General features: G+C 67.8%; 41 protein-coding genes (1 of these 41 running past the window's edge). 12 read left to right on the forward strand and 29 right to left on the reverse strand.

The genetic code is table 11. The features are described from left to right. Positions 1–259: 259 nt before the first annotated feature. Both KOR34_RS25210 and KOR34_RS25215 read left to right on the forward strand, forming a co-directional pair. A complete protein-coding gene (locus KOR34_RS25210) occupies positions 260–1,576 on the forward strand; it encodes a serine hydrolase domain-containing protein (protein WP_228714764.1) in 1,317 nt (438 codons plus the stop codon). A 53-nt stretch (positions 1,577–1,629) separates the two neighbouring features. Next, complete coding sequence (locus tag KOR34_RS25215) at positions 1,630–3,555, forward strand: GmrSD restriction endonuclease domain-containing protein (RefSeq protein WP_146568922.1); 1,926 nt, start codon at positions 1,630–1,632, stop codon at positions 3,553–3,555. A gap of 75 nt (positions 3,556–3,630) precedes the next feature. On the opposite strand, the gene KOR34_RS25220 is transcribed toward KOR34_RS25215, so the two are convergent. From KOR34_RS25220 to KOR34_RS25265, 10 genes are all read right to left on the reverse strand, one after another. Next, the gene (locus tag KOR34_RS25220) at positions 3,631–5,076 is read right to left on the reverse strand and encodes a DUF1501 domain-containing protein (RefSeq protein ID WP_146568923.1); all 1,446 of its coding nucleotides are present in this window, start codon (positions 5,074–5,076) and stop codon (positions 3,631–3,633) included. Between the two features lie 2 nt (positions 5,077–5,078). Continuing rightward, complete coding sequence (locus KOR34_RS25225) at positions 5,079–8,228, reverse strand: DUF1553 domain-containing protein (protein ID WP_146568924.1); 3,150 nt, start codon at positions 8,226–8,228, stop codon at positions 5,079–5,081. Positions 8,229–8,232: 4 nt separating this feature from the next. Continuing rightward, positions 8,233–9,255: a zinc-binding alcohol dehydrogenase family protein gene (locus tag KOR34_RS25230; protein WP_146568925.1), complete on the reverse strand. Its 1,023-nt coding sequence runs from the start codon at positions 9,253–9,255 to the stop codon at positions 8,233–8,235. Between the two features lie 9 nt (positions 9,256–9,264). Then, positions 9,265–10,092: an amidohydrolase family protein gene (locus KOR34_RS25235; protein WP_146568926.1), complete on the reverse strand. Its 828-nt coding sequence runs from the start codon at positions 10,090–10,092 to the stop codon at positions 9,265–9,267. 24 nt (positions 10,093–10,116) lie between these two features. Beyond that, positions 10,117–11,181: an aldo/keto reductase gene (locus tag KOR34_RS25240; protein WP_146568927.1), complete on the reverse strand. Its 1,065-nt coding sequence runs from the start codon at positions 11,179–11,181 to the stop codon at positions 10,117–10,119. After that, positions 11,181–12,491, reverse strand: coding sequence for a tagaturonate epimerase family protein (locus tag KOR34_RS25245; protein WP_146568928.1), 1,311 nt, complete (start codon positions 12,489–12,491; stop codon positions 11,181–11,183). The genes KOR34_RS25240 and KOR34_RS25245 overlap by 1 nt, the downstream gene beginning before the upstream one ends. 222 nt (positions 12,492–12,713) lie before the next feature. Then, complete coding sequence (locus KOR34_RS25250; RefSeq protein WP_146568929.1) at positions 12,714–13,520, reverse strand: hypothetical protein; 807 nt, start codon at positions 13,518–13,520, stop codon at positions 12,714–12,716. 272 nt (positions 13,521–13,792) lie between these two features. After that, a complete protein-coding gene (locus tag KOR34_RS25255) occupies positions 13,793–14,002 on the reverse strand; it encodes a CDGSH iron-sulfur domain-containing protein (protein WP_146568930.1) in 210 nt (69 codons plus the stop codon). A 94-nt stretch (positions 14,003–14,096) separates the two neighbouring features. Next, positions 14,097–15,707 (reverse strand): zf-HC2 domain-containing protein, encoded by a 1,611-nt coding sequence (locus KOR34_RS25260; protein WP_146568931.1) that lies wholly within the window; start codon positions 15,705–15,707, stop codon positions 14,097–14,099. Positions 15,708–15,709: 2 nt separating this feature from the next. Next, positions 15,710–16,408, reverse strand: coding sequence for a sigma-70 family RNA polymerase sigma factor (locus tag KOR34_RS25265; RefSeq protein WP_228714765.1), 699 nt, complete (start codon positions 16,406–16,408; stop codon positions 15,710–15,712). Between the two features lie 601 nt (positions 16,409–17,009). Here KOR34_RS25265 and KOR34_RS25270 point away from each other — a divergent pair. After that, positions 17,010–17,270 carry a LuxR C-terminal-related transcriptional regulator gene (locus tag KOR34_RS25270; protein ID WP_146568932.1) on the forward strand — a complete coding sequence of 87 codons (261 nt, stop codon included), beginning with the start codon at positions 17,010–17,012 and terminating at the stop codon, positions 17,268–17,270. 906 nt (positions 17,271–18,176) lie between these two features. Here the strand turns inward: KOR34_RS25270 and KOR34_RS25275 are convergent. The 7 genes from KOR34_RS25275 to KOR34_RS25305 form a co-directional block, all read right to left on the reverse strand. Further along, a complete protein-coding gene (locus KOR34_RS25275; protein WP_146568933.1) occupies positions 18,177–18,929 on the reverse strand; it encodes a hypothetical protein in 753 nt (250 codons plus the stop codon). 128 nt (positions 18,930–19,057) lie between these two features. Continuing rightward, entirely contained in the window at positions 19,058–19,756 is a 699-nt protein-coding gene (locus KOR34_RS25280) for a response regulator (protein WP_146568934.1), read from the reverse strand. Next, on the reverse strand, positions 19,753–20,436 hold the full coding sequence (phoU, locus tag KOR34_RS25285; protein WP_146568935.1) for a phosphate signaling complex protein PhoU: 684 nt from the start codon (positions 20,434–20,436) through the stop codon (positions 19,753–19,755). The genes KOR34_RS25280 and phoU overlap by 4 nt, the downstream gene beginning before the upstream one ends. A 47-nt stretch (positions 20,437–20,483) precedes the next feature. After that, positions 20,484–21,341: a phosphate ABC transporter ATP-binding protein PstB gene (gene pstB / locus KOR34_RS25290; RefSeq protein WP_146568936.1), complete on the reverse strand. Its 858-nt coding sequence runs from the start codon at positions 21,339–21,341 to the stop codon at positions 20,484–20,486. Between the two features lie 51 nt (positions 21,342–21,392). After that, entirely contained in the window at positions 21,393–22,412 is a 1,020-nt protein-coding gene (pstA, locus tag KOR34_RS25295; protein ID WP_197531738.1) for a phosphate ABC transporter permease PstA, read from the reverse strand. Beyond that, the gene (gene pstC / locus KOR34_RS25300) at positions 22,409–23,356 is read right to left on the reverse strand and encodes a phosphate ABC transporter permease subunit PstC (RefSeq protein WP_228714766.1); all 948 of its coding nucleotides are present in this window, start codon (positions 23,354–23,356) and stop codon (positions 22,409–22,411) included. Before pstC ends, pstA begins: the two co-directional genes overlap by 4 nt. Before the next feature lie 16 nt (positions 23,357–23,372). After that, on the reverse strand, positions 23,373–24,350 hold the full coding sequence (locus tag KOR34_RS25305; protein ID WP_146568937.1) for a PstS family phosphate ABC transporter substrate-binding protein: 978 nt from the start codon (positions 24,348–24,350) through the stop codon (positions 23,373–23,375). 275 nt (positions 24,351–24,625) lie between these two features. Here KOR34_RS25305 and KOR34_RS25310 point away from each other — a divergent pair, with 275 nt between their 5' ends. Together KOR34_RS25310 and KOR34_RS25315 are read left to right on the forward strand one after the other, a co-directional pair. Beyond that, on the forward strand, positions 24,626–25,762 hold the full coding sequence (locus KOR34_RS25310; RefSeq protein ID WP_197531739.1) for a glycosyltransferase family 4 protein: 1,137 nt from the start codon (positions 24,626–24,628) through the stop codon (positions 25,760–25,762). A gap of 43 nt (positions 25,763–25,805) precedes the next feature. Further along, on the forward strand, positions 25,806–26,639 hold the full coding sequence (locus KOR34_RS25315; protein ID WP_146568939.1) for a hypothetical protein: 834 nt from the start codon (positions 25,806–25,808) through the stop codon (positions 26,637–26,639). On the opposite strand, the gene KOR34_RS25320 is transcribed toward KOR34_RS25315, so the two are convergent. Together KOR34_RS25320 and KOR34_RS25325 are read right to left on the reverse strand one after the other, a co-directional pair. Then, positions 26,620–28,398, reverse strand: coding sequence for an ATP-binding protein (locus tag KOR34_RS25320; protein ID WP_146568940.1), 1,779 nt, complete (start codon positions 28,396–28,398; stop codon positions 26,620–26,622). The genes KOR34_RS25315 and KOR34_RS25320 overlap by 20 nt on opposite strands. Positions 28,399–28,473: 75 nt before the next feature. Continuing rightward, positions 28,474–30,825, reverse strand: a complete 2,352-nt coding sequence (locus KOR34_RS25325) for a TolC family protein (RefSeq protein WP_146568941.1) — start codon at positions 30,823–30,825, stop codon at positions 28,474–28,476. 324 nt (positions 30,826–31,149) lie between these two features. Here KOR34_RS25325 and KOR34_RS25330 point away from each other — a divergent pair, with 324 nt between their 5' ends. Genes KOR34_RS25330 through KOR34_RS25340 form a run of 3 tightly spaced genes read left to right on the forward strand, consistent with a single transcriptional unit; the run spans position 31,150 to position 36,281 of the window. Next, the gene (locus tag KOR34_RS25330; RefSeq protein WP_146568942.1) at positions 31,150–33,195 is read left to right on the forward strand and encodes an efflux RND transporter periplasmic adaptor subunit; all 2,046 of its coding nucleotides are present in this window, start codon (positions 31,150–31,152) and stop codon (positions 33,193–33,195) included. 2 nt (positions 33,196–33,197) lie between these two features. After that, positions 33,198–34,088, forward strand: coding sequence for an efflux RND transporter periplasmic adaptor subunit (locus KOR34_RS25335; protein ID WP_146568943.1), 891 nt, complete (start codon positions 33,198–33,200; stop codon positions 34,086–34,088). Between the two features lie 36 nt (positions 34,089–34,124). Continuing rightward, positions 34,125–36,281, forward strand: coding sequence for an efflux RND transporter periplasmic adaptor subunit (locus KOR34_RS25340; RefSeq protein WP_146568944.1), 2,157 nt, complete (start codon positions 34,125–34,127; stop codon positions 36,279–36,281). Between the two features lie 16 nt (positions 36,282–36,297). Here KOR34_RS25340 and KOR34_RS25345 read toward each other — a convergent pair whose 3' ends face one another. Further along, positions 36,298–36,870: a hypothetical protein gene (locus KOR34_RS25345; protein ID WP_146568945.1), complete on the reverse strand. Its 573-nt coding sequence runs from the start codon at positions 36,868–36,870 to the stop codon at positions 36,298–36,300. Between the two features lie 338 nt (positions 36,871–37,208). Here KOR34_RS25345 and KOR34_RS25350 point away from each other — a divergent pair, with 338 nt between their 5' ends. Both KOR34_RS25350 and KOR34_RS25355 read left to right on the forward strand, forming a co-directional pair. Then, positions 37,209–41,891, forward strand: coding sequence for a PKD domain-containing protein (locus KOR34_RS25350; RefSeq protein ID WP_146568946.1), 4,683 nt, complete (start codon positions 37,209–37,211; stop codon positions 41,889–41,891). 103 nt (positions 41,892–41,994) lie between these two features. Continuing rightward, complete coding sequence (locus tag KOR34_RS25355; protein ID WP_146568947.1) at positions 41,995–47,013, forward strand: protein kinase domain-containing protein; 5,019 nt, start codon at positions 41,995–41,997, stop codon at positions 47,011–47,013. On the opposite strand, the gene KOR34_RS25360 is transcribed toward KOR34_RS25355, so the two are convergent. Then, positions 47,010–48,029 (reverse strand): hypothetical protein, encoded by a 1,020-nt coding sequence (locus tag KOR34_RS25360; protein WP_146568948.1) that lies wholly within the window; start codon positions 48,027–48,029, stop codon positions 47,010–47,012. The genes KOR34_RS25355 and KOR34_RS25360 overlap by 4 nt on opposite strands. 994 nt (positions 48,030–49,023) lie before the next feature. Between KOR34_RS25360 and KOR34_RS25365 the strand changes: the two genes are divergently transcribed. Continuing rightward, positions 49,024–49,704: a hypothetical protein gene (locus tag KOR34_RS25365; RefSeq protein WP_146568949.1), complete on the forward strand. Its 681-nt coding sequence runs from the start codon at positions 49,024–49,026 to the stop codon at positions 49,702–49,704. A 449-nt stretch (positions 49,705–50,153) separates the two neighbouring features. Here the strand turns inward: KOR34_RS25365 and KOR34_RS25370 are convergent, their stop codons facing one another. The 4 genes from KOR34_RS25370 to KOR34_RS25385 are packed head-to-tail and all read right to left on the reverse strand — an operon-like array spanning position 50,154 to position 52,823. Further along, entirely contained in the window at positions 50,154–50,795 is a 642-nt protein-coding gene (locus KOR34_RS25370) for a lysophospholipid acyltransferase family protein (protein WP_146568950.1), read from the reverse strand. A 23-nt stretch (positions 50,796–50,818) separates the two neighbouring features. Continuing rightward, positions 50,819–51,793, reverse strand: a complete 975-nt coding sequence (locus KOR34_RS25375; protein WP_146568951.1) for a phosphatidate cytidylyltransferase — start codon at positions 51,791–51,793, stop codon at positions 50,819–50,821. After that, entirely contained in the window at positions 51,793–52,473 is a 681-nt protein-coding gene (locus tag KOR34_RS25380; protein WP_146568952.1) for a CDP-alcohol phosphatidyltransferase family protein, read from the reverse strand. Before KOR34_RS25380 ends, KOR34_RS25375 begins: the two co-directional genes overlap by 1 nt. Positions 52,474–52,475: 2 nt before the next feature. Then, positions 52,476–52,823 (reverse strand): hypothetical protein, encoded by a 348-nt coding sequence (locus KOR34_RS25385; protein WP_197531740.1) that lies wholly within the window; start codon positions 52,821–52,823, stop codon positions 52,476–52,478. A 252-nt stretch (positions 52,824–53,075) separates the two neighbouring features. Between KOR34_RS25385 and KOR34_RS25390 the strand changes: the two genes are divergently transcribed. Next, entirely contained in the window at positions 53,076–53,843 is a 768-nt protein-coding gene (locus KOR34_RS25390; RefSeq protein ID WP_146568953.1) for an LssY C-terminal domain-containing protein, read from the forward strand. A gap of 14 nt (positions 53,844–53,857) precedes the next feature. Here KOR34_RS25390 and KOR34_RS25395 read toward each other — a convergent pair whose 3' ends face one another. From KOR34_RS25395 to KOR34_RS25410, 4 genes are all read right to left on the reverse strand, one after another. Next, complete coding sequence (locus KOR34_RS25395) at positions 53,858–54,562, reverse strand: hypothetical protein (RefSeq protein WP_146568954.1); 705 nt, start codon at positions 54,560–54,562, stop codon at positions 53,858–53,860. A 58-nt stretch (positions 54,563–54,620) separates the two neighbouring features. Then, positions 54,621–56,630 (reverse strand): glucans biosynthesis glucosyltransferase MdoH, encoded by a 2,010-nt coding sequence (gene mdoH / locus KOR34_RS25400; RefSeq protein WP_146568955.1) that lies wholly within the window; start codon positions 56,628–56,630, stop codon positions 54,621–54,623. An 88-nt stretch (positions 56,631–56,718) separates the two neighbouring features. Continuing rightward, the gene (locus KOR34_RS25405; protein ID WP_146568956.1) at positions 56,719–57,180 is read right to left on the reverse strand and encodes a hypothetical protein; all 462 of its coding nucleotides are present in this window, start codon (positions 57,178–57,180) and stop codon (positions 56,719–56,721) included. Then, positions 57,171–57,671, reverse strand: the 3' end of a protein-coding gene (locus KOR34_RS25410; protein WP_197531741.1) for a glucan biosynthesis protein. 993 nt of this gene lie beyond the right edge of the window; the window shows 501 of its 1,494 coding nt (coding positions 994–1,494); its start codon lies off the right edge, out of view; the stop codon is at positions 57,171–57,173. Before KOR34_RS25410 ends, KOR34_RS25405 begins: the two co-directional genes overlap by 10 nt.

The following is a 57,671-nucleotide window of genomic DNA, read 5'->3' on the forward strand; positions in this document are numbered from 1 at the left end:
CCACCCGCTACGGGCAACGCGCCCAGGCCGAGACCACCATCAGCATGCTCAAACGCCTCCTCGGGCCCCAGCTGCGAGCACGAAAAAAGCCCATGCAGCGACGCGAAGCCGCCCTCAAGACCCTCACTCTCAACCTCATGATCCTCTAAACATCTAGAAGCTTTCTACAGAGCTACTTTTGTCCCTAAAAATCGTGTGCGCAATGAGGGACAAAAGTCCCCCGCCGGTGGGACGCTCAACAACCTCAGGGGGAAACGCCATGCAGATTGTGTCCCAGCTTGCTGTGCTTAGCGTCGTGGTGATCGCGGGCGGTGTGGTCTCGCAAGCGGCGGAGCTGCCGCGGTCGACGCCGGCCGCCGAGGGGCTGTCGGCCGAGAAGCTGAAAGAGGTCAGTGAAGCAATGAACCGCCTGGTGGCGGACAAGCACATCGCCGGCGGCGCGGTGATGATCGCCCGGCACGGCAAGGTGGTGTTCGACGAAGCCTACGGCCTGCGGGACATCGAGCGGAAGCTGCCGGTGGAGTCCGACACGCTGTTCCGCATCTACTCGATGAGCAAGGCGGTCACGTCGGCCGCCGCGCTCGTGCTAGTGGACGAGGGGAAACTTGAACTCGACGCGCCGGTTGGGCGGTACCTGCCAGAGCTGGCCAAGCCGCAAGTCTTCGTCAGCGGGAAGGAAGCCGAAGCACGGTTGGGCAGGAGTTTTGATGGGTTCCTCGATGTCCATTTTGTTGGCGACCACGTCCCAGCTGTCGCGGAACAAACGCTGACCGTGGCAGATCTTTTCTTGCACACTTCGGGCATCCCGTATGGATCTAAGGGGGGCGATCCAACAGAGCGGATGATGGACGCCAAGGGCGTGCTGGATCGGGATTCCAGCCTGGCTCAGATGACTACCAAGATCAGCCAGATCCCGCTCACCTTCGAGCCCGGCACGGATTGGAAGTACGGCGCGTCGGTCGACGTGCTGGGCCGGGTGGTGGAGGTCGCGTCGGGGCGGCCGCTGAATGAGTTCCTCCAGGAGCGGATCTTTGCGCCGCTGGGGATGGTCGACACCGCGTTCTACGTGCCCGACGGGAAGCAGAGCCGCTTCGCCGTCAACTACGCGCCGGACGGCGAGGGCGGCCTCAAGGTGATCGACTCGTCAACCGACAGCGACTACCTGACCAAGCCCGGGCTGTTCTCCGGCGGCGGCGGGCTGGTGGGAACCGTGCCCGACTACATGCGGTTCCTGCTGATGGTCGAGCGGGGCGGCGCGCTCGGGGGCACGCGGGTGCTGTCCGAGGAGTCGGTCAAGCTGATGACCACCAACCAGCTGCCGGAGGAGGCCGGCTGGGTCACCTTCGGCGACGACGTGCGGACCGGCGTCGGCTTCGGGCTGGGGTTCAACGTGATCACCGACGCCGCCGAGGGCGAGCGGCCGGGCGAGTACGGCTGGGGCGGCGCCGCCAGCACGCACTACTGGGTTTCGCCGCGGGACGAGCTGATCGTCGTGACGATGGAGCAGCGGATGCCATACTCCTCGGAGACCGAGGACCTGGTGAAACCGATTGTGTACGGGGCGATTGAGGAGTAGGTGGTCGCGTTGTAATTGGTCATCAACGCTAGAGGTTGGGGGAGCTAAGGGTCTTGCTGTTTGCGGAACCCCTAGAGCTCTTGCTCAGGCATGTGTTTGAATCCAAGTATTCCGGAAACGCATTGCGTGGTGACGGAATTGTTCCGAGGACGGCTAAGATCGTCGAATTGCAGCCAGAAACGGAGGTGCGAATGAGTGTGACACCGAAGGGTCTTAGTGTTCAAGCTGCCTATCGAGACTATACGGATGGGAAATTCGTTGTTAATCGAAAGTACCAGCGTAAGTTGGTGTGGACGAGAGAAGAGAAGCAAAAGCTCATCGATAGCATTTTGAGGGGATTTCCTATTCCCTTGATTCTACTCGCCACCGAAACACTACCTGACGGATCAAAGTCTTATGAGATTCTTGATGGACTACAGCGATTGAATGCGATTTTTGAATTCATCGAGAATCGGTACGGGGTTGAGGGCAAGTACTTTAGGGTTGAGGAACTATCGCGCGCACAGCAAAGACTGGAGAATGGGGTTTTCCCCGCCATCCCACGTGAATTCGAGAAGCTAGATCGCGAGGCCTGCTCTAATCTCCTCGACTACACTTTGGCGATTACTGAGTTTCCAGCTTCTGACTCATCTGCGGTAAACGAAGTTTTCGGAAGAATCAATGCCTATGGACGAAGGCTGAGCGACCAGGAACAGCGGCAAGCTGGGGTCGTATCGGAGTTCGCATCGCTCGTTCGTACGTTATCAGCAGAGATCCGGGGCGATGTCTCACGAGAAACTCTAGATCTCTCAGAAATGCCGTCCATAAGTATCGAACCAGACGAGTTTCACGATACCTATGGAATTGCTGCGGACGAGACGTTCTGGTGCAATCAAGGAGTGCTGCGCAAGAGTCAGCTGCGCGAAGCCGAGGACGAGCAGTTCGTTGCGGATTTGGTCATTTCCATTCTTAATGATGAACCCTTTGCATTTAGCGGTGCGAACCTCGATGCGCACTACAACCTATTGACGGACGAGGCGCAGCAGCTTGAGCGGAGCGTTCATCACGTCGGTGCGGACACGATAAAGGCCAATGTGCTGGCTGCGCTGAACATACTTCTTGATCTCTTTCGAGAGCACGACGCTAACCCAGGATGCATGAAGAGAGTGCTTAACCCGAACGCGGGTAGCAACCCGATTAAGGCTCCGTTCTACGCAGTATTTATGGCGTTCTACGAGCTCTGCGTAGAAGATGAGAAGTCTCCAGGCGACGTGGACGCGATAGTGGCAGCACTCACAGACTTACAGAACAAGCTCAATGTGGCCCGAGGGCAGGTGACTGCACAAAAGCGACGCGAGAACATCGATCTGACGAAAGGGTTGATATCACGCTATTTCGATGATCGCCGGCCTCCATCAGTTAATACTGGTGCTGGGCTCGGCATTCAGTTCTGCAACGCGCTTCGGCGATCAAAGGTGGAAACCGCCGCGTTCGAATGCAAGCAGGGGGTTTTGGAGCTCCACGGAAGCAGGCAACATAACGAGGAAGTCCTTCAAGATGTGATTCAGACAATATGTGCGATCGCGAATCTGGGACCAGACTCGGATGGTGCAGTGTTTATTGGAGTTGCTGACTCTCAGCGCGACGCTAGTCGGATTCACGAACTTGACGAGATTAGCGAAACCAAGATCGGTGCCAGGTATGTCGTAGGTATCGATAGAGAAGCGAAGCTGCTTGATATGGACGTTGATACCTATGTTCAACGGGTATGCCAGGCCATTGCGACGTCGCCTTTGAGTGAACCGCTCAAGAGTGCAGTTATGGCAAAGGTGGACTGCATTGACTTTAGGAATCACTCTGTGATCACAATTTGGATTCCATCGCAAAAGGTGGCGTCGACGTTGAGCGATCAGATGTACATTCGCGAAGGAAGCAGTACGGTGCACGTTGATCAAATATCAAAGATCACTGCAGTTCAATCGCTGTTTCAGCGCGGTTGAAAGGGTCAGTGCAGCTTCCTGTCGCATTCTGTATCCTGAATATGCTTGATTACATGAGCGTTCTGCCGACATCTCTCAGCTCAACAACTCACGCACTACGTGCCCGTGCACGTCGGTCAGGCGGAAGCGGCGGCCCTGGTGTTTGAAGGTGAGCCGCTCGTGGTCGATGCCGAGCTGGTGCAGCAGTGTGGCGTTGAGGTCGTGCACGTGCACGCCGTCGGACGCGAGGTTGTAGCCGAAGTCGTCCGAGGCGCCGTAGGTCATGCCGGGCTTGAAGCCGCCGCCGGCGATCCAGCCGGTGAAGCAGCGGGGGTGGTGGTCGCGGCCGTAGTTGTCGGCGGTGAGGATGCCCTGGCTGTAGGAGGTGCGTCCGAACTCGCCGGCCCACACGACGATGGTGTCCTCCAGCAGGCCGCGTTGCTTGAGGTCGAGCACCAGCGCGGCCGACGCCTGGTCGGTCTCCTTCGCTTGGCCGACGATGTCTTTGGGCAGGTTGGAGTGCTGGTCCCACCCCTGGTGGTAGAGCTGGATGAACCGCACGTCGCGTTCGGCCAGCCGGCGGGCCAGCAGGCAGTTGGCGGCGAACGTGCCGGGCCGGCGGGCGTCCTCGCCGTACAGCTCGAACGTGCTCTCCGGCTCGTCCGACAGGTCGGTCGCGTCGGGCACCGACATCTGCATCTGGAACGCCATCTCGTACTGCGCGATGCGGGAGTTGATCTCCGGGTCGTGCTCGGCGGCGTGCTGCAGGCGGTTGAGCTGGTTGATCGCGTCGAGCTGCCCGCGGCGCCGCGAGCGGCACACGCCGTCCGGGTTGGTGAGGTACAGGACCGGCTCCTTGCCGGAGCGGAACCGCACGCCCTGGTGCTTGGAGTCGAGGAAGCCCGAGCCCCACAGCCGCGCGTAGAGCGGCTGGCCGCCCTGGCCCGACGAGACCAGCACAATGAAGGCCGGCAGGTCGGCGTTCTCCGAGCCGATGCCGTACGACAGCCACGCGCCGAACGACGGCCGGCCGGCGATCTGCGAGCCGGTCTGCATCATCGTGATGGCCGGGTCGTGGTTGATGGCCTCGGTGTAGAGCGAGCGGACGAAGCACACGTCGTCGACGATGCGGCGGTGGTGCGGCAGCAGCTCGCTGAGCCATGCGCCCGACTGCCCGTAGCGGCCGAACCGGAACATCGACCCGGCCAGCGGCAGCGACGACTGGTTGCCCGACATGCCGGTCAGGCGTTGCCCGCCGCGCACCGAGGGGGGGAGCTCCTCGCCGTTGAGCCGGTTGAGCAGCGGCTTGTGGTCGAACAGGTCCTGCTGCGACGGGCCGCCGGACTGGAACAGGTAGATGACCCGCTTGGCCTTGGCCGGGTAGTTGGGGAACTCGGGCGACGACGCGGTGGCGGCGGACGCGCTCGTCACGCCCGCTGGCAGCCCGGCCAACGCGGCGGCGCCCAGCGCGGTTGCGCCGCCGCGCAAAAAGCAGCGGCGGTTGGCGGCGAACGGGTCGGCGGGTGGTTGGCGGTGCGGCATGCTCAGCGTTTCCAGACCGTGGCGTCGAGGTTCAGGATGGCCTGGCAGACGGTGGTCATCGCGGCCAGGCGGGGCGCATCGGTTTCGCCCGACGACTCGGCCGCGCCAACGCCGACTAGCTTGCCGGCCTCGTCGGGGTGGGCCTGGTAGTACGCGAGCTCGTCGGACAGCAGGCCGAGCAGCAGGCGCCGCTCGGCGTCGGTCGCTTCGCGGCCGGTGAGGCGGACGAACGCTGCGGAGACGGCGCCGGCGTCCTCGGCGTGATCGTCGACCACTTGTTCGGCCAGCACCCGGGCGGCCTCGACGAACTGCGTGTCGTTCAGCAGCACCAGCGCCTGCAGCGGGGTGTTGGTGCGCGAGCGGCTGACGGTGCACACCTCGCGGGACATCGCGTCGAAGGCCAGCATGTTGGGCAGCGGCGCCGTGCGCTTCCAGACCGAGTAGACCGAACGCCGGTAGAGCGACTCGCCCACCGACTCCTTGTACGCGGGCGACATGGCGTTCGCCTCGCGCCACAGGTCGCCGCCCGGTTGGTAGGGCGAAACGGGCGGCCCGCCCCGCTCGGGGTTCAGCAGCCCGGACGCGGCGAGCGCCAGGTCGCGGATCTGCTCGGCGCTCAATCGGTGCGAGGGTCCGCGGGCGAGGAGGCGGTTCTCGCGGTCGGCCTCAAGCAGCTTGTCGGTCGCGGCCGACGACTGGCGGTAGGTCGCCGAGAGCACGATCTGCTCGCACAGCCGCTTTACGTCCCAGCCGTGGTCGACAAAGTCGCGGGCCAGCCAGTCGAGCAGTTCCGGATGGGTCGGCTGGGCGCCCTGCAGGCCGAAGTTGTCCGGCGTGTCGACCAGCCCCCGCCCGAAGAAGTTGGCCCACAGCCGGTTCACGAACACTCGGGCCGTGAGCGGGTGGTCCGGCGCGGTGAGCCACTGCGCCAGGCCCAGCCGGTCGCGCGGCGCGTCGGCGGGGAAGGGCGGAAGCATGTCGGAGAACGTGTTGCGGCCGACCAGCGTGTCGGGCCCGGTTGGCGAGTCGTACTGCCCGCGGGCGAGCACATGAGCGGGACGCGGCTCAGGGAGCTCTCGCATGACGGGGACCTCCTGCACCGGCTCCTCCGCCATCGCGAGCTGTTGGCGGGCCTCGGCGAGCCGCTCGGCGGCTGCGCGGCTGGCTTCGTCGACGGCCGAGGTGAAGTAGTCGAGCGAGGGACGGGGCGGGGCGCCGGTCGCCAGGCTGTGGACCTCGCCGTCGGTGAGCTGGCGTGAGTAGAAGCGGACATCGTCGATCAGCCCGCCAGCCAGGCCGCGGGAACGGAATCGCTGCCCCACCACCAGGTCGCCGCCCGGGCCCTGCGGTACATTGGCCCGCTTGTGGATGGCGTCGCGGACAATTTTCGTCGGCAGCGGTTGGCCGTTGAGGTACAGCTTAAGCCCGTCCGCTTGGGACGAACCATCGTACGTCGCGGTGACCTGGTTCCACTGGTCGGCGGGGATCGGCTCCACCGTGCGGACGCCGATCGCGTTGCCGGGCCAGACGCGGTACAGCCGCGACGCGACGTGCCCGTCTTCGATGGTCAGGTCCCAGCCGCTGAAGCCGGGGTCGGCGCCACGGCAGTAGTGGGCCAGCACGGCGCGGTCGGGTGAGCGGGCGGTCTCGCGGAAGGTGAGCACCAGGCTGAATGGAGTCCAGCGGTCGATCGGTTCGACGCCGAGGATGGTGGCGCCGTGGTCGCCATCGAGCCGCAACGCCCGACGCGGGCCGTCGTGGTTGGTTGGTCGGGGGAACGGCGAGTCGGCGACCTCGGCCCGCGGCAGGTCCGCGGTCCGCGCACGGTCGTCGGTGGAGGGGCGCCAGGCGTCGCGCTGTGAGTCGTCAAACGGCTCGTCGAAGTCGATTGCTGTCACCAAACCGGGCGTCGAGAGCTCGGCTCGCTGCTGCTCGGCTTCGGCGAGCCACTGTGAGTAGCGTTCGCTGGCGCCGGCGAGGGTTTGTTGGAGGTCACGCTGGGCGGCGTCGACGCGTTGCCGGGCGGCTTCGAGTTGCGACTGCTGCTCAGCCGTGGGCAGCAGCATGCTGGGCGCCGGCACTTTGGCGGTGCGGTCGTACAGGCCGCTCTCGTCGATGGAGTTGAAGAACGCCGAGAGCGCGTAGTAGTCGCGCATCGGGATGGGGTCGTACTTGTGGTCGTGGCAGCGGCAGCACTCAAGCGTGAGGCCCAACGCGGCCGTGCCGAAGGTGTGCACCCGATCGGCGACGTTCTCGATACGCCACTCCTCGAATACGGCGCCGCCTTCGTTGTTAAGCCGGTGCAGCCGGTTAAACGCGGTGGCGAGCAGCTGGTCGGGCGTGGGCGATGGCACCAGGTCACCGGCCAGCTGCCAGGTGAGGAACTGGTCGTACGGCAGGTTCTGGTTGTACGAGCGGATCACCCAGTCGCGGTACGGCCAGAGCGTGTTGAGCATGTCGGACTGGTAGCCGTACGAGTCGGCGTACCGCGCGGCGTCGAGCCAAGCGGCGGCCATGTGCTCGCCGTAGTCGGGCGAAGCGAGCAGCCGCCGGGTCGCGTCGCGCTGGGCGGCTTCCGGGTCGCCGGCCGCGTGCTGCTGGAACGCTTCGATCTCGGCCGGCGTGGGCGGCAGCCCGGTGAGGTCGAGCGTCGCCCTCCGCAGCCAGCGGGCGTGGTCCGCCTGTGGGGTAGGCGAGAGTCCGTGCTCTTCCAAACGCGACAGCACGAAGCGGTCGATCGGTGATTGCGGCCACTCGTTCTGCTGCACCGCCGGTGGCGGGACTTCCGCGGGCACCGGCTCGAACGCCCAGTGGCGTTCGTAACCTCCGCCCGCGGCGACCCACTGGCGGAGCGTCTGCTTCTCGGCGTCGGTGAGCGCGAGCTTCGACTCCGGAGGCGGCATCATCACGAACGGGTCGTCGCTGGTGACCCGTTCGACGAGCTCTCCCGAGCCGATCGCGTGGCGGGCGTCGGCGCCGATGTCCAGCCGCAGGCCGGCCTGCCGGCTGCCCTCGTCCGGGCCGTGGCAGAAGAAGCACTTGTCGGAGAGGATCGGCCGGACGTCGCGGTTGAAGTTGGGCTCGGCGCAGCACGCGACGCCAGCCGTTAAGAGCGGCGCGAGCAGCAGCGGGATGAGCGACAACCAACGCACGCGGTCAGCCCTCGGGGAACTCGATCTGGATTTTGGTGAACCGCTGCGGCGCCTCGGCCCACTCGGCCAGCAGCCCGCCCGCCTGGTCCAGCGGGCCGCGGTGCGACACCACCTCGGCGGTTGGGAACCCGCCCGCCTGCAGCATGGCGATCACCTGCTCGAAGTCAGTCCGCAACGCGTTGCGGGACCCGCGGATGTCCAGCTCCTTCATGACGAACAGCTTGGTGTCGTACGACACGGCTTCTTTAGCATAACCGATGTACACCACCCGGCCCGCGAAGCAGACCTCTTCCACCGCCGAAACGAACGTTTGCGGCAGGCCCACCGCCTCGATCGCCAGGGCCGGGCCGTGCCCGCCGGTGAGCTCTTGCAGGCGGGCGTGCAGATCCTGGGCGGCCGAGTTGACCGCGTGGGTCGCGCCGCACTTCTGCGCAAGGGCGAGCTTGGCGTCGTCGATGTCGACGGCCGTCACCACCGCGCCGCGGTACGCGGCGCCGGCGATCGCGCCCAGTCCGATCGCCCCGGCGCCGAACACCACCACGTGCTCACCCTCGGACGCCTGGCCCCGCGCGGCCGCGTGGGCGCCGACGGTCAGCGGCTCGACCAGGGCGAGCTCGGTAGGAGAGAGCCCGTCGGCCGACAGCAGCTTGCCCTGCGGCACGCACGCCAGCTCGGCCATCGCGCCGTCACGCTGCACGCCGAGGGTCTTGTTGTCGCGACAGCAGTTGGGCCGCCCGGCGCGGCAGGCGGAGCACGCGCCGCACTCGGTGTACGGGAACACCAGCACATCCTGCCCGACGGTCCAGCCGGCGACCCCTTCGCCGAGCGCCGCGACCGTTCCGGCGATCTCGTGCCCCGGGATGCGGGGGTAGCTGACCAGCGGGTTCATGCCGCGGTACGTGTTGAGGTCGCTGCCGCAGAACCCAACGCAGCGGATCCGCAGCAGCACCTCGCCGGCGGCGGGCTGGGGGTCGGCGAGTTCGGTGAGCCGGGACGCCCCGGGCTCGGTGATCTGAAACGCTTTCAAGGACGGCTCCTAGAGCTGGTAGACGTTGATCGCGGTCTCGCCGAAGAGCGAACGCTGCTCGGCTGCGGAGAGGTCCGACGCCCAGTCGCGGACCGTCTGCAGCCAGCGGGCGTAGTCGCAAGCCAGCAGGCAGACCGGCCAGTCGGAGCCGAACATCAGGCGCCCCGGCCCGAAGCCCTCCAGCACCGCATCGAAGTAGGGACGCAAGCCATCGGCGGTCCAGCCTTGGAGGTCCGCCTCGGTCACCATGCCGGAGACCTTGCACCACACGTTGGGCCGGCGGGCGAGCTCGGCGATATTCTCTTTCCAGGGCGAGAGCTCGCCGGCCTCGATCCGCGGCTTCGCGATGTGGTCCAGCACAAACCGAGTATCCGGGTGGCGGTCGACAAAGGCAATCGCGGCGGGGAGCTGACGCTCGAAGATCAGGAGGTCGTAGACAAGGCCGTGGCCTGATAGCAGCGACACCCCGCGGTTGAACGCCTGCCCCTCGAGGAATCGCTCGTCCGGCTCGTCCTGCACTACATGCCGCAGGCCCTTGAGCTTGGGGTGACCGGCGAGCTCCGCCAGCACGCCCGCGATGTCGTCGCTGGCCAGCGGCGCCCAGCCAACCACGCCACGGATCAGGTCGTGTTGGTCGGCGAGGCCGAGCAGCCAGCCGGTTTCCTCCAGCGTCTGCCGCGCCTGGACACTCACCACGCCGTCGACCCCGGCCGTCTGGGCCTCGGCGGCCAGGTCGGCGGGGGTGAAGTCGCGGGCGATAGCCGCCATCGACTCGTCGATCCAGCCGTACGCCGACGGGCTGTAGTTCCAGAAGTGGTGGTGGGCGTCGATGACCATGGGCGGGGCGTCGGGCTGCGTGGGCTAGCCAACAAAGTCGCAGGCGGGGTCGACCAGGCCGGCGGCCTTGGCGTCCTGCCAGAACGCGGCGGGCGCCTGCTGCTCGACCGACCGCGCGTTGTCGAGCACGCGGCTCGGCGCGCTGGTGTTGAGCGCCACCGCGGCGACGCCCGGCGCGGCGAGGCCAAACTGCACGCACGCCACCGTGGGCGGAACATCGTGGCGGGCGCAGAGCTTGTGGAAGGTCTGTCGCCAGGCGAATGCCTGGCTGTCGGTCTCGGGCGTCGCGACGCGGTAGTCAAGGAACCTGCCGCCCACGAGGAACCCGGCGTTGAACACCGCGGAGTTGATGACGCCGACCCCGCGGCCGGCCAGCCCGCCGACGAAGTCCAGCAGCTCCGGCGGGTGGCGGTAGATGGTGAGGCTGTTCGCCAGCATGACCCAATCGAAGTCGATCTGCTGGGAGAGCTCCTCGATAACCCGCCAGTCCTTGGCGCCGACCCCAACGGCCGCTACCTCGCCCCGCTCCTTGAGTTCGTGCAGCGCGGCGTACGCGCCGAGGACGTCGTCGAGTCGCGACCGGCGGTCCTCATCGTCGGTCGATGCGGCGAGGTACTCGTCCGGGTCGTGGACGGACGCGAGCTGCGGCCGGTAGGGCGCGCCGAGCAGCTGGAGCCCTTGCTCCCAGCACTCGAGGATGCCGTCGTGGCTAATGCGCTGCACGGCGTCGTGCCGCAGGTCGGCCCATACGCCGGGCTCGAAGGTCGGCTCCTCGGACTCGAGCGGGACACGCAGCCAGCCGAGCTTGTTGCTGAGCAGCACATCCTTGGGCGGTACGCCAAGCCCGCGGAGCGAGTCGCCCACCACCTCCAGGGCCAGGCCGGCGCCGTACTTGCCCGCGGCGTCGATCGCCACGGGCCGCGCGTCGGACGCCTGGAACCACGCCGCGGCGATCCCTCGCTTGGTCTCCAGCGGCAGGGCCTCGTACAGGTTGCCCAGGCAGCTGACGCCGTAGACGATGCGGGGGACGCTCAGGCCGGTGCGGCCGAGGGGACGCAGCGCGCCGTCTTGCCCCGCCGCCCCCGACATCAAAGCCCCTGCTTGAGCGCGGACAGGTGCCGCCCGAAGTGCTCGGCCAGGATCTCCGAGTAGGTCTCGGGGTGGTCGAGCAGGCACTGCCGCAGCGCGGGGCCGAGGCGATCGTGCGTCAGCACCGAGCCGAACGCGCAGTGCAGGATCTGCCGGCCGGGCTTCGTAAAGCCGAGGCCGTCGGGCACGGTCTCCCAACGCTCCAGGTAGACGTCCTGCAGTTCCTGGTTGCTGCCGAGCTCGGACGGCGCCGCCACGGTCTCGAGGGTGGCGTGCACGTGGTAGGTGGCGCGGTCGGTGTTGTAGCGTTCGCGGGAGTACTCGACCATCTCGCGGAACAGGTCCGGCTCGCAGACCGCCACGACCCGCAGCGCCTCGAGGTACGAGGTGCCGGCAGTCTTCACGTGGAAGCGGCCACGCGTCGCGCGGGCCAGGGCGGGGTACATCGAGATCTTGTCCGAGCCCGAGTGCAGGCTCAGCTTGTAGGGGCCGAGCGCCTCGGCGATCGCGGCGTGGTCGTGCAGGCTGGCCTCGAGCTTCGCGACGTCGCCGATGTAGTCGACGCCCTTCTCCAGGTCGCCGATGAACCGCGGCGCGAGCGACACCAGCTTCATCCCCGCCTGCAGGCACTGCTCGGCGATGATGTAGTGCTCCGCAAGCGTGGTCGGCTGGTCGGTCTCGTCGACGCTCAGCTCGATCTCGAAGTCGCGGTTGGCCTCGGTCTGCACGAAGCGGATGTGGTCCGCCAGCGCGATCGCCTCGCGGATGGCGGGGCCATACTTTACGGCTGCGCGGAGCAGGGTGATCTCGTCGAAGTTGATTTCAGCGTCGGTCGAGAGCTTGACCGACTTGCCGAGGTAGCCGTCGAACCAAGGTGCGGAGTCCTTGATCTTGGCGAACAGCTCACGGAGCTGCGATTCGCTGTAGTCGTCCGCCTTCTGGTCGACGTGGTCGGATGGGTCGATCGTGAAGAACGTGAAGCCCGCCTCAGCGGTGCGGTTCACGTCGTCGGGGGTCTTCAGGTGGTCGGCGTCGGCGCCGTGCTGCGACTCCCACTTCGCGGCGCCGAGCGCGTCCATCGCGTCGCCCATCACGCCCTGCGGGTCGCGGCTGGTGCGGGTCATCTCGCGGATGGACTGCTGGGCGAAGATTGGCGCGATGCCGGTAGCGGACAATCGCATCGCCGCGATGTGGCCCGGAGTGGCCAGGCCGATTCGGTCACCGAACCCGAACGAGGGCGCCAGGCCGAGTTCGCTGGCGGCGGGGACGGAGCTAGTTTGGGGAGCCTGAGAGAAGGTTTTCTGAGACATGAGGAGAACGCACTAGGGTTTACGACGCAACATTCGTGGAACCCCAGTATGACATGAACCCGCGGTATTTCCGGGGCGCCGGGACTGCATTATCGACGCAATCCGCCGCAACTGCATTAAGCCGTGCGGCCAATCGGTCGGAGATTGCCAGTCCGCAGCCCGCATCCTCCCCATTTTCGCCCTGCCGAAGCCTCGTTTCAGGACACCCCCAACGCCCGCGGCCTAATCGCCCGATGGCGCGAGCGCGAGCTGCTCGAGCGCGGCGAGCGACGCGAGCACGTCGTCCCGTGAGACGTCGGCCCAGTCGGTCATCTTGTGCGCCAGGATCGCGAGCTTGAACTGTTCGAACGCCTCGGCCAGGTCGTCTGGCAACTCGGCCAGATCCTTCATCGGCCGCACCGGCTCGCGACGCTCGGCGGCCGGCGCGTCCATCGGTTGGGTCTCGTCGCGTTCGCCTTCGGAGTCTGCGTCATCGCTGGCGGCCTGCACCTCGGCGTCGACCGCTTCGGCTTCCTCGCCGATCGGCGCGGGCGCCGAGGGGAGCGCGTCGGCGGTCTCGGCGGGACGCTCTTCCGGCTTGGGCCCATCGCCAACGGTCTCCCACCGCTGCGCCCGCATCTGCGAGACCGACCACTTGTTCTGCAGCGCGCCCTCGAGCCACATCTCCGCGTCTTCCCAGTCGAGCGCGGTCTGGAAGTGGCTCCAGTACAGTCCGTCGTACTCCGCGGCAACCTCACCGAACCGCTCCGAGGTGCGCCGCAGGCGGCCGACGTGCTGGCCGGTCACGTCGCCGACGATCTGCGCCCAGGCCTCGTCGGAGTACTGCGACACCGGCGCGCCGGATTTCTTGAGCTCATCGCGCCACGCGCAGATGATGCGGCCCTTGTCCCAGTTGGTGGTGCTGACCAGTGTGTGCCACTGCCCGACGAAGCCGGTCGACGCGTCCAGCGTCTCCTGGCTGACGTTCTCCTGCTGCGCGTTCTCTTCTTGCTGGGCGGTCTCGGGGGTAACGATCTCTTGTGCGGCCATGCGGGGCGGGCTCCTGTCGGTCGGCGGGTCGGGCGTCGGGGGCGGCGGTTCCGTAGGCCCCCCGCGACGAGGGCCAGATTCTAACCGCCCCGCGCCGCGGCCCGACAGGCGTAAGCCAGCCGGCAGAGCAAATCCGCGCAGCCCCGCGGCGGAGCGAATCGCGCAACCGGCAGAAACCCCGAGCGCCGGCGCCGATCCCGCCGACCCGGCCGGTCGGGCGGCCTGTGCGGGCCGGCCGACGGCCGGGGAAAAGCTGTCGATACCTGCCGCCGCTACGAGGCGCGCTCGTCCGAATCAAACCCGCAAGACTTGTGGGCGCCGTCGCAGAACGGACGGTTCTTGGACTCCCCGCACCGGCACAGCGCGATCGCCGGCTTGTCGGGGTTGAGCTCGAAGGCGTTGCCCTCGGAGTCGAACAGCTCGATCGGGCCCTCCACCAGGAAGGGGCCGTTGGGGCGCACACGGATCCGGACGTCAGCCATGAAGTGGTTCTCCTTGGGATGGTCGGCGCCGTCGGGGCGCCCTCCCAGCAGACTAGCCGATTCCCGCCGCGTGGCAACCGCGGGCGCCCAACGCCTACTCCACGGGCGCGGCGACAGCGGGCGTCGCGGCCGGCTCCTCCGCCGGTCGCACGACAAACAGCACCGGCGCCTGATCAGACAGCAGCGGGTCCGCGCGGTTCGCCCGTGCGACCTCGCCGCCGCGGCCACCGAACGCGTCGCCGCCGCGTCCCCGCGACAGCTGCTCGGTGGCGAACCGGTTGATCTGCTTGTACAGCTCAATCCCATCGGCGGGCAGCTCGTTGTCGACCTCGATGCGGTAGGCAACGCCGCGGGCGGGCGTCGTGCGTTTCGCCTGCGCCTTGGCGGTACGGCTCGTCGTCGCCTGCTGCTGAGCACGCGACTGCTCGAAGGCTGGTGCGTTGGCGGCCTGCTGCGGGCTCACGCCGGATCGGGAGTAGAGCCGCAGGTTCTGAGCAAACTCTTGCTGCTGCTGACGCAGGGACTCTTCCTGCATGCTGTTGTAGGCCAGCGGCTGTTGTTGCTGCGGCGCGTCGAACGCCGGCTCGACCTCGATGCGGCGGAAGTTGTAGAAGTCCCGGTTGATCTCGGAGACGACGTCGACCAGCTGCGGGGCCGGGGCGCTGACCAGCATCAGGTCCCGCAGGGCGGGCGCGGTCTCACGTTTAAGCGCCGGCGCATCAGCCGGGTCGAGTCGGCGATGGCGTTCCTCTAGCTCGCTGGCCTCGTCTTCCACCTGCGTTGTGTCGCGTTCGACCGCCCGCCGTTCCGGGGCACGGGTGGAGGTCAGCGAGATCGGCGTCGGCTCGACCACGATGCCGTTGTTCCCCAGCACCGCCTCGACCAGCTTCTCGTTGAACGCGTCGGGCCGCAGGTCGAGGCGCACCACCACGCCCTCGTCGACCGGCGGGCCGAACCCGCCAAAGCCTCGGCCTGCGCCGCCGCGGAAGTCAGCGCCGAACTCGCCGCCAAACCGTCCGCTCGCCACGCCGCTTGCGCCGCGTGCGTTGTCCGCCGCCGTTTCGGCGGGCGCCGTGTCGGCAGACGGCGCTGGCGGGGCGCCGGGCAACGGCTGAGACGTGGGCGCCGCCGCCACGCCGGCCGGAGGAGCATCGACTGGCTCCGCCATTCCTTCCGTGGCGATCAGCGCCTCGGACGCGGAGTCGGCCGCCTCGGGCGACGGGGCGGTTGTTTCGGGCGCGAACACCTCCGCCGGCGCCGAATCGCGAGCGGCCAGTCCGGAGTCCGCCGAAGCATCCGACTTGGCGATCGAGGGGGTCGGTTCGTCACGTTGGAAGACCATCAGCATCACCGCGGCGGCGATCGCCAGTGCGGCCCACATCCAGCCACGCGGCGACCGGCCAAGCGACACCCCTCCGCCGTTGTGGTTGCGGGGCTCGGTGGTCAGCATCCGCCGCTCGGCCGACTTGAGCACCGCGTCGGTCAGGTCCCGAGGCGCCGACTCGGGCGGCAGCCGGTGGAGTGTGGCGGTCAGCGCCGAGAGCTCGTCCAGCAGACGCTGCGCCTCGGCGTCGCTGGCCAGACGCTGCTCGACCTGCGCACGCTCATCAAGCGTCAGCTCGTCGTCCAGGTACGCGCTGATCAGCTCGGCCCAGTCTTCCTGGTCCGGTGCGGTGGTGTTCGGGTTCTCTCCGGGTGGCGTCATCGTTACGGTTGGGCGCCCAGGTCGGGCCGCGGCAGGGCGTCTTGCGCCTCGCCGAGGATCGCCGCCAGGCGTTCCTTCATCTGCATTCTGGCACGGAACAAACGGCTGCGCACCGTGCCGATAGGGATCTCGAGCACATCGGAAATCTGCTGGTAGTCGAACCCGTCGAACTCGCGCAGCACGACCACCTGCCGCTGGTCGTCGGCCAGCTCGGCCACCGCCTGGCGGACGAGCTCTGCGTGTTCTTGGGCGATCATGGCCGCCTCGGGCGGGGCGTGCTGGTCGGTTGGTTGGGGGGCGCCGGCCTCGGTCAGGCCGTCGAGCGACGTCCGCTCGCGCCGCTTCCGCGCGTTGCTCGCGGCCCGGTTGAATGCGATGCGGTACAACCAGGTGAAGAACGCGCTGTTGCGTTTAAAACTGCCGAGTTTCAGGAACGCCTGCACAAAGGCGTCCTGCGCGACGTCCTGCGCGTCCTCTGGCGATCCCGTGTACCGCAGCAGCGAGTTGTAGAGCCGGTCCTGGTACTTCACCACCAGCCGCCCGAAGGCCGCCGAGTCGCCGGCCAACGCCTCGTCGATCGCCAGGTCGTCGTCGGCCGGGTCCGGCCCGACCGGCGCCGGCTGCGCGGAGCGGGGGCGGGGCCCACGCGCTCGGGTCGCGCTGGCTGGTTGGGTCTGCGAGCCTGTTCTGCTCGACTCCACGCGGTTGGTGTCACAATCTGAAAGTCTGGAGGGCTCCCACCGACTGGGACGCACCCTCACCGTAGAAAGTTCCGGCCCGTTTCCGAGCCGACCGGACCCCGATCCGGGACTACCGCAATTCTCCCGCCAGCCGGGGGGAGGTGTCAAACGAGCCGTGGCCTGGCGCCTCTGGGGTTGCCGTCTCCCCCGTCGCTTCGCGAGAGTGGGGCGATATGCCTAGCGAAACGCTAAGCAGCGGACTTTCAGACCTGAGGGAGCTTGTAGGGTGCAATTCCGCTGAGGGCATCCTGTTGCTGGACGCGACTCAGCGGCATTGCGGGCTGAGCCGATTGTAGGGCCGGGCAGGGCATTGCGCGTCCGCGCCATTGCCGCTCGTCGGCTGAGTGGTCTTGCAACGGACGCCCCCTCGTGGCGCAAAGACGCCAGCCTGCGGCGCCATCGAAATCTCCGCTGTGCTAGCACTTTACCTTCGTCGAGCCGGTTTTCCACCCGAGGTTTTGGTGGTTTGCCACGTCCCACGTCGACGACGTGAAACCGGTCGCTCGCTTGCGCGGGCGATCAAGCGAGCCACGTTGAACCACTCAGCCCAGCGAGGGGGGCCATGGAAAAGCTAACCCAGGACGAGCTCGACGTTCTCGAGTACCTCAAGCTAGGAGCGTCCAACAAGATCATCGCCCGGCGGATGGACGTCAGCCTCCGCACCATCGAAAAGCGCCGCCGCCGGATCCTGCTGCACTACGGCGCCGAGTCGGCGGTCCACCTTGGTTACATCATCGGCTTGGCGGAGGGCGCCCAGCATGGCGCCGGCCCCGCGGCGCCGATCGAGTTGCCGCTCAACGACGCCGCACCGCTCTACTCCTAATTGAGACGGGGCGTCGTCACTCGCCGTAGTGCGAACTGGAGATGGTCCGGGCAGGCCAATCCACGCCACCGATTCTCGCACAGCGCATGAAACAGGCCCTCGTCGCACAAAGAGAGGCGACGAGGGCCTGCGTTGGTTATCGCTTATCGGTACCCAACAACGGAGACTAGGTACCGTCTCAGTCAAGTTGCCCCAGGGCCGGGCGAGCAGCGCCTAATAGGTGCTATGCGGCGCACCAGGCACAAGGCCTATTCCGTGTTGGGGTGCGCCCCCGTATGTGCACGCCCATGCCCCCGGGCAAGATAGCTGAATGCGGCTCCTGTATCGCCGCCTGAACTGGACCGCGTCTAACGTCGAGACGCGCGGCAGCGAAGCTTCTCCGGTCTCTAACTGGTCCAACGGTTTGGGGAACCTCGAGGCGCCGTCCCAATCAAACGGCCCACCACCTCAAGATCCCCTGCTGCTGGTCCGGCGGACTTTCCATGTCGGCCCTCCTGCCTTACGAGGAACGATGCCATCCACTGGGAAGAGTAGCGACTAGAGATCCCTTTGTCAAAAAAACTTTGGCGCCACTTTTCGAATGTTGGATGCCGTCGTCGCTTGTTGTTGCGGCGTTTCCACTTGTGACGCCGCGGCGCTTGGCGGCCAGACTGCCGGACGTCGCTGCTATCGCGGAAGTAGCCGTGGCAAGCTCAGTGGATCGGATCGTTGCCGAACCGGCCGCGGCGCTCAGCAGTTCAACGACGGCGCCGCCACGTACCGAAGAGCATGCGTGGACGGTCTGACTAATAAGCACACGCGCGACGTACGCCTGAGAGTGTGGCTCAAGATCGTGATCAAACGCCTCCCGGCGTGATGGCCCCGCCCGTGAGCGTCCGCTTGCTGCGACTCGCGGCGCCGTCGCGGCTAACGCAACCCATCGGGGGTCTCCTCCGCCCAGACGTGCACGTCGTACGCGGGCAGCATCGACTTGACCAACTCGCTGGTCACCGAGTCTTCCGCCCGCACGCTCACGCTGCCCATTACACCGCCGCCGTAGACGGTCGCGTAGATGCTGCAGTCGCCCTGCGAGAAAACGATCCGCGGTTCGATGGTGACGCCCTCGATCGTTGGCGGTTGGAAATCGTTGTTGAACGACCGCTCGGCCGCCTCTTGGCCCTGAGCAATGAGTTGCTTTGCGTACTTGTTGCGACCCTCCACGTAGTAGGTGCGGTGCTCTTGCGTATGGAGTTCCCGCTGCACGCGTTTGGCCATCGCGGTGGCGGCTGCGGTGGACTTGCCGGACAGGCGGAAGTCGACCTCTCGCGTGACCCGCGGACCACCCCCGGGAGTTTCGCGGCAGGACATCGTGACCGTGGCCGTGTAGACCGGGCTGGTCACCGTCTTGACGATCGTCACACCGCGGGGGGACTTGTGCAATGAACCTTGGAAGCTGGTCTTCTCGGTGCTGGTCTCACCAGGCGTGTAGCGTTCCCGCAGTTCGGCGGCAGCCGCGCGGGGAGGCAACTCTGCGATGGCTTTCCAGGCTGCGAGGATCTCTCGATTGTCGATCGCCGCGACCGCTGGGTTGCGGTAGTGGTCCTCGACTGGGTGGCCGCCCCGCGCACGGGCAGTCAGGCAGCAGGCAGCGAGCAGCAACAACACCAAGGGCAGACGCATGGCGGGCTCCGGCGGGGGCGTGGTTATCGCCGCAAGCGTAGCCCGCCGGATCGACGCGGAAGAGGACGGCGGGAAACGCCGCCGGGCCGCGCCGCCGTTAGGACCGGCGCCGCCCGCACAGCGGGCCGCTACTCGGCGCCGGTCGGGTCGCGGAGCCGGTAGCCGATTCCGCGGACGGTTTCGACCAGCGTGGCGTGGTCGCCCATCTTTTTGCGGAGCGCCCGGATGTGCACATCGATGGTCCGCTCGAGCACCAGCGAGTCGCCGCCGAGCGCCGAGTCGATCAGCTCCGAGCGTGAGAACACGCGGCCCGGCTGCCGGAGCAGCGTTTCGAGCAGGCCGAACTCGCTGGGCGTGAGGTCGAGCGGCTGGTCGCCGGCCGTGCAGCGGTGCCGCTCGCGGTCGATCAGGATGCCCTGGCTGACGATGACCTCGTCGGTCTGCGCCGAACCCTGGCGGCGCCGCAGCAGGGCGCGGATCCGCTCGAGCAGCACCTTCACGCTGAACGGCTTGGTGACGTAGTCGTCGGCCCCCACCGAGAAGCCGGCGACCTGATCGGTCTCCTCCGCCTTGGCGGTGAGCATCAGGATCAGCGTCTGGCGGGTGATCGGGTCGGCCCGCAGGCGGCGGCAGATCTCCAGGCCGTCGATGACCGGCAGCATCAGGTCGAGCACCACCAGGTCGGGCGTCTTGAGCTTGGCCTGGTTGAGGCCGTCCTGGCCGTTGAGCGCGACCACCGTTTCGTAGCCGTCCTGCCGGAGGTTGTAGTCGAGCACGTCGGCCAGCGAGCGGTCGTCTTCGACAATCAGGATGCGGTTCTTGCTCATTGTCTTGCGGAGTCGGCGCCGTGCTGCATGTGGCGGTGGCGGGCGATCTCGCCCTCGACCAGGTAGACCACGTCCTCGGCAATGTTGGTCGCGTGGTCCGCGATCCGTTCGATGTGGCGGGTGGCGGAGAACAGGTGCACGGCCGGTTCGACCAGGCGGGGGTCGGCCTTCATCACGGCGTGCAGCTCGTTGATGACGTCGTGGTTGAGGTCGTCGACGGTGTCGTCCCGCTTGCGGACCGCCTGCGCGCGGTCGGCGTCGAGCTCAACGAACGCGTCCAGCGCGTCGCGGACCATGGCGATCGTGACGCTGGTCATCTCCTCTAGGCCCTGCGGGGCCGGCAGCACCGGCAGTTCTGAGAGCGACCAGACCCGCTCGCCGACGTTGACCGCCAGGTCGCCGATCCGCTCGAGGTCGGTGTTGATCTTGAGGATCGTGGCGACGCGGCGCAGGTCGGTGGCGACCGGCTGGTGCAACGCCAGGATCTTGAGGCACTCCTCCTCGATGCGGACCTCGCGGAGGTTGACCTGCGGCTCGAGCCGGGAGAGCTCGTCGAGGGCGTCGGTGGTCTGGTCGCACAGGCAGCGGCTGGCGGTGCGGATCATGTCCTCCACCATCGACGACTGCGCCAGCACGTCCCGCTCCAGCAGTTCGAGGTCGCGTTCCAGGTGTTTCGACATGCGTGGTATGGGTTGGGGTGGGACGGCGGCCGCGGGGCCGCCGGGCGTCAGCCGAAGCGGCCGGTGATGTAGTCTTCGGTCTGCTTTTTCGATGGGTTGGTGAACAGCTCGTTGGTGCGTCCGGCTTCGACCAGCTCGCCCTGGAAGAAGAAGGCGGTCTGGTCCGACACCCGCGCCGCCTGCTGCATGTTGTGCGTCACGATGACGATGGTGTAGCGGTCCTTGAGCTCGAAAATCAGGTCCTCGATCCGCGAGGTCGACGCCGGGTCGAGCGCCGACGCCGGCTCGTCCATCAGCAGCACCTCCGGGTCGGTCGCCAGTGCGCGGGCGATGCACAGCCGCTGCTGCTGGCCGCCGGACAGCGCCAGCGCGGAGTCGTTCAGCCGGTCCTTGACCTCGTGCCACAGCGCGGCGCGCTCCAGGCACTGCTCGGCGATCTCCATCAGCCGGTTCTTGCTTCGCTCGCCTGCCACGCGGGGGCCGTAGACAACGTTTTCAAGGATCGACTTGGGGAACGGGTTGGACTTCTGGAACACCATGCCCACCCGCTTGCGGAGCGACACCACGTCCACCCGGGCGGCGTTGATGTCGTGCGAGTCGAGCAGGATGTCGCCCTCCAGACGCGTGCCTTCAATCATGTCGTTCATGCGGTTCATGCACCGCAGGAACGTGCTCTTGCCGCAGCCCGACGGGCCGATGAACGCGGTGACGCAGTGCTCGGGCACCGTCAGGTTGATGTCGTACAGCGCCTGGCTAGAGCCGTAGTAGAAGTTGAGCGAGCTGACGCTGATCTTGGGCGCCGACGCGGCCAGCTCGTCCGCGGAGCGCGAGGCGCGAGACTGAGCGACCCGCGGCGGCTTGAGCCCAGTGTTTCTCTGTTCGGCAGGCAAGGTTTTAATGCTCATATCGCGGTTGTGCTTTGACGGGACGCGAGGCTGGGCTCGCTGGTGACAAGGCTACCAGCGGATCCGCTGGCCGTAGTGGTACCGGACCCAGACCGCCGCGGCGTTCATCATGATCAGCACCGCCAGCAGAACCAAGATGGCGGCGGACGCGAGCGAGTGGAATTCGGGTTTCGGGTCGGCGGCCCAATTGAAGATCTGCAGCGGCAGGGCGGTAAACCGGGAGTAGGGCGAGGTCGGCGTGTAGTTAATGAACCCAACGGCCCCCACCGCTACCAGGGGGGCCGCCTCACCCAGGGCGCGCGAGATCGCCAGGATGACGCCGGTCATCATGCCCGGCAGGGCCGCGGGCAGCACCTGCCGCCAGGTGGTCTGCCACTTGGTGGCGCCCAACGCGTAGCTGGCCTGGCGGATTGACCGCGGCACGGCCCGCAGCGCCTCCTGCGACGCGAGGATCACGATCGGCAGCACCACCAGGCTGAGGGTCAGAGCGCCCGACAGGATCACCCGGCCCAGCGACAGGCCGACCAGGTAGTCGCCGCCGGGGGCTTGCAGCGTGACCGCGCGGACAAAGATGCCGAGCCCCAGGATGCCGTAAACGATCGAGGGCACGCCCGCCAGGTTCGCGATGTTGAGCTGAACGAGCTGCTTCCACCGCGACGCCGCGGCGTACTCCTCCAGGTAGACCGCCGCGCCGACGCCCGCGGGTACGGAGAACAACGCGGTCAGGCCGATCAGCCAGAGGCTGCCAAAGATGGCCGGGTTGACCCCGGCCTTCTCCGGTCGCCAGGACGGGCCCTCCACCAGGAATGTCCAACCCCGTTGCCAGTAGGGGGCGGAGAAGAACGCGCTGGTCCGGGCGCCCAAGCCCTCGAGGGTGGACTTCCCCTCGAGTTCGGCGCGGGTCTGCTCGGGGAGGAACGCGTCGAACGCGTTTACCGCCACGGTGGCGAGCAGCCCGATCAGGATCAGCAGGCACAACGCGGTGGCTCCAGCGCAAAGCACGCCGAACATCGCCGACACGCGTTTGCGGCGGCGGAGCAGGTCGTCTTCGTTGGAGAGGGCATCGGTCATTCGTACTGCTCCCGCATCCGGCGGATAATCCACTGCGCCAGGACGTTGAGCGTCATCGTGGTGATGAACAGGGTCATGCCGACCGCGAAGATCGCCTTGTACTCGGGCGACCCGGAGGGCGCGTCGCCGGAGCTGATCTGCACGATGTACGCGGTCATCGTCTGGACGCTCTCCAGCGGGTTGAGCGTCAGGTTGGGCTGGGCCCCCGCCGCGAGCGTGACGGCCATGGTTTCGCCGATGGCGCGGGACACCGCCAGCAGCACCGACGCCACGATGCCCGACAACGCCGCCGGAACGATCACCTTGACGGTCACGTCGAACTTGGTGGCGCCGAGGGCGAAGGCGGCCTCGCGGAGCGCGCGGGGCACGCTCCGCAGCACGTCCTCGCTCAGCGACACGATCATCGGCAGGATCATGAACCCGACCACGATGCTTGCGCTGGCGGCGTTGTAGATGCTCTGCGCGCCGAACCAGGTCTTGATGATCGGCGAGATGGTGGTCACCGCTACAACGCCGTACACGACCGACGGGATGCCGGCCAGCACCTCGAGCAGCGGCTTCACGGTCTCACGGACGCCGGGCGACGCGTACTCGCTCAGGTAGATCGCCGTGCCCAGGCCGATCGGCGCCGCGATTAGGATCGCCCCGCCGGTTACCAGCAGCGTGCCGCAAAACAGCGGCAGGATGCCGTAGTGCTTGTCGCGGAACGTGGGCGACCACTGGGTGGAGGTCAGGAACTCGACCAGGCTCACCTCGCGGAAGAACTGCAGCGACTCGACCATCAGCACCAGCACGATGCCGAGGGTGGTCAGCACGGAAACCCCTGCGCACACCCACAGCACCCACTGGATGACGCCCTCGTACAGGGCGCGCGTGCGTGCGGCGCCGCCGCTGTGCAGCGACGCCTCACGCGCGGGTTCGTTGGTGATGGCGGGTGAGCTCAACGTGGGTCGACCGGTCCTACTCCGCCGCGGGCGCCTTGGCGGGGGCGGCGCCGAGCGCGGCCTCGAGGGTCGCGGCGTTCTCAGCAGCGACGTCGTCCGGCACCGGCACGTAGCCGACGTCCTTGGAGAGCTTGGCCGCCTGGTCCATGTAGAACTTCACGAACTTCGCGACCTCGGGCCGCTTGAGCGACGCGGTGTTGACGTAGATGTACAGCGGCCGGGCCAGCGGCTTGTACGTGTTGTCCATGACGGTCTCCATGGACGGCTTGACAGGGCCGTCGCCGCCGTCGACGCCTAGCAGCTTCAGCTTGTCTTTGTTCTCGATGTAGTACGCGAAGCCGAAGTAGCCCAACGCGTTCTTGTCGCCGGCGACGCCGGTGACCAGCATGTTGTCGTCTTCACTGGGCGCGTAGTCGCTGCGGCTGGCCTTGGCCTCGCCGACGATCTCTTCGGTGAAGTAGTCGAACGTTCCCGAGTCCGTGCCGGGGCCGTACAGCACCAGGTCTTCTTCAGGCCAGTCGGGGTTGATGTCGCTCCACTTCTGGGCAGGGTCTTCCGGCTTCCACATCTGCTTGAGCTGATCGACCGTGAGTTCGTCGCACCAGTCGTTGTCCGGGTTCACGACCACCGCCAGGCCATCGTAGGCGACCGACAGCTCAATGAACTCGACGCCGTTCTCCTTACACTTCTCGGCCTCGGCAGGCTTCATCCCGCGGGAGGCGTCGCAGATGTCGATTTCGCCAGCGGCGAACTGCTTCATGCCGCCGCCCGTTCCCGAGAAGCCGACCGTCACCTCGGCGTCGGTGCCCTGGTCGCTGAACTCCTCGGCGACCGCCATGCTGACCGGGTAGACCGTGCTGGACCCATCGATGCTGATCGACCCGCTCTTGGAGCCAGTCGCGGCGTCCGAACCGCCCTCGGGGGCGGGGCGGCAGCCTGCCGCAACAATCATCGCGGCGCTGAGCGTGACAGCATGGAAACGACAAAGATTCATCGGTAAATCAGCCTTCTGAGATCGCGATTGAGTGCTAGTTCCGCCCCTGTAGGGGCCCGCAGCCGCTGGCCGCAGGGCCTGACAGCATAGAAGCGGAGTGTGAAGGTTGTGTGAAGAAAGTGTGAGGAGCCCGTTGCCCTCCGCTCCCCTATTGGGGATGCGGCATGCCGCTTTCTGCTAGCCTCTTACGGGCTGATCGGCATCGCCGCGGCCGCCCCCAGCCCGTACACTCCGCTCCCGCAGAAGGGGAAGCCGAACCTGTTTGGAGGGTCGAGGTGAGGGTGCTGCTGACAACCTGCTCGCTGGTCGCCAGCGGGGGCGTCGAGATGCACTTGCTGGACCTCGCACGGGGTCTGTTGCGGCGCCGCTGCGAACCGGTGGTCTACGCACCGAAGCTGGGCGCCTTCGCCGCACGGTTGCGGGACCTCTCCGTTCCCGTTGTCGACGATCTCGCACACCTGCACACCACGCCCGACTTGGTGCACGGGCACTACGGCCCATCGCTCATGGCGGCGCTGCTGCGCTACCCGACGACGCCGGGCGTCCAGACTTGCCACGGGTGGGACTGGCGCGGCGACGTGCCGCCCAATCTGCCGCGGGTCCTACGGCGGTTGGCGGTCGACGCCGTGTGCCGCGACCGGCTGGTGTGCGGCTTTGGCGTGCCAGAAGAAGACGTTCAGGTGCTGTTCAATGGCGTGGACCTGGCGAGGTTTGCTCCGCGTCCCAAGCTGCCCACCACGCCCCGCCGCGCGGTGGTATTCAGCAACTACCAGACCCACCGCACCGTGGAGCCGATTGTCACAGCCTGCGGGCGGGCGGGCGTGGCGGTGGACCTGGTGGGGCGCAGGTTTGGCGCCGACTGCGTCCAGCCCGAGTGTTTGCTCTCGGACTACGACCTAGTCTTCGCCAAGGGACGCTGCGCGTGGGAGGCGCTGGCTACCGGTTGCGCGGTGGTTGTCGCCGACACGACAGGACTAGGCCCGCTAGTCACCTCGGCAGAGCTGCCTGCTTTGCGGCTGTGCAACTTCGGCAAGCGGTTGATGGTTGATCCGCTCACGGTGGAGTTGGTCGGAGAACAGATCGCCCGGTACGACGCGGCGGACGCGGCATGCGTGAGCCGGCAGGTCCGCCGCGAGAACTCACTCGAGCTGCTCTTGGATCAACTCCACAGCATCTACTCCGAGGTCATCGCTGAACAGCAGACGGACCCCGCCGCGGCTGGCGGCGACGACCTCCTGCTGGCGGCCTACGCCGAGCGGTTGTGCCGCGAGCTAGCGGTCGACGAGCCGCGCGCGGTGTCGCGGTCCCGGCTGATACGCAAGCGGATTGAGGCGCGGGCGGACCGCCTCGTCCGACAGGCGACGCGGCTGGTCAAGTCACCGTGGTCGGGGCTGGGCCGCCGGGCGGCATAGTGGCCCGAGGAATCAATCACGATTTCCAAGCGAGGAACTGGTCATGATCAAACCAAACACTCTGCCACGCGGTCGCGCCCTGCTCGCCATCGCGCACCCCGGCCACGAGCTGAGGGTGTTCCGCTGGTGCGAGCTGGCAAAGCCCGACGTCGCAGTGCTGACTGACGGCTCTGGCGCAGCTGGCGCGTCACGCGTCCACCGCACGACGAGCCTGCTGGCCGGCATCGGCGCCAAGCCCGCTGCCTTCTACGCGCCAACCACCGACCTCGCTCTGTACGACGCCGTGCTGAGGGGCGACCTGGATCTGATGCTTGGTCTGGTGGGGCGGCTCACCGACGTGATTGTGTCGGGCCGCTACGACTACGTCGTCGGCGACGCGCCCGAGGGCGAAATCATGGGGCACGACCTATTCCGCGGGCTGCTGGACGCGGCGCTCGGCGTCGCGAGGCGGGCCACGGGTCGCGAGATAGCTAGCTACGACTTCCCTCTGGAGGCCGCGCCCTGTTCGGTGCACCCCGCCGTGGCGACGGGGACCTACTACCTCCACCTGGACGACGCCGCGGTTGAGCGGAAGATCAACCACGGGTTGGCCTACGAGGAGATCGCGCACGAGGTGGTCCGGGCCGTCGAGACGCACGGCCGCGACGCATTTGCGGTGGAGTGCCTGCGGCCGTCACTCACGGAGGCCGGCCTAGCGTCGTTCACGGGGACGCCCTCCTATGAGCGGCACGGCGAGCGGCAGGTCGCCGAGGGCCGCTACGCCGAGCCGGTCCGCTACCGGCAGCACGTGGCGCCGCTGCTGCAGGCGATCCGCCGGGAGTCACGGGCGCTAAGCGCGGGGCTCGGCGGCGCCCCGGCTAAGACTTCGGCAGCGTAACGTAGAACGACGTGCCGTGATCGATCTTCGACTCAACCGCTACCGACCCGCCAAACGACTGCGTCAGGTGCTTCACGATCGACAGCCCCAGCCCGGTGCCGCCGAGCTCGCGTGAGCGGGCCTTGTCAACGCGGTGGAACCGCTCAAACACACGGGGCAGCTGGTCCTTGGGGATGCCGATGCCGGTGTCGGTCACCGAGAGCCGCACGTAGTCCTCTTCGACCACCTTCCAGCCGACCGTCACGCTGCCGCCGTCAGGCGTGTACTTGATGGCGTTGTCCACCAGGTTGTTGAGGATCACCCGCAAGCCCTCCGGGTCGGCCACCACCTCGGCCTGCGGCTCGTCCGACTCGGCCAGCAGTCGGATGCCCCGGGCGTCGGCCTGGGGTGTGTAGTCGCTCAGGCAGGCAGCGACCGCCTCGCCGACGACCACCGGCGCCAAGTCAAACGTCTGCTCGGCCGACTCGATCCGCGCCAGGCTGAGCAAGTCTTGGATCAGGGCGTTGAGTCGATCGGCCTGCTCCTCAATTCTTCCCAGGAAGCTCATGGCGTGCTGCTCGTCGTGCAGAGCGCCGCCGAGGAGGGTCTCGGTATAGGCCTTGATGGAGCTGAGGGGCGTCTTGAGCTCGTGGCTGACGTTGGCCACAAACTCTTGCCGGATGGTCTCCAGCCGGCGGAGCTCGGTGATGTCGTGCAGCACGATCACGGCGCCGCCCGACTCGGCGCCCATTAGCGGCGTGATCTGCACAGACAGCCTGCGCGGCTCCGGTCCTTGAAGGTCGATGTCAAGCCGCTGCGGCTGGTCGTTGGACTGGACCTCGGCCAGCGCGTCGTGCAGGGTGTGGTTGCGGATGATCTCGATCAGGGGACGCCCCTCGACCTTCTCGGGCAGGAACCCTAGCAGATTGCCCGCCGCCTTGTTCGCCAACGAGACATGCTGCGCCGAGTCGATCGCGATAACGCCCTCGACCATGCCCCCCAGCACGGTCGCCTGCCGCTGCCCGCTGCGGCGGAGCTCGTCGAACTGGGAGTTGAGCTCGCCGCACATGTGGTTGAATGAGCTGGCCAGCTCGCCGAGCTCATCGCGGTTGGGGACGAACGCCCGCTGGTCGTAGTCGCCTCGCGAAACCGCGTCGGCGGCGTCGTTCAGCTGCAGGACCGGCCGTACGATGCTACTCACCACCAGGTAGGTGACAGTGAGCAGCGCGGCGCCGACACCCATCGCCAGCAGCCACAGCCGCTGGCGGAAGTAGTCGATCTGCTCCTGGATGACGTCCACCATCGCGGCCGCCCGGACAGTGGGCGAGGGGCCTTTGTCCACCGCGTCGCGGAGCGCCACGTACACGTAGGGCTTGCCGGTGGTGTCGCTAGAGCGCTTGGCGACACCCCAATTGGTGTACTCCGCCTGGGACACCTCGCCCCGCTCGGCGTGGTTCTCCATCTTCAGAACGGCCGCCAAGTCCGGCTGGGACGAATCAGCCAGCACCCGCCCGTCTGCGTCGATAAGCGTGAGCCGGTATCCAGAGTCCTTGCCCAGCTGAATCAGCTCTTGCTGCAATGCCTCGGAAGGCTCGTTGTCGAGATCTTCGCGGTAGGTCCGCTGCATCAGCACCGCCGTCGAGCGGAGATGTTGTTCGGCTTGTTCGTAGGCCCGGTGCTCGGTCCAGGCAAGCGTCGCGCGCAGCAGCGCGAAGGCGGCCAAGATATTGACCAGGCCGAACGCCAGGAACATTTTCCAGAAGAGTCTCGATCGGAGCATGCGGCTAGCGTAAGGTGCGCTGCCGCGGATTGTCGAGGGTCCCAAGCTCGACCAGCTCTAGCCGACGCCGCTGCATTAGTGGTTGAGCGACGGGAGTTGAAGCGGCGCCTCAGCGGCGGCCGGTCGGAACATCATGTCGAATTCTTCCTGCGCCCTGGTCTTGGCCGGCGCCGGCGACTGGGTCGGCGGCAGCGGCTGAGGGCGGAGGACCGGCGACTCGGGGGCAAGCTGGCGTGGCGCCTCGGCGGCGCGTTCTGCCGGCAGAGTTCTGGCGGCGGATCGCGGTGCGGGCGCCGCCTCAGGAGCCGTACTCGGGGACGTCTGAGGCGTGGTCGGCGGTTGGGCTGGTGGCGTAGCGGGGGCGGGCTCGGGCGCGGCGGTTAGGGGTGGTTGCTCGACCGCGGTCGCAGTCGGCGCGCCGTAGGCCGCCGGCCGGACGCCCTCGCGGTGCTGGTCGTACACGCCTCGGCTCACCGCTGGAGACTGCCGCGAAGCGTAGTTCAGCGGCCGTGGCTTGCCGCGGCGGCGTTCCAGGTCCTGGGCGTCGCGGTAGGCCTTGCCGGGCCACCCGCCCTCGGACAAGAAGACCCCGTCGAACTCGAGCAGCGTGCCTTTCACGAAGTGCAGGTTCTTGATCGCCACGGCGTACTCGGTAACCGTGCGGTGGTGACGCGACTCGGACTCGGCGTGCCGGCGCTGGGCCTCTAACAGGAGGTTGAGCGGCGCCTTGTCGGCCTCGAACGCCGCCTTCACCGCGTCCAGCTCGTTGCGCGAGGCGACCAGGCGGTTGTAGCTGGTCTGCGACACCCGCAACGCCCGGTCGACGTCGCCGACGGCGGACGCGGCCTCGTGAACCACCTCTTGCTGCTGGTCGCACAGGATCGCCCGTTCACGGGCCAGCAGCAGCTCGGCGTTGCGGACCGCGGAGTGCGCCTGTCGGTAGCCGATCGGGATATCAAGCTCCACGCCGAGCTGCCACTCCTGGAAGTCGCCGCCGGTAAGGTTCTCGTACGCGTTGTCGAACTCGCCAATCGACGGGTCGTTAACAGGCAGCAAGTCGGAGCCGAACCCGCGCCAGCGGTACCGCCCCACGGCGTCCAACCGCGGCAGCAGGTGGTTGCGGCTGGCGATCAGCTCCAGCTCGCGTTGCCGGATGCTCCACTTCTGCCGGCGGAGTTCTGCGCGGCGGTCAACAGCCTCGAGCATCACCTGGTCCCAGTCGAAGACCACCTCGGCAACCACCGGCTCCTGAGCCGGACGGAGCAGCTCGCCATCGGCGGCCGGCAGGTTCATCAGCCGCCGCAGGCGCCGCTCGGCGACGTACACGCCGCCGTTGCCACGGAACGTGCCGGCCAGGCTGCCGTTATTGGTGCGCGTGCCGTCGAACAACCGCCCGGTCAACGCGTTCTCCACCTCCTCCTGGAAGCGGTAGTACTGCTCGCGGGCCTGGGCTTCTTTCTCGGCCTCGCCGCCGCGGCGGCCGGTCTCGTACAGGGCCTGCACGCGTCGCCAGGTGTCGAGCGCCGCGTCGCGGGCGGCGATCTTGGCGTCCAGATCGCGGTAGGCGAAGTAAAGATCCCAGTAGGCGTTCTCCAGGTTGCTCACAAAGTCGCGGACAGAGATCTCGAACTCGGTGAGCTGCACGTCGGTCTTCAGGCGGGCGATCAGCACGCCCTCGTACACGCCGGGCGTGCGGGTCGGCCCGGCGATGCGGTTGTACTCCACGCCGCCGCCCTGCATCAGCGGGTGTCGGAACTCGCCCTCAACCTTCACCGTGTACGCGCTGTCGAACAGGTTGCCGGGCGCGTTGTTGGCGTCGTACTCGACGATCTGGCGGGCTGAGAGCTCGGTGCCGGTGACGGCCCGTTTGGAGAGCTGCGTCTGCTGGACCGCGGCGTCCTGGGTGAGGATCCGGGTGCCGCCGCCGAAGAACTGGTTGTTGAGCGCGCGGTCGTTCTTCTCGACGAACAGGCTCGAGGTGAGCTGCGCGTCGAATGCACTGAGCGCCGCCTCGACGCCGGTGAAGGGGTCGGTTTCGGCGATGGCCGGGTCCCACACGGTGCGCGTCGACACCGGTGAGCGGACCACGGTTCCCCCCAGGTCGCGGAGCACCGTGGAGTTGGCCAGGCCGAGCTGGATCACCTCCTCCAGCAGGATGTCGCGGTAGCGGGCCGGCTGGTCGTCGCTGATGGTGCGGGGCGGGAGCGAGTCGAGACCGGCGTCGCACGACTCGAGCGAGCACTGACTCACCGCCGGGTAGTCGATGTCCGCGGCGGCGGTGGCGTAGTAGTCACCGCCGGGGCCGCCGGTCGCCACGCAGTCGCCGCCCGACTTGAACGGCGTGCCGCTGCGGCACCCGCTGGCTAGCACCGAAGCGGCCAGCAGCACGCACATCGCTTTGCGTCGGTTGTGCCGGCTCGTGGCCACGCGTCGTCCTCAGGACAGGGTGTCGTGTCAGCCGGCGGTGCCGCTGGCGTAGCCAGCAACGCGTGCACGCCGTGGGCGCAGCCGTGAGACTCCGCTCTTGTCTTGCACATCGACAGCCGCCAACCGGCGGAATGAGACTAATCGATACATTCCCCCAAACCCGGCGGGTCTCCCCGACGCTCGCCGCCGTCAGACCCGCCCCCACCCGGCCGGCCGACCCAACCGGCACAGCCGGAGTGTCGAGCACCGCGCGGGGTAAGAACGGGCCGAGCCGGGCCCGTGGATGCGGGAGTTTCCCGCAATCGCCGGTATACTGAGAACTCTATGGCCACTACCCCCGCCAGCCGCACCAACGCCCCCGGCAGCGCTACAGCCCCGCGCGCAGCGGGCGATGTGTGGAGCGACTTCGCCGCTGAGCTGGCGGTGCTGACCGAGCTAGCACGCACCGCCGACACGGCCGAGGCGTTCTACTCCGAGGCGCTGCGGCGGACGGCCGCCGCGTTGGCCGCCGAGGGCGGGGCGGTCTGGTCGATTCAAAAGGACGGCCGACTGCGTCAGGTGACGCTGATCTCGCCCGCCGATCGCCCTGGCGACTTTTCGCAGCGGGTTCGGCATGAGGAGCTGCTGGCGTCGGTCGCGCAGTCGGGGAAGCCGCGCGTGCTGGCGGCCAATTCCGAGGCCGAAGATCCGTCCGCGTCCAACCCGCTCCCATACACACTGATTGTCGCCCCGGTCACGCCGCCGCGTTCTGAAGTCGCGGCTCTTATCGAGCTGATGCTCCAGCCGGGCGCCGCGCCGTCGGCGTACCGCGGCGCCGAACAGCTGCTCTGCGCAGTGTGCGAAGTCGCCGCCGATCATCACACCCTGTCGGACCTGGGCGAGCTTCGCTCGGTCTGCCAGGATCAGCGACGGCTGCTGACGCTCGCCGAACGCGTGCACGGGGGCCTTTCGCTCAACCACACCGCGGCGGCCATCGCCAACGAGGCCCGCAGCGCCATCGGCTGCGGACGGGTCAGCGTGCTGGAACGGCGGGGCGGCGGGAGCCGCCTGCTGTCGATCAGCGGCGTCGACCGCCCCGATCGCCGCTCGCGGACGCTACGCGGGCTGCAGGAGCTGGCGGCGGTCTGCTGCCGGCTCGGCGACCCTCTCTACCTGTCCGAGGATCAGGACGAAGCCCTGCCGCAGGCGTCCGACGCGCTGCACCGCCACGCCGACGAGGCCAACGCACGGCAGGTCGCCGTGGTGCCGCTGCTCGGCGCCGGGGCCGACGAGGAGACTCCGCCGATTGTCGGCGCCCTGGTTGCAGAAAACTTTACCGGCGCCGACACGCTCCTAGCGCGTGATCGGGTGGCGGAGGTCGCCCGCATCTGCGGCGTAGCGCTGGGCAACGCGTTGGAGCATGAAGCCACCCCGCTGATCGGGTTGACCCGATCACTGCGGGGCGTGACGCGGCCCTCTGCCATGGGCAGGGGGGCCATCGCTGCAACGGCGCTGGCGTTAGCCGGCGCGGCGTTGCTGTTTGTCCCAGCCGAGCTGCGCATCGACGCCCGCGGCGAGCTTCAACCGGCCGAACGACGCAACATCTTCGCGCCCGGCGATGGCGTTGTGCAGCAGATCGCTGTTGAGCACGGCGAACAGGTGGCCGCGGGCGACCTGCTCATCGAACTCCGCGACCCGCAGCTCGACCTGGAGCTCAATCGGATTGAGGGGCAGCGGCAGACCACGCAGCGCCAGCTCGAGGCGGTCCGCGCGACGCGTTCCAGCATCGATACTCGTAGCGCCGACCGGGCCGAGGCGTACCGGCTCAGCGCTGAAGAGCAGCAGCTCGGCCAGCGGCTCAAAAGCCTCGACGCGCAGCGCGATCTGCTGCTCGAGCAGCAGCGCTCGCTGTCGGTCACCAGCCCGGTCGACGGGATGGTTGTCACGTGGGAGTTGGAGGACTCGCTCCGCGGGCGGCCGGTCGAACGCGGGCAGAACCTGATGAGCGTCGCGGACACCGCCGGCGAGTGGCGGGTCGAGTTGCAGCTGCCCGACGACCGCATCGGGTACCTCATCGACGCCCAGCGGGAGGACGTTGGGAAGCCGCTGCAGGTAGAGTACCGACTCGGGAGCCAGGAGGAAGGGTTCTTCCGTGGCGAGGTTGCAAGGATTTCCGAGCGCGCCGACGCGCCCGCTCGCGGCGCTGCCGACGGCTCAGAACGCACCATCGACGTTGTAGTTACGCCACAGGCGGGCGATCTATCGGCAGAGAATCCTGAGGTCCGGCCCGGCGCATCGGTGCGAGCCCGTGTCCTGTGCGGCGAGCACTCGCTGGGTTACGTGCTGACACACGACCTTGTCAACGCCTTGCGTGTCTGGTGGGAGTTCTAGCCATGAGCGTCCTTCGCTACTCACGGCTGATCACTGCGGTCGTCCTGCTTCTCGTCGCCGGTCCGGCGCGTGGCCAGTCGAACAGCAACGACGCGCCCGTGAACGTTGATTCGGTTGTGCTCCGTTTGCTCCACGAGGCGAACGCTCCCGCCCAGCGCGCAGGTGTGCTCACCAAGCTCCTGGCGAAGGAGGGGGACGTGGTGCGCAAGGGAGATGTGTTGGCGGAACTGGACGAACGCGACGCGGCGCTTGTCGAGCAGTCGGCCCGGCTGGAGCTCGAGATCGCCAAACGCAAGGCAGAGAACGACATCCAGGTCCGGTTTGCAGCCAAGGCGAACGAGGTGGCGGCGGCCGAGCTGCGACGCAGCGAGGAGTCGGTCCGCAGCTTCCCGAAGAGCGTGTCCCGTTCGCAGATGGATGTCGAGCGGCTCGAGGTTGAGAAGACGGCGCTCGAACGCGAGCAGGCCGAGCACAACCAGGAGCTCTCGACGATGGAGGTCGACGTGAAGAAGTCGGCAGTAAACGCCGCCCGGCTCGAACGCCTGCTGCGGCGGATTGCGGCGCCGCTGGACGGCGTGGTGGTTGACGCGCCCGCCAAGCTGGGCGAGTGGCTGGAGCCGGGCCAGCTCGCGTTCCGCCTGGTGAATGTCAGCCGACTGAAGGCCGAAGGCTTTGTCACCGCGTCCGACGCCCGCCGCATCGCCGCCGGCGATCAGGCGCGGCTGCGGCTGCCGGGCGAAGAACAGGAGTTCACCGGGCGCGTTGTGTTCGTCAGTCCGGAGATCGACCCCATCAACAACCAGGTGCGGGTATGGGCCGAGATCGACAACGGGCAGCAGCTGCTGCGCCCCGGGCAGCACGCCGAGATGGCCATCGAGCAGGCTAACCCCTGACCGCTTCGCGTCATCACGTTCAACTAGCCGCGACGCATGTCACCCTCAACCAACAACCGCCCCTTGCTGCTCCGTGCCCGTCCCGACGTGGTCGCGGCGGCGGTGCGCGTGGCCGGCTCGCCGCGGTGGGTGGTGACCGACCCGGTGACCCTCGAGCACTACGACCTGAGCGATCAGGAGTACACACTGCTGACGTGCCTGACCGATGGGGTCAGCCTGCGGGACCTGCAGCGGGCGTTCGAGGCCCGGTTTGCGCCGCGGAGGATCACATTGGAGCAGGTGTGGGAATTTGTCAGCCGCCTGCACCGCTCGGGGCTCGCGGTCTCGACCGCGGCGGGGCAGGGAGAGCGGCTGGTTGAGAAACGCAACGAGCACCGCCGTGAAGAACTCTCCTGGGCGTGGACGCGGCTGCTCGCCATTCGCTTGCCAGGGCTGCGGGCCGACCCGCTGGTAGGACGCCTGCACACGCTGGTGAGCTGGGCGTTCACTCCGCTCGCCGCGCTGGCGGCGTTGACGCTCGTGTTGTGGGCGGCGGCGATCGTCGTAGCCGACTACGCGGCGTTCGTGGCCGGCATGCCGTCGCTTGCCGAGTTGGCGCGACCCGAAAACCTGGCAGCGCTGTGGGTCACGGCCGTCGGCGTTAAAGTATTGCACGAATTGGGGCACGCACTCGCCTGCAAACACTACGGGGGCCGGGTGCACGAGATGGGCGTGTTGATCCTGGCGTTCACGCCCGCGATGTACACAGACGTTTCTGATCTGTGGCGACTGCCGAGCCGGCGCAAGAGGATGATAGTTACCGCGGCGGGGATTGGCGTCGAACTCCTGCTGGCGGCGTTGGCGGCGATCGTCTGGCGGTACACAGACGCGGGCCTCGCCCACACCGTGGCGCTGAACGTGATGATCGTCTGCACGGTCGGCACGCTGCTGATCAACGCCAACCCGCTCCTGCGGTACGACGGCTACTACCTGCTGTCCGACCTGACCGAGACCTCCAACCTGTGGCAGAGGTCCCGCGAGGCGGTCGCCCTGCTGTGGGGCGATTGGCTCACGAGCCGCGACACGCCCCGCCCGCCGATCCGACCGTGGTGGCTGCCGCTGTACGGCGCCGCGTCGCAGCTCTACATGGTCGTGGTGCTGGTGTCGATTGTCTGGGTGCTCGCCCTTGCGTTACGCCCGTTCCGTCTCGAGAACCTTGCATACGCAGCGGGTGCGGTCGCATTGGCGGCGTCGGTATCGGGGCCGCTGCGGCGGGCGTGGCGGACCGGGCGGAACCCCATCGCCCGGCGGCGTATCCGCCGCGGCCGCGCTGCCGTGGCGATGTTGGGCGTTGGTGTCGCGGCCGCCGCGCTCTGGTTCGTTCCCATCCGTTTTACAGCCGAGGGAGAAGCCGTCGTCGCGTTGGACCGTGGCGCGACCGTCGTGACAACGACTCCCGGCACGCTCGTGTCGGCGGCGGCGCTCGGCGACCGCGTCCAACAGGGCGATGTCATCGCCCGGTTGGAGAACTCCCAGCTGAAGCGGGAAATCGCGGAGCTAGAGTCGCGGCTTAAGGAAGAGGAGCTGCGACTGCGTCAGCTCCAGTCGGTTCGGGCCCGCGACCCGCAGGCGAGCAGCCAGATCCCCGCGGCCGAGTCGATGGCCGCCGACCTGCGGGAGCAGGTCCGCAAGCTCCGCGAAGAGTCTGATCGGCTGGTGCTGAGGGCGCCGCGGGCGGGGGTGCTGGTGGCTGGCGAGCGGGCAAATGCAGACCCGCGCCCGGATCGGGCGACCCTTGCGCGTTGGGCAGGATCGCCGTTGGACCACGCCAATCTCGGCGCGTGGCTCGAAGCGGCGTCGGTTGTTTGTGAGGTTGGCGACCCATCGGCCCCAATCGCCGAGGCATCGCTCGGCGAGGACGACATCGAGCTCGTAGCGCCCGGCCAATCGGTTGCCATCGCCTGGCGGCAGACGCCGGGCGAGGTCACCCGGGGACGGGTAGCAGCCGTGTCCCGCCGCGTGGTGTGGCCGGAAGAGGACTCCGCCGGTCCGCACGCTGCCGCCGCGCCGCACTACCAGGTGCGGATCGAGCTGCACGACCCGCCGGCAGCGCTACGGGTAGGCGGTGAGGGCCGGGTGAAGATCGACACCGGGGCCACAAACCTAGGCGCATGGGCGGTGACCCGACTTCGGCAGCTGTTCCGGTTGCCGTAGATTCAGCCGGCGGTGACTACGGGATGAGGGCGATGAGTCCCACCGCCGTGCCCGCCTCGACCGCGGCGGCGTCCAGGCGGCAGGGCCACCAGTGCTTGCGGTACGGGTTGCAGTTGCCCGGACGGTAGTGGCCCAGCGTGTACACGCACTCGCGTGGGCAGTCGGCAGCCATCAGGTAGGGCAGGGCGGGGATCGTGCCGAAGAAATGGGCCGCGCTCACTACCGGCTGCAGGCAGTTGCAGCAGACGTAGCCGTACCGCTCGGCGTTGACCTCTTCGAAGTACAGCGGCTGGTGGCGGCTGGAGGGCGCCTTCCAGTGGTAGGCCATCACCGGCCAGGTCCGCTGCAGGACCACCCCGGCGGGGGTCCCGAGCTGAGCCAGCCGCTCGGCGCCGTAGTTCCGCGGCAGCTTGCCGCTGGGCTCACTGATGTCGACGCTCATCGCCTGAACCGGCCGGAGTTCGATGGCCAGCTGCCGCGGCTCGTCCCCGGGGCTCGCCTCGGGCGGCGCAATCGGCTCCTGGGCCGTCGCGCAGCGACCGACCATTAGGCAGACCAGGGCCAGGCAGAAGATCGTGGGCAGACGCATCGTGCGGTCTCGCGTACGCGGCGGACGGAATCTCAGTTCTTGCTTCGGCGCCCGGGGCCCCGGGAATCCACCCATCCGGCACGACCGGACCCGGAAAACGCGAGAATGCCCCGAAAAGTTTGACAGTTTTACCAGGCCCTCATGATAATGAACGCTCTGGCGAGAAGGGGTTGGACAGCATCGCCGGGCCGGCGCCCACGGCCTGAGGTCTGTCAACGGCTCGCCGTATTCGTCGGACGGTCTGGAGCCGTTCTGGTCCACGTAAGGACGGCATTGACTGTAACTTGCGCCGATCGACGTGGGGCGTCGCTCGGGTGCGTTTGGGGAATCGCTTCTCGATGGGTCCGACCTCCTGGATGGCGCGTGTGGTGCGGTTTGCCCGATCGCTGCGCGCCGACATCTGGGGCGACCCCCGCCCGCGCTGGTCGCAGCGCCCGCAACTGCGCCCCGACGAGTTGTCGGTCCGTCGGCTCGAGCCACGCCGTGTGCTTGCCGCCAGCATCCAGACCCTGGCCGTGCCTGCCGAGGCGGTCGAGGGTGACACCGTTGAGGTTAGCGCCGAGGCGACCGGCGGCGGAGCCCTGCAGTTCGACTGGACCATCACGCGGAACTCCAACGTCATTGCCCAGGGCTCCGGGCAGGACTTTACGTTCCAGCCCCAGGACGACGGCGAGTACGACGTCGCATTGCGGGTGACGGACGCGTCCGACGCGTCGCAGGCTTACGCCGAGGGTACGGTCACCGTTGCGAACGCCAAACCGTTCATCTCGCAGCTCTCCGCGACGCCAATCCCGGTGAGCGGCGTCACCACGCTTACCGGCGTGTTGTCCGACCCCGGCGGCGACGACACCCACACGCTGCAGATCAACTGGGGCGATCCCTCCGACCCGGCCAACTCGCAGACCATCGACCTCTCGAGCCCCCCGCCTGGCGTCGACTACAACCCGGCAACCGGCGCGTTTTCCATCGATCACCAGTACGCCAACGGCCAGCCGGCGGGTGTGCTGCGGATCAATGTCAAAGCCACCGACGACGATGGCGGAGAGTTCTACGCGCTCGCTTCAGGCGTGGCGGGCAATTCGGCGCCAGAGTTCTCTGGCCTGTCCGCCACGCCGATCACCGAGAATGGAGTCACCTTGCTGACCGGCGTCGTGACCGACCCCGACCCGGAGGATTTGCTAACGCTGCAGATTAATTGGGGCCACCCCGAGTCTCCAAACAACGCGCAGCTGATCGACCTCGCCGACCCGCCCCCTGGCGTCAGCTACGATCCCACCACGGGCTCCTTCTCGGTCGAGCACCAGTACCTCGACAACCCGGCCTCAGGCGTGTTCCGGATCAACGTCAAGGCGACCGACGGCACCGGCGGCGAGTTCAACGCCCTCACTGCCGGTCGGGTAGAGAATGCGCCGCCGACACTGTCGGGCCTGACGGCGACTTCCATTGACGAGAACGGCGTCACGGTGCTGGCTGGCGTGCTGGACGACCCTGGCACGCTCGACACCCACAGGCTGGAGATCGATTGGGGCGACCCTCTCTCGCCAGGCAATACCCAGTTGATCGACCTCGAGAACCCGCCGCTGGGCGTTCACTACGACCCGACCACCGGCGTGTTCACGGTCGAGCACCAGTACCTGGATGACAACCCCAGCATCACCCCCGTCGATGTGACCACCATTTCCGTCAAGGCAGTCGACAACGACGGGGCCTCGGTCGTCGCCGACGCGTCGGTGCAGATCAGCAACGTCGCGCCGGGCGTTGAGGAATTGGCCGCGACGAGCCTGCAAGAGAACGGCTACACGACGCTCACCGGACGGGTGGTCGACCCTGGGTCTCAGGACACCCACCGGCTGGTCATCACCTGGGGCGATCCCGCGTCGCCAGGGCACCTGCAGGTGATCAACCTTGCGAGCCCTCCGCCTGGCGTCGACTACAACCCGGCAGACGGCGGCTTCCGCATCACCCACCAGTACCTCGACGACAACCCCTCCGGCACAGGGTGGGACGCGTACTCGATTCGCGTGAACGTCCTGGACGACGACGGCGGGACCTCGTTCGCGACGACCACCGTGGTGGTCACCAACGTCCCGCCGGCGCTGGCCGAGATCAACGCGCACGATGTTGACGAGAACGGCGTCACCACGCTCAGCGGCAAGATCGTTGATCCCGGCACGCTGGACACGTTCACGCTGACGGTCGACTGGGGCGACGGCGCTACCGAGCAGTACACGACCGACCCTGATGGCGAGGGGGTCAGCCTGTTGGAGCCAACCGGAGGCGTGTCGTACGATCCCACGACGCGTGAGTTCTCCATCAAGCACCGCTACCTCGACGACAACCCCAGCGGCACCCCAACCGACGCGTACACCATCAGCGTCGACGTCCTAGACGACGACGGCGGCGCCGCGCAGGCGACCACCGACATCACCGTCCGCAACGTTGCGCCGTCGCTGGTAGGGGTCGACGCCAATAACGTGAGCGAGAACGGCGTCACCACGCTTACCGGCAAGATCGTCGACCCGGGCACGCTGGACACCTTCACCCTAACCGTCAACTGGGACGACGGCACGGTTGAGGAGTTCACGACCGACCCAGGAGGAACGGGGATCAGCCTGCTCGACCCGCCGGATGGCGTTACCTACGACGCCGGGACCCGCGAGTTCACCATCCAGCACCGCTACCTAGACGACGACCCGACCGGCACCCCCAGCGACCCGTACACCATCCGCCTGACCCTCGTCGACGACGACGCCGACATGGCGGTCGACGCCAAGACAATCACCGTCGCCAACGCCGCGCCCGTCATCGGCGACACGCCCGACGTTAACGTCGACGAGGGGCAGCAGCTGTTCATCGGCCCCCACGCGGGCGGCGCCGGCGTGATGATCCCCGGCATCATGTTCGAGGACGCCGGAACGCTCGACACCCACACGGCGACCATAAACTGGGGCGATGGCTCGATGGGCGAGGACCTCGTGGTCCTGCAGAACGACGGTTCCGAGATCCGCACCGGCATCCTGATCGGCAGCCACACCTATGCCGACAACGGCGCCTACACGGTCACCGTCACCATCACCGACGACGACGGCGGCCAGGATGTCGAGACGTTCGTCGTGAACGTGATCAACGTCGACCCTACGCTTACCGGCGTCGAGGGACTGCAGGTCGACGAGGGGCAGGCCGTCACGCTGGCCGGGCTAGGCGTCGGCCTTGCCGACCCCGGCTTTGACAACCCGCTCAACACCGGCGACCCGAGCAACGGCGGCGAACTCCAAGAGACCTTCGTCGGCATGCAGGTCGACTGGGGGGATGGCTCGGCGCCCATGAGCGTCAGCATCGTCGACCGCGTCAGCGGATCGCCCGGAGTGCCCACCACGGCCGCCTTCTCTCACGATGTTCACTACTACGCGGACGACGGCGTCTACAGGGTGAGCGTCACGATGAGCGACGACGACGGCGGCGCCGTGACCCGCACGTTCGAGATCCTGGTGGAGAATGTCGCCCCGGCGCTCGTCCTGACCGACCAGATGTTCGTCATCAACGAGGGGGACACGCTGGTCATTCCTCACCTGGGGAGCTTCACCGACCCAGGGGCCAGGAACGACCTCAACCCCAACGGCGCCTCCGATGAGACGTTCAGCTACACCATCGACTGGGGCGATGGAACTTGCGAGAAACTCCACCTGCCGGTGTCGGTGGTGGACGGCGGCCCCGGCGTCGGCAAGACCGGAAACCTGCTGGCCGGGCACGACCACACCTACGCCGACAACGACGCCGACAGCCGCTACACGATCACCGTCACCCTGCACGACGACGACGGCGGCTACGACAAGCAGAGCTTCGAGATCACGGTCAACAACGTCAACCCGACCATCGAGCCGCTGACGCCGGGCGAACTCATCGACGACGACTACATGCCGGGGATCCTGGTTGACGCCATGGACCTGGAAGGCGACGGCGTGACCTACCTGGTGCTCCGCTTCAGCGACCCCGGGGCCGACACGTACGACGTGTGGATCGACTGGGGCGACAAGCTCTACCTGCCCGAGGGCGACCAGCGGTTCGTCAAAGCCACGCCAATCAACTGGTCGGAGTCCACGGACGGCGTGACGCTGCTGTTCTCGTACCCGTACACCGGCCCGCCGGACCCCCTCAATCCGGCGGCGCCGATCGAGATCACAGCCATCGTCGTCGACGACGACTACGCCGCCGCCACGGGCGACGAGTTGGTGTTTGGTCCAGAGACCACCTTCCTGATCGAGCCCGGCCGCAGCGATCCGGGCCAGGCCGTGATCACGAACCCGGGCATCGAGGACACCAACGTAGCGATCGACACCACGCCGGACATCGCACTGCTAGAGTTCCCCCAGCTGGCGGAGTACATCGAGCCGCCGGCGCCTCAGGTCAGCGTCGACCTGAACCAGCAGACGCAAGACGTCGAGGCCTCCGCCGGCGAGCTCTCGGCCACAAGCGAACGGGTGTGGGTGATCCGCACGGTCGCCCCGGACGGCGAGCTCGGCGAACCGGTGCGGCTCAAGCCCGACGCGCTAGACCGGCTGCCCGAACTGTTCGCCAAGCTCCCCGACGGGCACTACCAGATCCTGGTCATCCGCACGGAGAACAACACCAGCCGGCTTGTGATGGACTTTGTGATCCGCGGCGGGCGGCCAATCGACGTGACCGACGACTCCGACGGCGCCCGCGACCGGCCCCCCACCGAAGAGCAGGTGGACCCGCCGGCCGAGTCAGTCCAGGCGCCAATCGAGATCGACGCACGCGAGGTTCCCGCGGAGATCGTCGACCCGCAGCAGAACGGCCAAACGCAGCCGCCGGGCGAGCCGACGGTGCTGACCGGTCAGCGGCGGCAGTCCGAAGCCCAGCTCACGGCGGGGGCCGCGGTTGCGTTTGGACTCGCCCGCACCCGTCAGGGCGAATGGCGGCGGCGTGTCGAGGACGCGCTGCAGCACGCCGACGAAGAGGATTGGAAGCTGCTGAACCTGCTCCGTCGCCGCCCACGTTAGTAGACCGACCAAGCAACAGGCGTCCCAAGGGTCAACCCACTTACACCTCATCACCGACCCGCCTCATCAGGCCGCGGCTCCGGCCGCAAGGAAGCCTTCCACCATGTCTCGCTGCCAAGCATGCCAGAACGAACTTGACCGCGCCCAGGTCGACGCCGGACGCTGCGCGGAGTGCGGCGCCGCCATCCCCGCGTCGGTGCGCCAGCAGCACCTGGCGAGCGACCAGAAGGCCACCGTCGACTCCGCCGAGTCGATCGACCTGGTCATCGAGCCAGACGACCCGGCACCCGCGGACGACCCGAAGCAGACGATCGACATCAGCGAGTCCGACACCCACGCCACGGTCGAGCTGACGCCCGACCAGCCGTCGGCGCCGGCGCCCAAGCACCCCACCATCGACGACCGCATTGACGCTACGGTGGAGTTTGACGCACCGACCGGCAGCGGGCCTGATGCGGCCGCCCGGCAGACGACGCCGGGCGCCGGGGGGGCGGGCTCCACCCACCCGATGCACGCCGACTTCACCATCGACTTCGGCGGCGACGACCCCGACCTCAGCGCCCACATGAGCAGCGAGTGGGGCCTGTCGGTGGCGCCGGAGTTTAAGCAGAACCAAACCATCCGCCAGAGCGGCACGGTCAACGAGTTCATCTCGAAAAACACCCGCAGCTCGCTGCCCGTCAAGAACCGATCGCTCAAGCTCAAGGTCGACGACGAGTCCGGCGAGATGATGCCGCTGGTCCCCGGCGACGTGCCCGACTACGAGCTCCTGGACATGATCGGCCAGGGCGGGATGGGCGTGGTGTACGCCGCGACGCAGTCGTCGATCGCCCGCACCGTGGCGGTCAAGATGTTCAAGCCGGGCGCCAAGGTCACCAACGAGCAGCGGGACAAGTTCATCTCCGAGGCGGTGGTCACCGGCGAGCTTGACCACCCCAACATCGTGCCCATCTACGACATGGGCGCCAACGAGGAGGGGGCGCTCTTCTACTCGATGAAACGCGTCAAGGGCACGCCCTGGGACGATGTCATCGCCAAGAAGTCGCTCGACGAGAACCTCAACATCCTCCTCCGGGTGGCGGACGCGGTCGCGTTTGCTCACGCCGGCGGCGTCGTGCACCGCGACCTCAAGCCCGAGAACGTGATGCTCGGCGACTACGGCGAGGTGCTGGTGATGGACTGGGGCCTGGCCCGCGTCACCAAGGCGTTCCGCAACGCGGGCGCCATCTACCAGGCGGACAGCCTCGGCGGCACGCCCGCCTACATGTCGCCCGAGATGGCCCGCGGCCCGGTCGAAAACATCGACCAACGCAGCGACGTCTACCTGCTGGGCGCCATCCTGTACGAGGTGATCAGCGGCAAGGCGCCGCACTCCGGCCGCGACGTCATGCAGTGCCTAATGGCCGCCGCCAACAACAAGATCGACCCGATCGAGCAGACCGGCGAACTGTTCGAGATCGCCATGCGGGCGATGGCCACCAAGCCGGCGGACCGCTACCAGACCGTCAAGGAGCTGCAGGCCGCCATCCAGCGGTACCAGGCCCACTCCGAGAGCCTGCTGCTCACCGACAACGCCGAGCGGCACCTCGACACGGCACAGCAGAGCACCGACTACCAGTACTATGCGCGGGCGCTGTACGGCTTCCAGGAGGCGATCACCCTCTGGCCCGAGAACGACAAAGCCAAGGGGTTGCTGGAGCAAACCCGGCTGGCCTACGCCGGTTCGGCGCTGGCCAACGAAGACTTTGACCTCGGCGTCTCGCTGCTGGAGGGCGACACGCCCGAGCAGGAGCGGCTGCTCCTGGCTCTGCAGCGCGGCAAGCTGGAACGCGACGCCCGGCAGCGGCGGCTCACCTTTTTCAAGCGTCTGGCCACCGCGGCGCTGGTTGCGATCCTGATCGGCGGCTCCTACTTCACGTACGAGATCCGCAAGCAGCGTAACGTAGCCGTCGAGCAACGCGCAAAAGCCGTGGAGAGCGCTGAGATTGCCGAAGCGGCGCGACTTGTCGCGGAAGACGCACAGCAGAAGGAACGCAAGCAAAAAGAAATCGCAGTAGAAGCACGGGCCGAGGCAGTCGCAAACGAAAAGGAGGCGAAGCGGCAGGAGGGGATCGCCAAGCAGGAAGAGGAGAAGGCGAAAGCCGCGACCAAAGTCGCCGTCGCCGCCAAGGCCGCCGAGGAGTACGAGGCGTACGTCGCCCGCATCGGCCTGGCCGCCGCCAAGATCGACGAGAACGCGTTTGACGCCGCCCGCGAGATCCTCGCCGACTGCCCCCCCACGCTCCGCAACTGGGAGTGGGGCAGGCTGCACTACCTGTGCGGGCTGAGCCCGCAGCGGTTCGAGCACGCCGGGCCGGTCGAGGCCGTGGCCTACTCGCCCGATGGGCGTCAGGTCGCGTCCGGCGACTGGGACGGCCGGCTGATCGTCCGCGACGCGGAAACCCACGAGGAGCTTCTTTCGCAGCAGCTCGCCCAGTACGTCCACTCGGTCGCCTACTCGCCCGACGGGCGGCGGCTGGCGGCCGGCTGCAGCGATGGTTCCATCCACCTGTTTGACGTCAGCAGCGGCGAGCAGGAAACCATGCTCCGCGGCCCGCAGCAGGGCGTGCTGAGCGTCCGCTTCTCGCCCGACGGCCGGCGACTGCTCACCGCCGGCTACGACAGCAAGGCCCGCCTGTGGGATTTGGCCACCGGCCGGCAGCTGCAGACATTCGACGACCATAGCTGGTGGGTCTGGTCCGCCGACTTCTCCGCCGACGGCGCCCAGATCGTCACCGCCAGCCAGGACGGCAAGTCCATCGTCTACCGCCTCGACCCGGTGCAGCGCCGCTACGTGCTGCAAACTGTCTTCGACCAGCACGAGGGCCCGGTCTACTCGGCCGCTTTCTCGCCGGCCGACGGGCGGGTCGCGACCGCCGGCTACGACAACTCGGTCTGCATGTGGTCGCCGTCGATGGTCCAGGCGGCCGACCTGGCCGGGCGCATCGCGGGAGCCGGCGGGGCCGAGCTCGACTATGTCCGCCTGAGCGGCCACCGCGGGCCGGTCCGCGGCGTGGCCTTCTCCGCCGACGGCAAGTACCTGCTGTCGGGCAGCTACGACAACTCGCTCCGCCTGTGGGATGTCGACCAGAACCAGACCCTCAAAACCCTCCGCGGCCACGGGTCGGGCGTCCGCGCGTGCGCATTCGCGCCCGACGGCCGGTGGGCCGCCTCGGGCGGGCAGGACCAGAGCGTGCGGCTGTGGGATATCGCCGGCTACGAGGAGTCGCGGATCCTCCGCGGCCGCGTGCTGAACGACCACTCCGACGCCGTGCTGAGCGCCCGCTTCTCGGCCGACGGCTCGCGGGTGATCACCGCCAGCCGCGACCGCTCCTCCAAGCTGTGGGACGCAGAGAACGGCAGCCTGCTCACCACCTTCCAAGAGGGCCACGAATACCTCGCTTCCAGTGCCGTGTTCTTCGACAACGGCCGCCGCGTGGCGACCGGCGCCGGCGACAACTCCGTCCGCGTGTGGGACGTCGCGGCCGGCGCCGAGCTGTTCGACCTCCGGCCCACCGGCCGCGCCGGCGCTCTGGCTGTTTCGCCCGACGGCCGGTGGATCGCCACCGGCGGCCCCGACAACCAGGCCCGCCTGTGGCCGGCCCGCGACGGCGCCGAGCCGGTCGTGATGTCGGGCCACGCCGAGGAGGTTACCGCCGCCGCGTTCAGTCTCGACGGCGCCCTGGCCGCCACCGGCGACAACCGCGGCGTCATCCGCTTGTGGTCGTTCGACGGCGAGCAGTGGCGCCCCTCGCACGTGATGCAGGGCCACAGCCGCACGATCACCGCGCTGCGATTCGCGGGCGATCGGCTGATCTCCGCCAGCGGCGACAACACCTGCGGGCAGTGGGACCCCGCCACCGGGCAGGAGGACCGCCGGCTGGTGCTCAAGCACCCGGACTGGGTCTCGTCGCTCGACGTTTCTTCCGATGGCCGGCTCGCCGTGACCAGCTGCGAGGACGGCCTGGCCCGCGTCTGGCGGCTGGCCGACGCCAGCCTGCTGGCCGAGCACGCCGGCCCGCTGCAGCCGGTCGCCGAGTCCAACCAGCGCCCCCGCCGCAAGGCCTACACGCACGTCAGCTTCTCGCCCGCCGCTGACCAGGTGCTGCTCACGCTGCCCGCCGACCGGGCCGCGCTCGCGTGGCGCTGGCGCGAAGGCGGCGACCCCCGGCCCGCGCTCGCCGCCGGGCAGCGGCCCAAGCAGCTGTGGGTCGCGGAGTTCGCCGGGTCGGCCGACCGCGTGCTCACCATCGGCGGCAACGACGCCCAGCTGTGGGACGCCCGCCAGCCGCAGCCGGTGGTCAGCTTCAGCCCGCACGGCGCGGTGTCTTCGGCGTCGCTCTCGCCGGACGGCCGCCTGGCCGCGACCGGCAGCTGGGACAACTCGGTTAAGCTGTGGGACACCCAGACGGGCCGCTCCGTCCGCAAGCTCGAGGGCGCGCACCAGGGCTACGTCAACAGCGTGATGTTCTCTCCGATCTCAGACGACGAACTCCTCACCGCCAGCGACGACGGCACGGCCGTGCTCTGGCGTCTCGGCGAGGGCGAACCCCAGCGCAGCGTTCTCCGCGGCCACCGCGGCCGCGTGCTGCAGGCGGTCTACTCGGCCGACGCCCAGCGGGTGCTCACCGCCGGCTCCGACAAGACCGCCCGCCTGTGGGACCGCCAAGGCGCCGAGCTCCAAGTCTTCAATGGGCACGAGTGGGCCGTGCTGGCCTGCGCCATCAGCCCCGACGGCCAGCGCGTCGTGACCGGGAGCCAGGACAACACCGCCATCGTGTGGAGCGTCGAAACCGGTCGGCCGATCGCCACGCTCTCCGGGCACACGGCCAGCGTCACCTCCGTGGCGTTCTCGGCCGACGGCCGCCGCGTGCTGACCGGCAGCCAGGACCGCGCCGCCAAGCTGTGGGACGCCGACACCGGCAAGGAGGTCCTCACCCTCGACGGCCACACCCGCGAGGTGACCAGCGTGGCGTTCTCGCCCGACGGCCGCAGCGCCCTGACCGCCAGCCGCGACGGCGCCGCCATGCTGTGGCTCGCCGAGCCCTGGCAGGGCGAGCCGGTCGCCCTCCGCGGCCTCTAACGCCGGCGCCGCGCCACCGTGGCTAGGCCGCACAGTCCCAGCAGCGCCGCCGCGCACGGCTCCGGCACGATCGGCGTGACCGACTCCCAGTCCAGACCGACCCGCAGTTCGTCGAACGCCATCACGGCGCCGCGTCGGCCGCCCCCCTCGTTGCCGGCCAGCAGCCCCACGCCCGTCTGCGCGATATCCAGCGGGCTGATGCTGTTGTCCAGCACAAACTTGGTCAGGTCCGGCGATCCGGCCAGCCCCTCGGACGTGAGGACCGGGTTGAACCACACCTCGACCAGGTCGGGGATGAAGTTCGGGTCCATCGTGTCCAGGTTGCCGACGGTGATCTTCACCACCACGAACTGCTGGTTGTAGGCGAACGGGATGTCGCTCACGGCGTCATCCACCGGCACGTTCTTCGCCCGCACCTTCCAGCGGTCCAGCGTCGAGTCGCCGTTGTTGCCCACCTGCACGATCTCACCCAGGCGGCCGCCGTTGACAACCGTGTAGTGCGCGTTGCGGGCGTAGTCGTTGGGGGAGAACGCGGTCTGGTCAGGGATGGAGTCGTTGTTGGTGTCGACCGTGAGCGGGTCCGAAACGCCGCGCCGCTCGCCGATGAACGACTGGTAGTAAGAGCCGCCCACGCCCACCACCTCCGTCATATTCGTGGCGCCGAACCCGCTCAGGTCCAGGTTGCGGTACCACTGCGCGTTCCGCGTGCCGCCGGCGTCGTCGGCCGCCAGGCCGTTGAAGTCCACTAGGCCGTAGTTGCCGCTGGTCCGCAGCGCGTTGCCGTTGGCGTCGGTGTAGCCCAGGCCGCCGCCGATGGCCCGCAGGCTGTTCTCGACGCCGTTGCTGCCGTTGCGGACCCACTCGCCGGACCAGCCGCTGCCGGTGTCCGTGCCGGGGCCGAGCCCGATGTCGGTCCCGTCGGCGTAGTCGAACCCCTCGTAAGAAATGAGCTGCGCCGCGGCGGGCGCCGACACGGCCGCGGCCGCGATTGCCAGACAGGTTGCCAGTTTCTTCATGAGGACTCCTCCGGGGTCGATCAGGCCGATGGCGTCGGCGCGGCGGCCCGCGGCGCACGCCGCCTAGCGGCATCGGCGCAACGCACGAGCAACCACCCTGGTCAACGCGACACGGGCGCAGGGGAAAAGACGAAAGCCACAACGCAACAGAAAAGGTCCAGCCGAAACAGCAGCCGGGCAGCGGCGGCGCCGCTGGCCGCTATCGTAGCAACTCCGCTAGTGTTGCAGCGGGCCCGCCGGCCCCCTTTTCAGACGAACGGGGCGCCAGTTCCCGCACGGCCCCGAGCCACCAACCAGGAGCCCCTAACCGTCCCACGACTTTTGTCCCGATTGGCGCTATCGATTTTTAGGGACAAAAGTCGGCCCCCACCCCGAGCCCGCAGGCTCGTTTCACGCTTGTATAGCAGTGTCTTTCGTATGCCTCCCCGCTACAGCCGACCGACTTTTGTCCATCCCTGCGCGCCCATAGGGACAAAAGTCACGCCGGCCGCCGCCGTCCGTCCACGTTGCGGAAGCCCCATTCTTCCCCCGTCGATTCAAGGCCCAAAGAACGCCGCGCGCATCACGCCGCGTACCTTGTTTCTAAGGCGCCAGGTGGCCGGTTTCTACTCGAAAGCGGAGAGAAAACGAGGGCGCAAAACGCGGCTGTGGCTACCAAGATTGCCGCCTGCTGAGCGGCAGGTGGCACTTCGCGGGCGCCACTGTACAGCTTGTCCGGGAGTGCGATGCAGAGTGGCTTGTCGAAGCTCCGAGACAACCATCCCGTGCGTGCCTCGAGAGGTGTTTCGCCGCACAACCCACTCAACGCTGCTTGACGAGCTGACGGTGGCGTATGGCAGGCATGCAACACTTCTTGAATCGACAGTGATGCCCCGCACCAACACTGACGGTACTCTACCGTGACACGGTAGTTGCACTGGCGCCTATCGGGGAGTAGGGTGCTAGGCGCAGCTGGTAGCCAGTTCAAGCCCTCCATTTGCAAAGGAGGCTTTCGATGTGCGTGCTTTATCTGCGCTTTGTGGCTGCTCTAGGGATCGGCATGCTTGGCGGATCGTTTTCCTACGGTCAGCTCGTGCATGGATCGGCCGTCGAATTCCGACAAAGCTACCTTTTTGGTACGCCCGAGACCGACAACGGTTTCACTCTCGGTCTGCCACTCACGGTGTCGGAGTCATACTCTTGGTTCCGCCAGCTCTCTGAAGGGGCGGTCCCTCCGATATACCCAGGGCGACCCATACCAAGTCTTGTTGGAGTTAATTTTACTTTGGCTGAAACGGTTGACTACTTCCTCGTGCAGGAGGGGGACGTCCTAAACGAATCGACCGCGCTGTCCGGGATCTATGAGCAGGTCCAGTTCGAGGGGGTGTCTCCTGTTCCGGTGCCGCCGGTGAAGGTTGCTGATCCGCCACTGCTTGGCACAGGCTTCTCGCACGACTTCTACTTGGGATTGCATGCGCCAAAGATCTACTTGCATACTCAGACCGATATAAATGGATGGGTACACCTTCGAATCACTGAAAACGGTTTCGAGATGCTTGCCAACGCAGTGAACTACGGCGATCCACGAGGCGTTGTCGTTGGGCGGCTTCCGGAACCCAGTTCACTTGCGGTGATGATGGCCGCGAGCCCTCTAATCGTGAAGCGAGGGAGGCGTCCCTATTGCTGCCACATTTAGTGCGCCGGGCGCCACTGTCCGGATTGTCCGGCATTGCGATGCAGAGTGGCTTGTCGAACCTCCAAGGCAATTCTTCCGTGGCGCCTCGGCAGTTTGTCCACCGCATTCATCGCTCAACACTACCAGACGAGCTGGCAGCGGCGCCTGCCGCTAGAGCGGAGCGGTCAAGACCTTTGCACCGAAGCATCCTCGAAAGTGAGTCACGTTGAAGAGACTAGGCCGTTCGTTTCTTCTGGGCGCCGGCACGATTTTTGTGCTGTCGTATTTCTACAACTACTACACCGGCGCCAGTGAAGTCGACGTATGGATCGAGCTAGGGGGAATACTGATCTGGTGCTGTGGCGGCATCGTGGGTTTCTCCTACTGGAGGCATGGCCGAGCGTGACGCAGCGTTTTCCTAGCCAGTTCGGATAGTTCAAAGATGGACTTCCCCATTGCCCTGGCCGCTGCTACTTCCACTCGGGGATCCGCGCCTCGGACGCGAGCGCGTCGAACCGCTCGTTGAGCAGGTTCATGTACGACTCCCGGTCGCCCGTCCACGTGACCGGTTCGCCAACGAAGATGTCGCAGAAGAACGGCACCAGCACCCGCTCGCCACGCGGCAGCGACTTTCCCAGGCCGTGCATAAAGACCGCCGTGACCGGGACCTCCGGGTGGCGTTTCGCCAGGTGCGCGACGCCGGTCTTGAACTCGGCCCGCTGCTCCGGCTGGCCGCGCGAACCCTCGGGGAACAGGACCAGGATCTCGCCCCTCTCCAGCGCGGCGGACAGGTCGCACAGCGGGTCCCGCCGCTCCTTCTTGACGTCCCGCTGCAGAGGGATAATGCCGACAATCTTGGTGGCGAACCACGCCCGCACCGCGTTCTTGAAGAAGTAGTCGGCGGCGGCCACCGGGCGGAGCCGCGGCAGCAGCCGCAGCGGGAACAGGCTCATCAGCGCGAACGCGTCGAGGTGGCTGTTGTGGTTGGCGACCACAATGGCCGGCCCGCCCCGCGGCAGCAGCTCGTGCCGGCGGATGTTCAGGCCGAGCACGATCAGCACCACCGGCCGCACGACCAGCAGGAAGAACAGGTAGCGGAGCGTGTGGTTCACGGCCGCGGGCCCGGGGGTTGCCGTCAGTACAGGAAGAAGACGTAGTGGAAGATCAGCGGAGCGGTGTAGATGAGGCTGTCGATGCGGTCGAGCACGCCGCCGTGCCCCGGCAGCGTCGAGCCGGAGTCCTTGACGCCCAGGTCGCGCTTGAGCATCGAGATCGCGAGGTCGCCCACGAAGCCGGCGACGCCGATGATCAGCCCGGCCCCGGCCGCCGTCTGCCACGTGAACAGCGTGATGGCGGGGCCCAGCAGCATCGCGAGCGCGGCGGTGGTCGCCGCTCCCCCAACGAAACCGACAACGGTCTTGCCGGGGCTCACTTTGGGGGCGATCTTTCGCCGGCCGAGCGACTTGCCCCACAGGAACTGCGCAATGTCGTTCACCTCGGTCATCAGCACCAGGAAGACCAGCAGCCCCGCGCCCGGGTGCAGCGCGCCGGCCTCGCTGGGCCACGCCGGTTCGAGCCGGGTCACGTCGCGCGGCTGGAACATCAGCAGCAACGCCGCGTGGGACAGGCAGAACACGGTGGTCATCAGACCCCAGTGCAGCGTCCCGTAGGCGCGCAGGTAGCCCTCGGTCTCGCCGATCATCAGCATCCGCACCGGCAGGAACAGAAAGATATAGACCGGGATAAACACGATCACCACGCCGTACCAGTCGAGGTAGACCATCGCGTACTGGGCGGGGATGACCAGGTAGGCCCAGAACAGCACGCGGCGGTCGGCGCGGCGGGTGGGGATCAGCGACAGCAACTCCTTGAACGCCAGGTAGCTGACGAACGCGAAGAAGAAGATGGCGAACGCGTACCCCATCCACAGCGTGGCGGCGAACAGCACCACAATCATCCACCAGGTGCGGACGCGGTCGCGGAGCTCGGCGGAGTCCTTGTCCGGCTTCAGTTTGGCCAGCGTCACCGTGACGGCGGACGCGAACACCAGGCAGGCGAACACCGCGGCCAGCGTCCAGTTGACCTCGACGGGGAGTTCCGAGAACAGCATCAGGAAGGCTCCGACTGCTTCATGAACGAAGCGATCCGTCGCAGGCGTCGAACGGCCGTCACCACGCCTCCCACCACGATCAGCAGCAGCGCGAGGGCCATCACCCCGTGGCCGCCGTCGTGGGCCGGGGTCCAGGCCGCTGGCAGCACGCCCAGCAGAACCGCCGCCAGCGTGACGACCGCCATCCGTTGCTGCTTGGCCATCGGACCGACAAACACCTGTCCCGCGCCGACGCCCGCTCCAATCGCCCGCACGTAGGCGACAAACAGCGCCACCACCGCGGCCAGGTAGCCCATCCAGGGCGACGCGCCCACCGCGTACCCGGCGCCCACCAGGATCGCGGTGTCCGACACCCGGTCGGGGACCTCGTTGTACAGCTCGCCCACCGCCGATTTCTTGCCGCCCTCGATCGCCACCATGCCGTCGAGCAGGTTGGCGATCAGCCGCAGCTGCACCAGGGCGGCCGCCGCCAGCCAGCAGGCCCGCTGCCCGGCGGAGAACGCGTCGGTGCGGGAGGTCAGCGCCAGGCAGGCACCGGCGCCGCAGCCGAACACCATGCTGGAGACCGAAATCGCGTTGGGCGTCACGCCGGCGTCGGCGATCCGCGCGGCGAGTTTCTCGAACAACGTCCACCGCCGCACCGCCAGCGGCCGCCGGTTGCTGGTCTCGAGGTCGGCCATGGTTACTTCCCCATCAGATACATGCCGAGCATCAGCACCGCCATGCCAAGGATGTTGATCGGCTTGATGGGGGCGCCGTAGGCGGCCAGGCCGATCAGCGCGGCGAAGATGAACGTGCTCGCGTACACCGGGTAGAGCACGGACAACGCGCCGCCCTTCTTGAACGCGGCGACGAACAACACCATCACCCCGATGTAGCAGACCACGCCCCCCAGGATCCGCGGGTTGAGCAGGTAGCTGCTTAGCGACCCGCCCGACGTGTCGGCCCCCGACTTGTACAAGAACTGCCCCACCGCGCCGAGAATCGACGCAAGGAGGAACAGCAGGATCGACACGACCGGCGTCTGCATTGCGGATGGCGCCCGTAGACAGCAAGAGACCCGAAGACAACAAGAGACATGAGGAGAGAAGCGGTCGCCCTCGCGGCCGCCCCCAGCGAGGGTACTCCGCGGAATCGCCCTTCGTCAACTAGCTGGGCCTTGCGCGGGACGCCAGTTCGGACTCGCCACAGGCCGCGTTTCCCGCTTGCCGCCCGGAGCGGCGCATCGCTATAACGCGTGCTCTCCCTCCCACCGGCCTACCACACCTCTGATGACCCCGGCATGAGCACCGACGCCGAACGTGTCGACCCCGCGCCCGCGGCGCCGATTGAGCGGCGGCCCAGCCGCGCTAGGCTGATCCTCAAACGGGTAGCGCTCGGGTTGATGCTGTACGTGGCCGTGGCGTACCTGGCGTTGCCGTTCGCCTGGGAGTGGTACGCCCACGACCACCCCCGGTTCGATGACAGCCCGCGGCTCACCAAGACGCACGACGGGCACCCGGGCGACCCGTTGAACGTGGCGCTCGTGGGGTCGCGCGAGGACATCGAGCGGGTCATGGCCGCCGCTAAGTGGTACGCGGCCGCGCCGCTCGGCTTCCGCAGCGACCTGAAGATCGCCGCCGACACGGTTCTCAAGCGGGCGTACGACCAGGCGCCGGTCAGCCGGCTGTACCTGTTCGGGAGGAAGGAGGACCTGGCCTACGAGCAGCCGGTCGGCAAGGACCCGCGGCAGCGGAACCACGTGCGGCTCTGGAAGATGGACGAGACTACCGCCGATGGCCGCCAGAAGTGGATCGGCGCCGCCTCGTACGACGAGCGGGTCGGCCTCAGCCGCACCACTGGGCAGATCACGCACCACATTGCGCCGGAGGTGGACCAGGAGCGCGACCACCTGTTCGCCGATCTGGAGGAGACCGGGCTGCTTGAGGACCGCCAGGTCGTGCCGGGGTTCCATCAGACGCTCGAGGGCCGCAACGGCGGTGGCGACCCCTGGCGGACGGACGGCGCTCTGTGGGTCGGCGTGATCAAAGCGTCGCGGCCGCAGGATTAGCGCCGCGGCAATTGCTAGGCCCCGCCGGCGTCGGCCGCTGACCGCCGCTGGTGCGCGACGAACACGGCGCGGCACACGTACGCGGCCACCGTAGCGACCAGCAACGCCAGCCCGTGTCGGGCGACCATCTCCGGGTAGAGCGACCCGTTGCCGTGCTGCCAGCGGGCCAGCTCCTCGGGGAGGTGCGACAGCAGCGTGAAGCCGACCGGCGACCAGGACGAGCCGGTCTTCAGGCAGACCACGGCGAACGTCGCGAAGCCGACCCAGAACGCGCGGTCGGCGCCGCGGTTGAGCACCGCCAGCAGCACGGCCGCCGCCAACGCGAACGCCACGACCGTTCCCGACGCGGCGGCCCAGGCGGCGCCGCCGGAAGCAAACGCCGTGCAGAACAACGCGGTGGCCGCCATCAGCACGAACAGCGGGATCAGACGGAAGCGGAACAGCGGCTCCCTGGCGACAGACGGCGCGGCGGGCGGTCCGGGGGCGCCGTTGGTCGGGGCGCCGACGGCGACTGACTTGCCCGGATCGGCGGGCGCCCATTCCACCGCCGCCGGGTCGCGCTGCCTGGGCACGTTGTGGGGGGCGAGTCGGGGCGCCCACTCGCTCGCGCGGCGTGGCATGCCGCGGGCCTGCAACGCCTCAATCAGGCTGCTGATCTTCGACTCCAGGTCGGCCGGGTCGTTCTGCAGCAACGGGTCTTGGTGGGTTGGGGTGGGCATTGCTTCGAATCCGTGTGTGGTCGTGCGCCTGATTGTCTGAGAGCGGGCGGGTGGCGGATCAGTTCTGGCTCAGGCCGGCGGCGTGGTCGCCGTACACCCACAGGCTGCGGTGCACGCCGCGGAGCGCCGCCGGGTCGCTCAGCAGGGCGCGCTGGTCATCAACGTCGGGCTCCCCGTCGGCGCCGCTGCGGGCCCAGGCGACCATCCGCTTGACCGACTGGGCGGGCGCGGCCTGGATGGAACGGGTGGCGTGCAACGCCAGGATGTGGTCCTGAATCTGCCGGCCGTCACGGAGGAAGTCGCGGAACCGCGGCGTGCAGTCCTGGTCGATCCGCTTCGCCGCGGCCAGGCAGTCACGGAAGCGCGTGACAATCGGCGGCGGCAAGGCCTCCTCAGGCGACTGCAGCAGGCCCGTTCGGCGCACCAGCCGCCCGAGCCGCGAGCTGCTGATCGCCACCGATAGCGGTATCGAAAGCACCAGCCCGAGCAGGATCGGCGACAGCCACAGCAGCAGCGCCGGCGACACGAACGCCGCCAACGCGGCGGCGGCCAAGCCGACGGCCGTCTGTCGCCAGTGCACCAGCGTCGCTTCGCGCCAGGTCACGCCCGCGGTGTCGCGGCACTGCGTGCTCCAGCCGACGCAGGCGCCGGTCAGCGTAGTGATGACAAACACGGTGTGGAACGCCATCAGGATGGGGGCCGCGAGCATCGAGATCAGGAACTCGATCACGGTGCTCGCCAGCAGGCGTCCGAACCCGCCGAAGCCGCGCAGCGTCTGTCGGTCGCGGACGGCGAGCGTCAGCCCGTAGAGCCGGGGCAGGATCAGCAGCCCCATCACAAAGGCGAACAGCCCGAGCCCCACGCCCCCGACCAGGCCCGCCGCGGCGCCGTCGAGGAACGCGAGCGGGCTGAGCAGCAGGAACGCCAGCCAGACCGGAGAGCTGCCGTAGCACGCTACGCCGGCCGCAAAGTGGACGCGGCTGGTGAACGGGATGTCTCGGCTCACCACCAGCCGCGCGTGCTGCAGGTTGCCCTGGCACCAGCGGCGGTCCCGGACGGCGTACTCGGGCAGCGTGTTGGGGCTCTGCTCGTAGCCGCCCAGTAGGTCCCAGGCGAGCTGCACCTTGTAGCCCGCGCGGCGGATCAGCGCGGCCTCGACGAAGTCGTGGCTGAGGATCTGCCCGCCCAGCGGCGGCGCGCCGGGCAGGTCGGGCAGCCCGCAGTGTTCGACAAACGCCCGCGTGCGGATGATGGCATTGTGGCCCCAGTAGTTGCCGCCGTCGGCGACCACGTACGACAGCCCGCGCGTGAGGGCGGGGCCGCACAGGCGGCAGACGAACTGCTGGCAACGCGACAGCACCGACTCGCTGCCCAGCGGCAGCGGCGGCGTCTGGAGGATGCCGAGCTTGGGGTCGGCGTCCATGCGGCGGGCCATCTCGACGAACAGGCTGCCCTCGATCAGGCTGTCCGCGTCCAGCACCAGCATGTAGTCGTAGGCGCCGCCCCAGCGGCGGCAGAAGTCGGCGATGTTGCCCGCCTTCTTGCCGACGTTCTGCGTGCGGTGCCGGTAGTAGACGTGCGGCGCTCCGTCGAGCTCGTTGGTGAGCAGCCGCAGCCGGCGTTCCTCCTCGAGCCAGACGGCCGGGTCGGTCGAGTCGCTCAGCACGAAGAAGTCAAACCGGTCGGCCTGGCCGGTCTGGGCCAGCGAGCCGATCATCGCCCGCAGGCCCGAGAACACCAGCCGCGGGTCCTCGTTGTAGGTCGGCAGCAGCACCGCGGTGCGGGTCGCGGGCTGGCCGGGCGGCACGTTCGTGTCGTCGGTGTGGGCCGGTTGGACGGACGGCTCACGGAGCAGCAGCACCGCGCCGATGGTCGCGATCACCGTCCATAGCAGCATCCAGCTCGTGAGCCCGAAGAAGATGCCCGCCACCATCACGTCGGCCAGGTCGACCGAGTGGGGCGTGATCAGGCGCCAGAACACCGCGGTGAGCGTCGCGGCCATCACGGCGGTCGCCGCCAGCACCGCGCCGCACCGCCATCCGGTGGAGGGGTCTGCAGAGGTATCCATGGGTAGCGTCTCCGGGAGTGCGTTGGGCAACGCACACGCCTGTGAGGAACGAACAGCGCCTGAGACAAATTGGTGAAGACAGCGGCAGTTAGCGTTGCGCCTCGGGCGCCATTCGCGCGGGCGCCGCGAGTGACTGCAGCAGCGATCTCCAGTGCTCGGGGTCGGCCACCGGGTGCAGCTCGCCCAGCGCCTGCGGCGGCATCACCGCGGGGCGTTCCTCCGGCGCCACGTTGCGGCCGGCCAGCGTGTCGGCGTCCCGTTGCAGGCGGTGACGCTCCAGCTGGTCCATCGCGACGCCCAGCGCGCCGTGCTCGAGCCTGCGAGCAGAGGGGGACTCCTCGCCGATCTCGGCCAGCGCCGCCTCGACGCAGCGGCGGGCGAACCTAGCTAGCAGGTCGGGGTCGCGGACGCCGTGCGCCCGGGCGTAGTCGGCGACTAGCGAGTGCGCCGCGGTGCGCAGCGGATCCGCGGCCGCGCTGGGCGTGGTGTCGAACACCGAACTCTCAGACAGCCCGGGGGCCGCGACGCTGTGAGTTTCTACTATTCCCATCGGTAGCTCCAAATCTCTGAAACCGGTTCGCCTGCTTGTTCAAGCCGTAGTTGCACACGCGATGCCGCTTTGCTGTGCGGGCGGTAAGAAAACGTTGCTTCCACCTGGTCTGGTCCGGATTGCCGGATTCTGAGGTTGGTGACCTCGCCATCAGGCGCCTCGACCCTGGGCGCTAGGCGATCGACCGAAACGCCGGCCAACGCGCCTGGTTGTTCGAAACGCACCACGGCCTCTCCCGAACCGCCGTCGACCTGATCCGCCAGCACCGCCACCGGCTTGCGGCCGAGCGGCGGCTGGTCGCCGAAGGTGAGCTGGTAATCGAAGGAGATCGGCGCGTCCGGGGGCAACGCGTCCTGATCGAGCACCCAGTACGCGCCGATGCTGTCCACCCCTTCGTGGGGGCAGGGCAGCTCCAGCAGTTCCACGCGGCCGCCCTGCCAGGCGGGGCCGCCGTCGGTGTTCACCCACACGCTGGGACGCAGGTGGTAGCG

The sequence above is a fragment of the Posidoniimonas corsicana genome, from assembly GCF_007859765.1.
Lineage (GTDB): Bacteria > Planctomycetota > Planctomycetia > Pirellulales > Lacipirellulaceae > Posidoniimonas > Posidoniimonas corsicana.

Bases quoted from the DNA above. Each gene is read 5' to 3' on its own strand.
- pstB (WP_146568936.1), bottom strand. From the start codon at position 21,341: ATGAGCATTAAAACCTTGCCTGCCGAACAGAGAAACACTGGGCTCAAG.
- KOR34_RS25315 (WP_146568939.1), top strand. From the start codon at position 25,806: ATGATCAAACCAAACACTCTGCCACGCGGTCGCGCCCTGCTCGCCATC.
- KOR34_RS25260 (WP_146568931.1), bottom strand. From the start codon at position 15,707: ATGACGCCACCCGGAGAGAACCCGAACACCACCGCACCGGACCAGGAA.
- KOR34_RS25210 (WP_228714764.1), top strand. From the start codon at position 260: ATGCAGATTGTGTCCCAGCTTGCTGTGCTTAGCGTCGTGGTGATCGCG.
- KOR34_RS25345 (WP_146568945.1), bottom strand. From the start codon at position 36,870: ATGCGTCTGCCCACGATCTTCTGCCTGGCCCTGGTCTGCCTAATGGTC.
- KOR34_RS25235 (WP_146568926.1), bottom strand. From the start codon at position 10,092: ATGGTCATCGACGCCCACCACCACTTCTGGAACTACAGCCCGTCGGCG.
- KOR34_RS25380 (WP_146568952.1), bottom strand. From the start codon at position 52,473: ATGGCCGACCTCGAGACCAGCAACCGGCGGCCGCTGGCGGTGCGGCGG.
- KOR34_RS25255 (WP_146568930.1), bottom strand. From the start codon at position 14,002: ATGGCTGACGTCCGGATCCGTGTGCGCCCCAACGGCCCCTTCCTGGTG.
- KOR34_RS25375 (WP_146568951.1), bottom strand. From the start codon at position 51,793: ATGCTGTTCTCGGAACTCCCCGTCGAGGTCAACTGGACGCTGGCCGCG.
- KOR34_RS25270 (WP_146568932.1), top strand. From the start codon at position 17,010: ATGGAAAAGCTAACCCAGGACGAGCTCGACGTTCTCGAGTACCTCAAG.
- mdoH (WP_146568955.1), bottom strand. From the start codon at position 56,630: ATGGATACCTCTGCAGACCCCTCCACCGGATGGCGGTGCGGCGCGGTG.
- KOR34_RS25335 (WP_146568943.1), top strand. From the start codon at position 33,198: ATGAGCGTCCTTCGCTACTCACGGCTGATCACTGCGGTCGTCCTGCTT.
- KOR34_RS25305 (WP_146568937.1), bottom strand. From the start codon at position 24,350: ATGAATCTTTGTCGTTTCCATGCTGTCACGCTCAGCGCCGCGATGATT.
- KOR34_RS25220 (WP_146568923.1), bottom strand. From the start codon at position 5,076: ATGCCGCACCGCCAACCACCCGCCGACCCGTTCGCCGCCAACCGCCGC.
- KOR34_RS25405 (WP_146568956.1), bottom strand. From the start codon at position 57,180: ATGGGAATAGTAGAAACTCACAGCGTCGCGGCCCCCGGGCTGTCTGAG.
- KOR34_RS25385 (WP_197531740.1), bottom strand. From the start codon at position 52,823: ATGCAGACGCCGGTCGTGTCGATCCTGCTGTTCCTCCTTGCGTCGATT.
- KOR34_RS25330 (WP_146568942.1), top strand. From the start codon at position 31,150: ATGGCCACTACCCCCGCCAGCCGCACCAACGCCCCCGGCAGCGCTACA.
- KOR34_RS25240 (WP_146568927.1), bottom strand. From the start codon at position 11,181: ATGTCGGGGGCGGCGGGGCAAGACGGCGCGCTGCGTCCCCTCGGCCGC.
- KOR34_RS25250 (WP_146568929.1), bottom strand. From the start codon at position 13,520: ATGGCCGCACAAGAGATCGTTACCCCCGAGACCGCCCAGCAAGAAGAG.
- pstA (WP_197531738.1), bottom strand. From the start codon at position 22,412: ATGACCGATGCCCTCTCCAACGAAGACGACCTGCTCCGCCGCCGCAAA.
- KOR34_RS25280 (WP_146568934.1), bottom strand. From the start codon at position 19,756: ATGAGCAAGAACCGCATCCTGATTGTCGAAGACGACCGCTCGCTGGCC.
- KOR34_RS25320 (WP_146568940.1), bottom strand. From the start codon at position 28,398: ATGCTCCGATCGAGACTCTTCTGGAAAATGTTCCTGGCGTTCGGCCTG.
- KOR34_RS25350 (WP_146568946.1), top strand. From the start codon at position 37,209: ATGGGTCCGACCTCCTGGATGGCGCGTGTGGTGCGGTTTGCCCGATCG.
- KOR34_RS25245 (WP_146568928.1), bottom strand. From the start codon at position 12,491: ATGTCTCAGAAAACCTTCTCTCAGGCTCCCCAAACTAGCTCCGTCCCC.
- KOR34_RS25340 (WP_146568944.1), top strand. From the start codon at position 34,125: ATGTCACCCTCAACCAACAACCGCCCCTTGCTGCTCCGTGCCCGTCCC.
- KOR34_RS25365 (WP_146568949.1), top strand. From the start codon at position 49,024: ATGTGCGTGCTTTATCTGCGCTTTGTGGCTGCTCTAGGGATCGGCATG.
- KOR34_RS25355 (WP_146568947.1), top strand. From the start codon at position 41,995: ATGTCTCGCTGCCAAGCATGCCAGAACGAACTTGACCGCGCCCAGGTC.
- KOR34_RS25360 (WP_146568948.1), bottom strand. From the start codon at position 48,029: ATGAAGAAACTGGCAACCTGTCTGGCAATCGCGGCCGCGGCCGTGTCG.
- KOR34_RS25395 (WP_146568954.1), bottom strand. From the start codon at position 54,562: ATGCCCACCCCAACCCACCAAGACCCGTTGCTGCAGAACGACCCGGCC.
- KOR34_RS25275 (WP_146568933.1), bottom strand. From the start codon at position 18,929: ATGCGTCTGCCCTTGGTGTTGTTGCTGCTCGCTGCCTGCTGCCTGACT.
- phoU (WP_146568935.1), bottom strand. From the start codon at position 20,436: ATGTCGAAACACCTGGAACGCGACCTCGAACTGCTGGAGCGGGACGTG.
- KOR34_RS25390 (WP_146568953.1), top strand. From the start codon at position 53,076: ATGAGCACCGACGCCGAACGTGTCGACCCCGCGCCCGCGGCGCCGATT.